Annotated in this window: 47 protein-coding genes, 1 tRNA gene, 1 pseudogene and 1 riboswitch (2 of these 50 only partly in view); of the genes and pseudogenes, 21 read left to right on the forward strand and 28 right to left on the reverse strand. The window is 71.0% G+C overall.

The features are described 5' to 3' along the window. Window positions 1-984 carry the 3' portion of an ABC transporter permease gene (locus tag DI272_RS19310; protein WP_109496571.1) on the forward strand. It extends 1545 nt beyond the left edge of the window, so 984 of the gene's 2529 nt are visible here — the last part of the coding sequence; its start codon lies off the left edge, out of view; it ends in the stop codon at window positions 982-984. 53 nt (window positions 985-1037) lie between these two features. Here the strand turns inward: DI272_RS19310 and DI272_RS19315 are convergent, their stop codons facing one another. The 10 genes and pseudogenes from DI272_RS19315 to DI272_RS45400 form a co-directional block, all read right to left on the reverse strand. Beyond that, window positions 1038-2330, reverse strand: a complete 1293-nt coding sequence (locus DI272_RS19315; protein ID WP_109500920.1) for a cyclopropane-fatty-acyl-phospholipid synthase family protein — start codon at window positions 2328-2330, stop codon at window positions 1038-1040. Between the two features lie 261 nt (window positions 2331-2591). Next, on the reverse strand, window positions 2592-3983 hold the full coding sequence (locus tag DI272_RS19320; RefSeq protein ID WP_109496572.1) for an NAD(P)/FAD-dependent oxidoreductase: 1392 nt from the start codon (window positions 3981-3983) through the stop codon (window positions 2592-2594). Window positions 3984-4438: 455 nt separating this feature from the next. Continuing rightward, window positions 4439-5380 carry a Ppx/GppA phosphatase family protein gene (locus tag DI272_RS19325; RefSeq protein ID WP_109496573.1) on the reverse strand — a complete coding sequence of 314 codons (942 nt, stop codon included), beginning with the start codon at window positions 5378-5380 and terminating at the stop codon, window positions 4439-4441. A 100-nt stretch (window positions 5381-5480) separates the two neighbouring features. After that, window positions 5481-6005, reverse strand: coding sequence for a DUF501 domain-containing protein (locus DI272_RS19330; RefSeq protein WP_109496574.1), 525 nt, complete (start codon window positions 6003-6005; stop codon window positions 5481-5483). A 23-nt stretch (window positions 6006-6028) separates the two neighbouring features. Beyond that, the gene (locus tag DI272_RS19335) at window positions 6029-6505 is read right to left on the reverse strand and encodes a septum formation initiator family protein (RefSeq protein ID WP_109496575.1); all 477 of its coding nucleotides are present in this window, start codon (window positions 6503-6505) and stop codon (window positions 6029-6031) included. A gap of 93 nt (window positions 6506-6598) precedes the next feature. Further along, window positions 6599-7885 (reverse strand): phosphopyruvate hydratase, encoded by a 1287-nt coding sequence (gene eno, locus DI272_RS19340; protein WP_109496576.1) that lies wholly within the window; start codon window positions 7883-7885, stop codon window positions 6599-6601. 303 nt (window positions 7886-8188) lie between these two features. Next, window positions 8189-8875: a transglycosylase family protein gene (locus DI272_RS19345; RefSeq protein WP_109496577.1), complete on the reverse strand. Its 687-nt coding sequence runs from the start codon at window positions 8873-8875 to the stop codon at window positions 8189-8191. A gap of 4 nt (window positions 8876-8879) precedes the next feature. Beyond that, window positions 8880-9058, reverse strand: a riboswitch (cyclic di-AMP (ydaO/yuaA leader). Window positions 9059-9252: 194 nt separating this feature from the next. Then, window positions 9253-10221 carry a transglycosylase family protein gene (locus DI272_RS19350; protein ID WP_109496578.1) on the reverse strand — a complete coding sequence of 323 codons (969 nt, stop codon included), beginning with the start codon at window positions 10219-10221 and terminating at the stop codon, window positions 9253-9255. Window positions 10222-10347: 126 nt separating this feature from the next. Continuing rightward, a complete protein-coding gene (locus DI272_RS45395; protein ID WP_258314892.1) occupies window positions 10348-10821 on the reverse strand; it encodes a transposase in 474 nt (157 codons plus the stop codon). 354 nt (window positions 10822-11175) lie between these two features. Next, a pseudogene (locus DI272_RS45400) lies at window positions 11176-12222 on the reverse strand (recombinase family protein); the annotation flags it as partial. A gap of 227 nt (window positions 12223-12449) precedes the next feature. Here DI272_RS45400 and DI272_RS19365 point away from each other — a divergent pair. Beyond that, window positions 12450-13742 (forward strand): cytochrome P450, encoded by a 1293-nt coding sequence (locus tag DI272_RS19365; protein WP_375138048.1) that lies wholly within the window; start codon window positions 12450-12452, stop codon window positions 13740-13742. 7 nt (window positions 13743-13749) lie between these two features. Here the strand turns inward: DI272_RS19365 and DI272_RS19370 are convergent, their stop codons facing one another. From DI272_RS19370 to DI272_RS19390, 5 genes are all read right to left on the reverse strand, one after another. Next, entirely contained in the window at window positions 13750-14736 is a 987-nt protein-coding gene (locus DI272_RS19370; protein ID WP_109496582.1) for a nucleoside triphosphate pyrophosphohydrolase, read from the reverse strand. Window positions 14737-14890: 154 nt separating this feature from the next. After that, window positions 14891-15535 carry a SurA N-terminal domain-containing protein gene (locus DI272_RS19375; RefSeq protein WP_109496583.1) on the reverse strand — a complete coding sequence of 215 codons (645 nt, stop codon included), beginning with the start codon at window positions 15533-15535 and terminating at the stop codon, window positions 14891-14893. 243 nt (window positions 15536-15778) lie between these two features. After that, the gene (locus tag DI272_RS19380; protein WP_258314893.1) at window positions 15779-17272 is read right to left on the reverse strand and encodes a serine/threonine-protein kinase; all 1494 of its coding nucleotides are present in this window, start codon (window positions 17270-17272) and stop codon (window positions 15779-15781) included. Between the two features lie 38 nt (window positions 17273-17310). Then, window positions 17311-17988, reverse strand: a complete 678-nt coding sequence (locus DI272_RS19385) for a hypothetical protein (RefSeq protein WP_109496585.1) — start codon at window positions 17986-17988, stop codon at window positions 17311-17313. Between the two features lie 235 nt (window positions 17989-18223). Continuing rightward, window positions 18224-20536, reverse strand: a complete 2313-nt coding sequence (locus DI272_RS19390; protein WP_109496586.1) for an N-6 DNA methylase — start codon at window positions 20534-20536, stop codon at window positions 18224-18226. Between the two features lie 232 nt (window positions 20537-20768). Here DI272_RS19390 and DI272_RS19395 point away from each other — a divergent pair, with 232 nt between their 5' ends. Together DI272_RS19395 and DI272_RS19400 are read left to right on the forward strand one after the other, a co-directional pair. Further along, window positions 20769-21464 carry a hypothetical protein gene (locus DI272_RS19395; RefSeq protein WP_109496587.1) on the forward strand — a complete coding sequence of 232 codons (696 nt, stop codon included), beginning with the start codon at window positions 20769-20771 and terminating at the stop codon, window positions 21462-21464. Window positions 21465-21568: 104 nt separating this feature from the next. Next, entirely contained in the window at window positions 21569-22372 is an 804-nt protein-coding gene (locus DI272_RS19400; RefSeq protein WP_109496588.1) for a hypothetical protein, read from the forward strand. A gap of 12 nt (window positions 22373-22384) precedes the next feature. Here the strand turns inward: DI272_RS19400 and DI272_RS19405 are convergent, their stop codons facing one another. Together DI272_RS19405 and DI272_RS19410 are read right to left on the reverse strand one after the other, a co-directional pair. Continuing rightward, window positions 22385-23128 (reverse strand): GNAT family N-acetyltransferase, encoded by a 744-nt coding sequence (locus DI272_RS19405; RefSeq protein ID WP_109496589.1) that lies wholly within the window; start codon window positions 23126-23128, stop codon window positions 22385-22387. Window positions 23129-23267: 139 nt separating this feature from the next. Continuing rightward, window positions 23268-24038, reverse strand: a complete 771-nt coding sequence (locus DI272_RS19410; protein ID WP_375138049.1) for an HNH endonuclease family protein — start codon at window positions 24036-24038, stop codon at window positions 23268-23270. 164 nt (window positions 24039-24202) lie between these two features. On the opposite strand from DI272_RS19410, the gene DI272_RS19415 reads away from it, so the two are divergent. After that, window positions 24203-24388: an antitoxin gene (locus tag DI272_RS19415; protein WP_109496590.1), complete on the forward strand. Its 186-nt coding sequence runs from the start codon at window positions 24203-24205 to the stop codon at window positions 24386-24388. A 173-nt stretch (window positions 24389-24561) separates the two neighbouring features. Here the strand turns inward: DI272_RS19415 and DI272_RS19420 are convergent, their stop codons facing one another. The 4 genes from DI272_RS19420 to DI272_RS19435 all read right to left on the reverse strand — a co-directional run bounded on the left by DI272_RS19420 (window position 24562) and on the right by DI272_RS19435 (window position 34011). Continuing rightward, complete coding sequence (locus DI272_RS19420; RefSeq protein WP_181387250.1) at window positions 24562-26559, reverse strand: NACHT domain-containing NTPase; 1998 nt, start codon at window positions 26557-26559, stop codon at window positions 24562-24564. 76 nt (window positions 26560-26635) lie between these two features. Then, window positions 26636-30166 carry a transcription-repair coupling factor gene (mfd, locus tag DI272_RS19425; protein ID WP_109496592.1) on the reverse strand — a complete coding sequence of 1177 codons (3531 nt, stop codon included), beginning with the start codon at window positions 30164-30166 and terminating at the stop codon, window positions 26636-26638. Between the two features lie 495 nt (window positions 30167-30661). Beyond that, on the reverse strand, window positions 30662-33226 hold the full coding sequence (locus tag DI272_RS19430) for an ABC transporter permease (RefSeq protein ID WP_109496593.1): 2565 nt from the start codon (window positions 33224-33226) through the stop codon (window positions 30662-30664). Beyond that, window positions 33223-34011, reverse strand: a complete 789-nt coding sequence (locus DI272_RS19435; RefSeq protein ID WP_109496594.1) for an ABC transporter ATP-binding protein — start codon at window positions 34009-34011, stop codon at window positions 33223-33225. Before DI272_RS19435 ends, DI272_RS19430 begins: the two co-directional genes overlap by 4 nt. 410 nt (window positions 34012-34421) lie before the next feature. Here DI272_RS19435 and DI272_RS19440 point away from each other — a divergent pair, with 410 nt between their 5' ends. After that, a complete protein-coding gene (locus tag DI272_RS19440) occupies window positions 34422-35924 on the forward strand; it encodes an MFS transporter (RefSeq protein WP_375138050.1) in 1503 nt (500 codons plus the stop codon). 155 nt (window positions 35925-36079) lie between these two features. After that, entirely contained in the window at window positions 36080-36604 is a 525-nt protein-coding gene (locus tag DI272_RS19445; protein ID WP_109496595.1) for a GNAT family N-acetyltransferase, read from the forward strand. 224 nt (window positions 36605-36828) lie between these two features. Here DI272_RS19445 and DI272_RS19450 read toward each other — a convergent pair whose 3' ends face one another. Continuing rightward, on the reverse strand, window positions 36829-37527 hold the full coding sequence (locus DI272_RS19450) for an NAD(P)-dependent oxidoreductase (protein WP_109496596.1): 699 nt from the start codon (window positions 37525-37527) through the stop codon (window positions 36829-36831). Window positions 37528-37853: 326 nt separating this feature from the next. Between DI272_RS19450 and DI272_RS19455 the strand changes: the two genes are divergently transcribed. The 4 genes from DI272_RS19455 (at window position 37854) to DI272_RS19470 (ending at window position 41534) form a co-directional block, all read left to right on the forward strand. Continuing rightward, on the forward strand, window positions 37854-38285 hold the full coding sequence (locus tag DI272_RS19455; RefSeq protein WP_109496597.1) for a DUF485 domain-containing protein: 432 nt from the start codon (window positions 37854-37856) through the stop codon (window positions 38283-38285). Continuing rightward, entirely contained in the window at window positions 38282-39895 is a 1614-nt protein-coding gene (locus DI272_RS19460; protein ID WP_109496598.1) for a cation acetate symporter, read from the forward strand. Before DI272_RS19455 ends, DI272_RS19460 begins: the two co-directional genes overlap by 4 nt. A 239-nt stretch (window positions 39896-40134) precedes the next feature. Further along, the gene (locus DI272_RS19465) at window positions 40135-40518 is read left to right on the forward strand and encodes a DoxX family protein (RefSeq protein ID WP_109496599.1); all 384 of its coding nucleotides are present in this window, start codon (window positions 40135-40137) and stop codon (window positions 40516-40518) included. A gap of 65 nt (window positions 40519-40583) precedes the next feature. Continuing rightward, window positions 40584-41534, forward strand: a complete 951-nt coding sequence (locus DI272_RS19470; RefSeq protein WP_109496600.1) for an RNA polymerase sigma-70 factor — start codon at window positions 40584-40586, stop codon at window positions 41532-41534. 148 nt (window positions 41535-41682) lie between these two features. Here DI272_RS19470 and DI272_RS19475 read toward each other — a convergent pair whose 3' ends face one another. From DI272_RS19475 to DI272_RS19490, 4 genes are all read right to left on the reverse strand, one after another. Next, window positions 41683-42570, reverse strand: a complete 888-nt coding sequence (locus DI272_RS19475; RefSeq protein ID WP_109496601.1) for a cellulose-binding protein — start codon at window positions 42568-42570, stop codon at window positions 41683-41685. Window positions 42571-42729: 159 nt separating this feature from the next. Beyond that, the gene (locus tag DI272_RS19480) at window positions 42730-43191 is read right to left on the reverse strand and encodes a carboxymuconolactone decarboxylase family protein (RefSeq protein ID WP_109496602.1); all 462 of its coding nucleotides are present in this window, start codon (window positions 43189-43191) and stop codon (window positions 42730-42732) included. A 203-nt stretch (window positions 43192-43394) separates the two neighbouring features. Then, a complete protein-coding gene (locus DI272_RS19485) occupies window positions 43395-46586 on the reverse strand; it encodes an SUKH-4 family immunity protein (RefSeq protein ID WP_109496603.1) in 3192 nt (1063 codons plus the stop codon). 8 nt (window positions 46587-46594) lie between these two features. Beyond that, complete coding sequence (locus tag DI272_RS19490) at window positions 46595-47614, reverse strand: SMI1/KNR4 family protein (RefSeq protein WP_109500923.1); 1020 nt, start codon at window positions 47612-47614, stop codon at window positions 46595-46597. 322 nt (window positions 47615-47936) lie between these two features. Here DI272_RS19490 and DI272_RS19495 point away from each other — a divergent pair, with 322 nt between their 5' ends. Next, window positions 47937-48491, forward strand: coding sequence for a YwqJ-related putative deaminase (locus tag DI272_RS19495; protein WP_109496604.1), 555 nt, complete (start codon window positions 47937-47939; stop codon window positions 48489-48491). A gap of 53 nt (window positions 48492-48544) precedes the next feature. After that, window positions 48545-49039, forward strand: coding sequence for an SUKH-3 domain-containing protein (locus DI272_RS19500; RefSeq protein WP_109500924.1), 495 nt, complete (start codon window positions 48545-48547; stop codon window positions 49037-49039). Window positions 49040-49064: 25 nt separating this feature from the next. Here DI272_RS19500 and DI272_RS19505 read toward each other — a convergent pair whose 3' ends face one another. Next, complete coding sequence (locus tag DI272_RS19505) at window positions 49065-50372, reverse strand: sensor histidine kinase (protein WP_109496605.1); 1308 nt, start codon at window positions 50370-50372, stop codon at window positions 49065-49067. 166 nt (window positions 50373-50538) lie between these two features. Here DI272_RS19505 and DI272_RS19510 point away from each other — a divergent pair, with 166 nt between their 5' ends. The 8 genes from DI272_RS19510 (at window position 50539) to DI272_RS19545 (ending at window position 57009) form a co-directional block, all read left to right on the forward strand. Next, window positions 50539-51411 (forward strand): hypothetical protein, encoded by an 873-nt coding sequence (locus tag DI272_RS19510; RefSeq protein ID WP_109496606.1) that lies wholly within the window; start codon window positions 50539-50541, stop codon window positions 51409-51411. Between the two features lie 6 nt (window positions 51412-51417). Next, window positions 51418-51488: transfer RNA gene (locus DI272_RS19515), tRNA-Gln, on the forward strand. 115 nt (window positions 51489-51603) lie between these two features. After that, window positions 51604-53052 (forward strand): bifunctional UDP-N-acetylglucosamine diphosphorylase/glucosamine-1-phosphate N-acetyltransferase GlmU, encoded by a 1449-nt coding sequence (gene glmU / locus DI272_RS19520; RefSeq protein WP_109496607.1) that lies wholly within the window; start codon window positions 51604-51606, stop codon window positions 53050-53052. A gap of 134 nt (window positions 53053-53186) precedes the next feature. After that, window positions 53187-54167 (forward strand): ribose-phosphate diphosphokinase, encoded by a 981-nt coding sequence (locus DI272_RS19525; RefSeq protein ID WP_109496608.1) that lies wholly within the window; start codon window positions 53187-53189, stop codon window positions 54165-54167. 202 nt (window positions 54168-54369) lie between these two features. Beyond that, window positions 54370-54963, forward strand: a complete 594-nt coding sequence (locus DI272_RS19530) for a 50S ribosomal protein L25/general stress protein Ctc (RefSeq protein WP_109496609.1) — start codon at window positions 54370-54372, stop codon at window positions 54961-54963. 73 nt (window positions 54964-55036) lie between these two features. Further along, on the forward strand, window positions 55037-55639 hold the full coding sequence (pth, locus tag DI272_RS19535; protein ID WP_109496610.1) for an aminoacyl-tRNA hydrolase: 603 nt from the start codon (window positions 55037-55039) through the stop codon (window positions 55637-55639). Between the two features lie 42 nt (window positions 55640-55681). Beyond that, window positions 55682-56191: a hypothetical protein gene (locus tag DI272_RS19540; RefSeq protein WP_109496611.1), complete on the forward strand. Its 510-nt coding sequence runs from the start codon at window positions 55682-55684 to the stop codon at window positions 56189-56191. A gap of 134 nt (window positions 56192-56325) precedes the next feature. Beyond that, window positions 56326-57009 carry an LPXTG cell wall anchor domain-containing protein gene (locus DI272_RS19545; RefSeq protein ID WP_109496612.1) on the forward strand — a complete coding sequence of 228 codons (684 nt, stop codon included), beginning with the start codon at window positions 56326-56328 and terminating at the stop codon, window positions 57007-57009. A gap of 64 nt (window positions 57010-57073) precedes the next feature. On the opposite strand, the gene ppc is transcribed toward DI272_RS19545, so the two are convergent. Further along, window positions 57074-57671, reverse strand: partial view of a phosphoenolpyruvate carboxylase gene (gene ppc / locus DI272_RS19550; RefSeq protein WP_109496613.1) — the end only. The gene runs 2138 nt beyond the window's last position; 598 of the gene's 2736 nt are visible here — the last part of the coding sequence; its start codon lies off the right edge, out of view; it ends in the stop codon at window positions 57074-57076.

The following is a 57671-nucleotide window of genomic DNA, read 5'->3' on the forward strand; positions in this document are numbered from 1 at the left end:
AAGTCCATCGACAAGATGGCCACGGCGGCCGTCAAGGCGGACTACGTCGTCTCCATGGCGAACGGCAACGAGCTGTCCCCGGACGTGGAGCAGCGGCTGAAGCGGGTCGGCGACGTCACCGCCACCACCCCGCTGCGCAACGCGGCCTCCCGCATCGACGGCGAGACCGAGTACCTGACCGGCGTCAACGGCTCCGCCATCGGCAAGCTCACCGACCTCGAGGTCGACAACGGCACCTTCAAGGTGGGCGGCACCGAGGTGGTCGTCGACGCGGACACCGCCGAGCACTACGGCTGGAGGGCGGGGTCGGACTTCACCGTCCACTACGAGGACGGCAAGGCGCAGCGGTTGACCGTCGCCGGGGTCTACGAGGGCAACGAGCTGATCCGCGGCATCCTGCTCGACACCGCGGCTCTCGCCCCGCACCAGAGCGACCCGGCCGACATGAAGGTCATGGTCAAGACGTCCGACGGCGCCTCGGCCGCGACCAAGGACAGGCTGGCGAAGGCACTCGGCACCAATCCGGCCATCAAGATCCAGAGCAAGCAGGACGTGTCCGACGACATCGCGCAGATGTTCACGCTGATCCTCAACATGGTCTACGGCCTGCTCGCCATGGCGGTCCTGGTCGCGGTCCTCGGGGTCATCAACACGCTGGCCATGTCGGTCTTCGAACGCTCGCAGGAGATCGGCATGCTCCGCGCGATCGGCCTGGACCGCAAGGGCGTCAAGCGGATGGTCCGCCTGGAGTCCCTGGTGATCTCCCTGTTCGGCGGGGTGCTCGGGATCGGCCTGGGCGTGTTCTTCGGCTGGGCGGCCGGTGAGCTGCTGGGCACCAAGATGGCGACGTACGAACTCGTCCTGCCCTGGGGGCGGATGGCCCTGTTCCTTCTCGGCGCGGCATTCGTCGGCGTCCTCGCGGCCCTGTGGCCGGCCCGGCGCGCGGCGAGGCTGAACATGCTGTCGGCCATCAAGGCCGAGTAGCCGTACGGCAGTCGGGGCCCGCCACTGGCAAGTGGCGGGCCCCTTGCGTCTGTTCAGTTCCAGGTGCGGGCCCGCAGCGGCATCCCGGAGTCCCCGGAGCCGGGGGTGCGGACGGCGAGGACCTGGTTGACGCCGATGCTGTTGCGTTCGAAGGCGAGGGCGCTGGCGGCCATGTAGAGCCGCCAGACCCGGGCCCGGCCCGGTCCGGCGAGCCGGACGGCGCGGTCCCAGTCGGCCTCCAGCCGGGTCACCCAGCGGCGCAGGGTGAGGCCGTAGTGCTCGCGGATCGCCTCGACGTCGCGCACCTCGAACCCGGCGCCTTCCAGCTGGGTGACGGTGGTGCCGAGGGGGGCGAGTTCGCCGTCGGGGAAGACGTAGGCGTCGATGAACTCGTCCACGTGGTACGTCGATTCGTCGCGCTGGGGGCGGCGGGCGATCTGGTGGTTGAGGAGCCGTCCGCCGGGCTTGAGCAGGGCGTACAGGTTCTCGGCGTACTCCAGGTAGCGTTCCGCGCCGACGTGTTCGGCCATGCCGATGGAGGAGATCGCGTCGTAGGGCCCGTCGGTGACGTCCCGGTAGTCCTGGACGCGGATCTCGATCCGGTCGGTCAGGCCCTCGTCGGCGACGCGCTTGCGGGCGTAGGCGGCCTGCTCCTGGGAGAGGGTGATGCCGACGACGCTCACGCCGTGCTCGCGGGCGGCGTGGATCGCCATCGAGCCCCAGCCGCATCCGACGTCCAGGAGTCGCTGACCGGGCGTCAGGGCGAGCTTGCGGCAGACCAGTTCGAGCTTGTCGCGCTGGGCGTCCTCCAGGGTGCCGTCCGGCGTCTCCCAGTAGGCGCACGAGTAGACCATCGACGGGCCGAGGACGATCTCGTAGAAGTCGTTGCCGACGTCGTAGTGGTGGCTGACGGCACGTCTGTCGGTGTGCCGGGTGTGGAGGTGGCCGCGGCGCCGGCGGACCTCCTCGGGCGGCGGGGCCGGCGGCAGCGGCAGCCCGGAGAGCCGGACGAGCCCGCGCAGGGCGGCGCGCACCTCGGGGTCGCGCAGCAGCGCGGTACGGCTCCGGGTGTCCTCGCCGCGCTCCCAGACGAGGCCGGCGATCAGGTCGAGGGCGGTGTAGAGGTCGCCGTCGATGTCGAGGTCGCCCGCGACCCAGGCCCGGGCCAGGCCCAGTTCGCCGGGTTTGAACAGCAGCCGGCGCACGGCGCGGCGGTTGCGCAGGACGAGCGCGGGGGCGCCCGGCGGTCCCGCCTGCGAGCCGTCCCACGCCCGCACGCGGACCGGGAGCGGGGCTCCCAGCAGGAGTTCGAAGAGGTTCTTCAGCCGCAGCGCGGCGTCAGCCATGGCGCCCACCTCCGTGACGAGGATCCCGGAATTGTCCACCTACGTAAACACCGGAAGCCTCCGGGCACAGTCCCGCCACGGCGTCACGACCAGGCAAAATAACTGCATGGACCACGTACCTGGCGCGGCGAGGAGGATTCCGCCGGTGCGCCGGGGAGGGACCCGGCGGCACGCCGAGGGGGATGCCGCCGGGTACGCCGAAGGGCCTCCCGCACCACGGATGGCGGGAGGCCCTTCGGTTCGTTCAGCGACCGGAGCCGGTCAGGAGGCCTTGGCCTTCTCCTGGGTCTTCTCCGGCTGCGCCGCGGCGGGCGCCGGCGCGGGCTTCGCCGCCTCGTAGAACTCCTCGCGCGGAGTCTCCAGGGCGCCGAGGGCGACGACCTCGCGCTTGAGGAACATCGCGAGCGTCCAGTCGGCGAAGACGCGGATCTTGCGGTTCCACGTCGGCATCGCCAGACCGTGGTAGCCACGGTGCATGTACCAGGCGAGACGGCCCTTGAGCTTGATCTTCATCTTGCCCATGACGATCATCGCGACGCCCTTGTGGAGGCCGAGGCCCGCCACCGCACCCTTGTTGGAGTGCGCGTACTCCTTCTGCGGGAAGCCCCGCATACCGGAGATCACGTTGTCGCCGAGGACCTTGGCCTGACGCAGCGCGTGCTGGGCGTTCGGCGGGCACCAGGCGTTCTCGACGCCGGCCTTGCGGGCGGCGACGTCCGGGACCTGGGCGTTGTCGCCGGCGGCCCAGATGTAGTCGGTGCCCTGGACCTGGAGGGTCGGGGCGGTGTCCACGTGGCCGCGCGGGCCGAGCGGGAGGCCGTAGCGGGACAGGACCGGGTTGGGCTTGACGCCGGCGGTCCAGACGATCGTGTTGGAGTCGACCTCGAGTCCGTTCTTCAGCACGACGTGGCCGTCGACGCAGGAGTCCATCGAGGTGGAGAGGTAGATCTCCACGCCGCGGCTCTCCAGGTGCTCCTTGCCGTAGGTGCCCAGCTTCGGGCCGACCTCGGGAAGGATCTTGTCGGCGGCGTCGACGAGGATGAACCGCATGTCCTCGCGGGAGACCGTCTTGTAGTACTTGGCCGCGTCGCGGGCCATGTCCTCGACCTCACCGATGGTCTCCGCGCCGGCGAAGCCGCCGCCGACGAAGACGAAGGTGAGCGCCTTGCGGCGGATCTCCTCGTCGGTGGTGGAGTCGGCCTTGTCCAGCTGCTCCAGGACGTGGTTGCGCAGGCCGATGGCCTCCTCGACGCCCTTCATACCGATGCCCTGCTCGGCGAGGCCGGGGATCGGGAAGGTGCGGGAGACCGCGCCGAGCGCGATCACCAGGTAGTCGAAGGGCAGCTCGTACGCCTCGCCGACCAGCGGGGCGATCGTGGCGACCTTGCGGTCCTGGTCGATGGTGGTGACCCGGCCGGTGAGGACCTCCGCCTTGGGCAGCACGCGTCGCAGCGGGACGACGACGTGGCGCGGGGAGATGCTGCCGGCGGCGGTTTCGGGGAGGAAGGGCTGGTAGGTCATGTACGACCGGGGGTCGACGACCGTGACGGTCGCCTCGCCGTAGCGCATCTTCTTGAGGATGCGCCGAGCTGCGTACAGGCCTACGTACCCACCGCCTACTACGAGGATCCTGGGACGCTCCGTGGTGCTCATGCCATCGAGTATCCACCCGCCCCAGGGGGGTCGCTCGTGCGCCCCTTCACAAGCTCTGACAGGGGGTGTGTTATCCTCCGCGACCCGCGTGATCCAGATCATGGTGCAGACCTGGAACCAGGAGGGGCCGCGACCCGTTGTCAATGCCGCGTGAGCTGCCTCTCTTGGCCTTCGCGGCACCTGTGAGCGGTCCGCAACAACCCCCCGCGAGACCCTCGCGAACCCTCCGCGCCGACCCCTCGCACCGCCCTTCTGAACACGTTCAATGGCCAGTTGAGCCCCCGGAAGGGTCAGTCGGCCTCTTTTCCTGGTTCCACAGGGCGGAATTCCTTGTGAAGAACTTCACGAACTTTCTCGGAGGCGCACCCCGAAGGGCCGTTTCCGGGCCCCCCGGAAGCGCTCATACGTTATCCGACCTGCTCAGCAGAAGGCTACCGATCGGTAACAAAGGAGAGCTACGCCACCGACCACGCGATGCCGTCGAGGATGTCGTGCTCGCTCACGACGACCTCCTCGGCCCCGATCCGCTCCATGATCGACAGCAGTACGAGAGCACCCGCGGCGATGACGTCCACGCGCCCCGGGTGCATCGCGGGAACGGCCGCGCGCTCGGCGTGCGTGGAGCGCAGCAGCCACTCGGTGATCTCGCGGACCCGGTCGTGGGAGACCCGCGAGTGGTGGATCCGGGCCGGGTCGTACTCGGACAGCTCCTGCGCGATCGCGGAGACGGTGGTGACCGACCCCGCGAGCCCCACCAGCGTGCGCGCCTCGCGCAGCGGCACGGTCTCCTCGGCCAGGTCCAGGGCGGCCTCGATGTCCGCCCGCATGGCGGCGATCCGCTCCTCGGACGGCGGGTCGCTGACCACCCCGTCCCGGACGAGATGGCGCTCGGTCATCCGCACACAGCCGACGTCGACGGAACGGGCGGCACGCACATGCTCGTCCCCGACCACGAACTCGGTCGACCCGCCGCCGATGTCCACGACCAGGTAGGGCCGCTCCAGATCCTCGCGGCCCTTGAGCTCCCCCGTGGCCCCGGTGAAGGAGAACTCCGCCTCCTGGTCCCCGGTGATGACCTCCGGCTCGACACCGAGGATCTCCAGCACCCCGCGCACGAAGTCGTCCCGGTTCTCCGCGTCCCGCGAGGCGGACGTGGCCACGAACCGCAGCCGCTCCGCGCCGAGCTCCTTGATGACCGCCGCGTACTCCCGGCAGGCCGCGAACGTCCGCTCCAGCGCCTCGGGAGCCAGCCGCCCGGTCCGGTCGACGCCCTGCCCGAGCCGCACGATCGTCATACGGCGGTCCAGGTCGACGAGTTCACCGGTGGCGGGGTCGCAGTCGGCGACGAGGAGACGGATGGAGTTGGTACCGCAGTCGATGGCGGCGACGCGGGTCATGGGGGTCCTCACTTCTTCACTGGCCGAGACGGGTGATGGGTGGGCGAAGGCCCGGGGGGCCAGGGGGCGGAGCCCCCTGGTACGGCGACCGGACGGACGGTCACTGATCGGCGGGCGGCACGACGCACGCCCCACGGCTCCACCACTCCGGCAGCATCGCAAGAGCCTCGTCACCGAGCGGGTTCACTCCGGGGCCCGCGGCCAGGGAGTGCGCCACCAGTACGTGCAGGCACTTCACCCGGTCCGGCATGCCGCCCGCGCTCGGGAAACCCTTGAGCTCCTCGATCTCGTCACGCCGCCGGACATAGTCCTCGTGCGCGGCACGGTACGCCGCGGCGAGCTCCGGGTCGGTTGCCAGCCGCTCCGTCATCTCCTTCATCACGCCGTTCGCCTCCAGCGTCCCGATCGCGGAGTTCGCCTTCGGGCACGTCAGGTAGTACAGCGTCGGGAAGGGCGTGCCGTCGGGAAGGCGGGGGGCCGTCTCCACCACGTCCGGCTGCCCGCAGGGGCACCGGTGCGCGATGGCGCGCAGCCCGCGCGGCGGACGCCCGAGCTGCTGCTTGAAGGCCTCGACGTCGGCGTCGGTCGGCTCGGTGCGCGGGGTGGTGGGCGGGGGCGTTTCCATGCCTGTCTTTCTCTAGGTCAGCTTCACTGGTCGGAGGCGTCGGACTTGTCGACCCCGTCCCAGACGTTCGAGTACCAGGGACGGTCCGCCGCCCCCAGGTCGGCGCGCGACTGCTGGGCCGCACCCGGGTCGACGACGATGAACCCCGTCTCCCCCGGCATCACATAGTGCAGCCGCTGCCGGATCTGCTGCTCGGCGTACGCGTCGTCCTGCCACCGCGCCTTGAGGTCGCGCAGCTGCTCGACCCGCTGCCGCGCCTGCTCCTGCTCCCGTTGCAGATCGGCGATCTCCGCGCGCTGGGAGACGTACTGCCTTATCGGATAGGCGAGCGCGACGATCAGCGAGCAGAGCACCAGCGCGAGCAGCGCCGCGCGGCCGGTGAGCCGGGATCGGCGCGCCTGCCGTTTGGTCTGGGAGCGGTAGACCCGGGCCGCGGTCTGCTCGCCGAGCAGTCGGATCCGGGTCGCGGTGGAGAAACGGTCCCGGTCCTTGACGGCCATCTCTCACTCCCGTTCACACGCGCGTACGTCCCCGCACACGGTACGGGACCGAGTACGGGGACGTACGTACGACGCCTCTTGTGGCGCTGCGGCTCAGCCCTTGAAGCGGGGGAAGGCCGAGCGGCCGGCGTACACCGCGGCGTCGTCGAGGATCTCCTCGATGCGCAGCAGCTGATTGTACTTGGCGACGCGCTCGGAGCGGGCCGGGGCGCCGGTCTTGATCTGGCCGCAGTTGGTGGCGACGGCCAGGTCGGCGATGGTGACGTCCTCGGTCTCGCCGGAGCGGTGGGACATCATGCACTTGAAGCCGTTGCGCTGGGCGAGCTCGACGGCGTCCAGGGTCTCGGTGAGCGAGCCGATCTGGTTCACCTTCACGAGCAGGGCGTTGGCGGAGCCCTCCTCGATGCCGCGGGCGAGGCGCTCGGGGTTGGTGACGAACAGGTCGTCGCCGACGAGCTGGACCTTGTCGCCGAGCTTGTCGGTGATGACCTTCCAGCCGGCCCAGTCGTCCTCGAACAGCGGGTCCTCGATGGAGACGAGCGGGTAGGCCGCGACGAGCTCCTCGTAGTACTCCGTCATCTCGGCGGCGGAGCGCTCCTTGCCCTCGAAGAGGTACTTGCCGTCCTTGTAGAACTCGGAGGCGGCGACGTCGAGCGCGAGGGCGACCTGCTCACCGGGGACGTACCCGGCCTGCTTGATCGCTTCGAGGATGAGGTCCAGGGCGTCACGGTTGGAGCCCAGGTTCGGGGCGAAGCCGCCCTCGTCGCCCAGGCCGGTGGACAGGCCCTTGCTCTTCAGGACGGCCTTGAGGGTGTGGTAGACCTCGGTGCCCCAGCGCAGCGCCTCGGAGAAGGACTCCGCGCCGATCGGGGCGATCATGAACTCCTGGATGTCCACGTTGGAGTCGGCGTGCGAGCCGCCGTTCAGGATGTTCATCATCGGCACCGGCAGCAGGTGCGCGTTCGGGCCGCCCAGGTAGCGGAAGAGCGGGAGGTCGCTGGCCTCGGAGGCGGCGTGGGCGACGGCGAGCGAGACGCCGAGGATGGCGTTGGCGCCGAGGGAGCCCTTGTTGTCGGTGGCGTCCAGGTCGAACATGGCCTGGTCGATCAGGCGCTGCTCGGTGGCGTCGTAGCCGACCAGCTCCGGGCCGATCTGCTCGATGACGGCGAGAACGGCCTTCTCGACGCCCTTGCCCTGGTAGCGGTTCGGGTCGCCGTCGCGGAGCTCGATGGCCTCGAAGGCGCCCGTGGAGGCGCCGGACGGGACGGCGGCACGACCCGTGCTGCCGTCGTCGAGGCCGACCTCGACCTCGACCGTGGGGTTGCCTCGGGAGTCCAGGATTTCCCGGGCTACGACGACGTCGATGGACGGCACGAGCATCTCCTTCTTGGGATGTGACACGGTCCGCCGGGACCGCGGTGTGTTCTGCGAGACGAGCCTAACCGGCTCCGGGCGATCGGCCACCGTGCAGACCGCCCCGTGGACAGAACCGAAAGTAAATTGTTTCCGAACGGAACAAAGAAACGCGGGTGCCCGGGCATGAAAAACCCCGCTCCGGTGCGTACGGGGGAACACGCACCGGAGCGGGGAGCCCGCGGGGACGGGGGGACCCTCACGGGGCCTCCATGATGAGGACCACGGATGTGAGGGCGCTGTGGTTCGGCTGGGCCTTGCCCGTGCCTCTTACTTGAGGTGCAGCTGCTGGCCCGGGTAGATGAAGTCGGCGTCGTCGATGATGTCCTTGTTCAGCTTGAACAGCTTCTGCCAGCCGCCCTTGACATCGTGCTTCTCGGCGATCGAGCTGAGGGTGTCACCCTTGACGACCTTGTACTCGCCGTCACCCTTCTTGACCTTCTTGCCGGTCGGGGTGGTGACGGTCTTCTTGGCGGTCGTGCGCTCCGAGGAACGGGAGGTCGACTGCTCGGAGGAACGGGTGCTGGTGCTGCTGCCGCTCGACGAACCGGAGCCGGAGGACGAGCTGCCGCCGCCGGTGTAGGCGGCACCGGACAGGCCCACGCCACAGGTCGGCCAGGCGCCCTTGCCCTGGGAGGCGAGGACCTTCTCGGCGATCTGGATCTGCTGCGACTTGGAAGCCTGGTCGGCGGTGGAGGCGTACGCCGTGCCGCCGTACGCGGCCCAGGTGGACGCGGAGAACTGAAGGCCGCCGTAGTAGCCGTTGCCGGTGTTGATGGACCAGTTGCCACCCGACTCGCACTGGGCGACGGCGTCCCACTCGGAGGCGGTGGCGGCGGAGGCGTTGCCGGCCGCCATCAGCGGGGCGGCGATGGCGACACCGGTGACGCCGGCGAGCGCGGCGGCGCGGGTGGCCTTGGACGGACGACGGTGCTTGCCCTTGCCGGAAAACAGCATGGATCGATCCCCTCACCGACGCCTGCGAGGTGAGCTGTCGGGTTCGGGCCGGTTGAGTTGCCCGGCCGCGCATCCCGGCCTTGCGGCCTGCTGCGCGGCTTCACCCCAAGCCGGTCCAGCGTGAACTGCTGGGCCCGGCACTTACCTTGGGTCCCCCGCTCCTGCCTACGGCGCTTGACGCGACGACTGTTCCCGTACGGCCGCTGGCAGGATTCGGCGTTGCGGCAGCCGGGGCTCGTGGTGACGAGCGGTGTTGACCGTAGACACGGAATCCGGGGAATTTCAAAGACGATCAGGGCTTCTGAGACTCATCCCACACTTTCGCCAAACCGGACATTCGGCGCGAAGCATGACGCGAACTCCCGCCGGTTTTCGCCCTATTCGGACCCGACTACGAGGGTCTGACCGGGCATGATGGCGCTCGGGTCGGAGCCGATGACCTTCTTGTTCACGGCGTAGAGGTGGCGCCACCCGCCGTCGAGACCAAGGGAGTCGGCGATGGAGGCGAGGGTGTCGCCCTCGCGGACGGTGTACGCCTTCTCGTCGGCGCTCGCGCCACGGTGCCGGCCGGTACCCGCGGAGGTGTCGGCCCCGCCCTCGGCGTCGGCGACGAGCGCACCGATGTCGACGAGGCTCGAAGAGCCGCCTTCCTGCCAGGAGTTGTCCGATTCGACCTCATTGGCCGGAACTGTGGGCGAGCTGTCGGGCGACTGCGCGGCACCCTGGCCGGAGTCGGACCTGTCCGACTTGGCGGAGTTGTCCGCATCGGTGGAGGCGGAGGGCGAGGGCGAGGGCGAGGAATCGTCGGAGGCGCCGTCGGAGGCGTCACTCGAGGCGTCGCCCGACGAGCCGGACTCCGCGGAATTGGGCAAGCCGGACGATTCCGACCCCGATCCGGACGCATCGGACTCCGCCCCGGACGCCGAGGCGGAACCGCTCCCGACCCCGGTGTCGACATCGGCCGAGCCCGAGTCCTGACTGAGCCCGTTGAGCAGCCCGCAGGCACCCCAGACGCCGACACCCTGGTCCGCGAGGACCTTCTCGGCGACGGCTATCTGCTGGTTGCGGCTGGCCAGGTCGGCACTCGGCGCGTAGTCGAGGCCGCCGAACTTCTCCCAGTTCTCCTGGGAGAGGTTGAGCCCGCCGTAGGAACCGTCACCGTTGTTCTGGCTCCAGGAACCGTCGGTCTCGCACTTGGCGACCTTGTCCCAGGTGCCGCCGTCGGCCGCGCTCGCGCCGGTGGCGGCGAGGAGCGGGATCGCGATGGCGGAGCCGGTCACTCCGGCCGCGACAAGAAGCGCCGGAGCCTGGCGGGGGCGACGGTGACGACCGTTCCCGGTGAGCATGCGGGGAACCTTTCGCGAGACAGCGGTGACCGGCGTGACGGGTGGTGCTGGTCGCCACGCTGGTTGGTGAACGTATCGGCAGACGATCACTTGTCACAAGTTCATGCCGCGCAGATCACGTGAAGATCACAGACTTGAACGCCTGTCATGTTTAGCCGGTTCCAAGGCACCCAGGGTGATGCGAAGGGGAGGGACGAGTGCTTCACGTCGAACTGGCGCCCCCTCACCCCGGAAGTTGAGGTGGTGCACGAGGACAGGCCAAAAGCCCTTCTCGAACCAGGTGTTCTGCCGGTCCTTGGCTAGCGCCCAGGGCCCGTAACGCGCAGGCAGCTCATCCCAGAGACAACCGGACCGCAGCCGGTGAAGGATCCCGTCCAGCTGGGTCCGCACATCCACCGCACCGCGCGCGAACTGGCGCCGCTGGAAGTAGGTCGCCATCAACTCCTCGACCGCGCTCCAGGCCCGCTCCGGAACCTCGGCGGGAACCAGCGTCCCGGTTCGCTCATGCCATTCCGTCACCTTGCACTTGACCCCGGATCGTTTGCGCGCTTGTCCGAGCGGCCGCACCGTGACATCCAGAAAGTCGATCACCTCTGCCATCTCGCAAAGGTTCAAATCCCCTGTCTTCCCACCGGCGATCAGCCTGGCGCCGAGTTCCGCTCGCTCCTGCTCCGCCAGCACTGCTTCGGCCTGGGCGAGCAGAAGACTGATGTTCCTCACTTCTTCCGCGAGTTGGCGCACGGCCGCGTCCCGCACCACCGGGTCAAGACCAGGCACACGGGCGAGTTCGGTCCGCGCATGTGCCGCGGCCTGCCGCTTCTCATCGAGCGACTTCTCCAAACGAGCCACGCGCTCACGCTGCTTCCCGGCGTTCCCCGGAGCGGCCTTGCGGCCGCGTGGGCTCCATCCGGTGCGCCTCTCCGGATCCTCCAGGAACGTCAGAACCTTGCTCCACACGGCTGCTTCGACCTCGGCGCCGATCAGGTGCGGATCGGAACAGTTCGTCGACCGCCCCTTGCCGTTGTTGCCGCCACCGCGCCGGTAGTACCGCGTGTCGTTGGTCTTGCGGTAGCTGCCGACATAGCGGTGTCCACACGCGCCGACGATCCGGCCCGTCAGCGGATGGTTGCCTGCGGTCGACCGGGTCGGCCGACCTCTCCGCCGCAGGGCCGTGACGAGGGCCTCGACCTGTTCCGCGGAGAGGATGCGGGGAATGTGGATGACCACGCTGTCCCCGTGTAACGGAACGCCATTTTGATCCAGTTTCGTACCGTTCTTTCTGTTGCCGGCGGGGTTACGGAAGACGACCTCACCCTTGAGCAGAGCGGGGTTCCGGAGGCGTCGATGGAGATCGGAGGCGGTCCAGGGGCGACCGCTCCGCGTGAGTTTCCCCAGCGCGTTCAGCTCCTGGGCCGTCTCGGAGATGCTCTTCCCCTCTTCCACGATCAGGGTCACCGCCGCGCGGACGACATCCGCCTCGGTCTCACTGACGACCAGCCTGGACCCACGCCTTCCGGTCTGCTCGATGGCGTAACCCCACGGCGGTGGACCGCCGACCCAACCACCGTCGAGGGCCCTGCGCTGACGACCACCCTGAGTGCGCTCGCGAATGAGATTCCATTCGGCCTCAGCCATCAACGCATGGAAGTGCAACTGTCGCCGACCGAACTCCGTGGTGGTGTCGACGTCCTGCGTGACCGATGCGAAGTGGACACCAAGGTCTTCGATCGCTCAGATCCACGTCCAGAACGCCCGGCCGGTACGGCCGATACGGTCGAACTCGTGGACCACGATCACATCGATCAGGCCGCGCCGAGCAGCCTGTTCCAGCCGCAGCATGCCGGGCCGGTCGACCAAGGCTCCCGACACCCCTTCATCCCTGAACACCATTTCGGGATCGAGAATCCACCCCGGCCTGCTTTCGACGTGCGCGCGACCCGCCCTCTCCTGGACAGCGAGCCCGTATCCCTGCGCCTGCTCTTGTGCCGAGACCCGCAGCATCAGTGCGGCTCGCACCGCGCGCACCGGCTCGGCGCGACGATTTACCGCGGACGCGGGTGCAGCTACAGCGTTGAACACGTCAGCCCCTTCACGGCTGGCAAGGCCCCGGAGCTCTGACCAGCTTCGGGGCCCCTGCGTTTACCGGATCTAACGCTTGTCATGACGCAGCACCGGCAAACGCATAAAAGGCCAGCTAATCGCTTATTTGGGCATAGCGGTGCTATGCCATGCTTTCGCGGTCAGCCACATCGTCGTCGCCCGGCTCCCGATACGGTCATCATGTGAACGTCCCGAACACCGCCCCCGAACTCTTCACCTGGGAGTTCGCCAGCGATCCGTACCCGGCGTACGCCTGGCTGCGTGAACACTCCCCCGTCCACTGGACCACCCTGCCCAGTGGAGTCGAGGCGTGGCTGGTAACCCGATATGCCGACGCACGCCAGGCGCTCGCGGACGGGCGCCTTTCGAAGAACCCCGCCCATCACGCCGAGGACGCTCAAGGCAAGAGCCGGACCGGTATTCCGGGTGAGCGCAGCGCCAACCTCATGACGCATCTGCTCAACATCGATCCTCCGGACCACACACGACTGCGCCGCCTGGTGTCCAAAGCGTTCACCCCGCGCCGCGTAGCGGAGTTCGAACCCCGGGTACAGGAGCTGACGGACGGCCTCATCGACCGGTTCGCGCCCCGGGGCGAAGCCGATCTCATCCACGAGTTCGCCTTCCCCCTCCCCATCTACGCGATCTGCGACCTGCTCGGTGTGCCACGCGAGGATCAGGACGACTTCCGTGACTGGGCAGGCATGATGATCCGGCACGGCGGCGGCCCCCGCGGCGGCGTCGCACGCTCTGTCAAGAAGATCCGTGGCTACCTCGCCGACCTCATCCACCGCAAGCGCAACGACCTCGGCGACGACCTGATCTCAGGCCTCATCCGCGCCTCGGATCACGGTGAGCACCTCACCGAGAACGAAGCCGCCGCCATGTGTTTCGTGCTCTTGTTCGCCGGTTTCGAGACCACCATCAACCTCATCGGCAACGGCGCCTACGCCCTCCTGCGCAACCCCGACCAGCGGGCCCGGTTGCAGGAGTCGATAGAGCGGGGCGAGACCGGCCTGCTGGACACCGGTATCGAGGAACTGCTCCGTTACGACGGCCCCGTGGAACTGGCCACCTGGCGGTACGCCACCGAGCCCCTCAGCATCGGCGGACAGTCCATCGCCACCGGCGACCCGGTGCTGGTCGTACTTGCCGCCGCCGACCGTGATCCGACACGGTTCGAAGAACCGGACACGCTTGATCTGTCCCGCCGCGACAACCAACACCTCGGATACGGCCACGGCATTCACTACTGCCTCGGTGCCCCCCTGGCGCGCCTGGAAGGCCGCGCTGCGCTCGAAACCCTGCTGCGCCGCCTGCCCGATCTACAACTTGCCGCTGATCCTGTGGACCTGCGATGGCGGGGTGGACTGATCATGCGAGGACTTCGGGATCTACCCGTGCGGTTCACCCCGGCCTGACGGTTTGTCAGCCCTCCGTCGCCCTGATCGCGTCCCGGTACGCTCGCCCGGCCGCCCGCAACGCCGCCTCGGGGTCGACGCCGTCGGTCTCGGCGCGGGCCGCCAGTGCCAGCAGTTCGTATCCGATCCCCTCCCCCGTCGGCAGCGGCACCTCCAGGCCCGCCGTGCGGACGCGGGAGGCCAGCTTGGCCGCGAGGGCCAGGCCGGGCTGGCCGAGGGGGATGCCGTCCGTCACCGACTTCCGCTGCTTCTCCGTCGCCTTGGTCCGCAGCCAGTGGGCCTTGACCTCCTCGGGGGTGGTGGCGGTCTCGTCGCCGAAGACATGGGGGTGGCGGTGGATGAGCTTGGTGACGATGCCGCCCGCGACGTCGTCGATGGAGAAGGGGGCGTCGGGGTCCTCCTCGGCGATGCGGGCGTGGAAGACGACCTGGAGGAGGACGTCGCCCAGTTCCTCGCGGAGTTCGTCGCGGTCGCCGTCCTCGATGGCCTCGACGAGTTCGTACGCCTCCTCGATGCCGTACTTGGCCAGGCCCTTGTGGGTCTGCTGGGAGGACCAGGGGCATTCGGCGCGGATGCGGTCCATGACCTGGACGAGGTCGAGGAGGCGGGCGCCCGGGAGGTCGTAGGAGGCGGGGAGGAGCTCCAGCTCGGGCATGGACACGCGGCCCGAGCCGGCGAGGCGGGCCAGGCCGTCGGTGAGGGCGGGCTCGCCCTCACCGGTCGCCACGACGACCACGGTGTGGCCGCCCGCGCAGGCGGCGACCAGTTCCTCCGCCGTCGGCGACGCCTCGTCCACCCGTATCCCGGCCTCGCGCAGATACGGCAGCTGCGGGTGGGCGCCGTCGGCGCACAGCACGCGGTCGGCGGCGTGCAGTGCCTGCCAGGCGGGCCAGGACAGCAGGCCGGGGGCGACGCGGTGGCTGGTGGTCAGCAGGACGATGCGGCCGGGGGCGGCGGCGGTCTCCGGCGTGGCGGCGGGGCTGGTGGTGTTCACGGTTCGAAGCTAACCCACGGCACCGACAGCACCGCGAGTTATCCACAGGGTGATCGTCGTCGGGGCCGTGGGGTGCGGTGGGGTGGGGTGCCGTGGGGTGGGGTGCCGTGGGGTGGGGGTGGCGTACCGTTCCGTCGCCGGGGCGGCTGGCGTGTCAGGCCGTCTGCTGCGTGCCCGATGCGGTGACCTCGCGGACCCACGGCGTCTTGGCGTCGACGCGGCTGCTCTTCTCGACGTCCCAGCTGCCGTAGCGGGGGTTGAGGTCCACGTCCAGTTCCTTGGAGGCCTTGGACAGGGCTTCCCAGAACGCGGGCTGGCTGGTCTCGGTACCGAGGGCCGCGGCGAGTTTCTGGGCCTCCAGCTGGAGGCGGAGGTTGTCGTCGAGGCGCTCGGGGGCGACGCCGTACTGCTGGAGCCAGGCCGTCTCCAGTCCCTTGGAGCCGCCCGCCTGCTGCTCCAGACCGGCTCGCATGGTCTGGATCTCCTTGCGGGTGACGGTGACGCCCGCGTCCTCGGCGGCCCGGTGCAGGACGCGGTCGAGGACCATGCCGTGCAGGGTGTCGCGGGTGAGGGTGCCGGTCTTGGTGATGGCCTGCGCGTACTGGGCGTCGTCCGCGACGGCGGCGCGCTGGGCATCACGCACCTCGTTCACCCTGGTCTCCAGTTGCGCGACGGTGATCCGCTGCCCGCCGACGACGGCGGCGGCGCCGGGATGCGCGTCGCTGCCGCAGGCGGTGAGAAGGGGCGCTGCGACGATCGCGGCGGAGAGGAGGAGCGCGGTGCGACGACGGCGGTGCAAGGAAGCCTCCCGAGGAGATTGTGCGACGGTGCACAAAGTCTTGCGGTGATCGATGGTAGGCAGTGGGCAAGCTCTGGCCAACCCATTCGACCAACGATTCACCAGGACTTGGGGCACCGGCGCGCCTCGAGTGCCGGGTGGGCTGTGTCCTCGGGTGCCGGGTGGGCTGTGTCCTCGGGTGCCGGGTGGGCCGTGTCCTCGGGTGCCGGGTGGGCCGTGTCCTCGGGTGCCGGGTGGGCTGTCTCAGCCGCGTACCTGTCCCAGCCACTCCAGTGTCCGGCGTACCTCCGTCGCGAGCGGATGGCCGGGGCCGTGGAGGTGTTCCACGTCGTGGACGAGGCGGGCCAGGGTGTCGTGGGCGGCGGGGCGGTCGCCGAGGGCGAGGAGGAGGTGGCCGATGCGGCGACGGATGTCGTGGGCCATGTCCGGGTCGCCGGCCACGTACTGGTTCTCGTAGAAGGGGAGCAGGGCCCGGTACTCGGCCAGCGCCGCCGCCGGTTCGCCGAGCTGTTCCAGGCACTGGGCGGCGTCGTGCCGGAAGCGGAGGGACTGGGGGTCGGCCTGGCCGGCCTCGGCGGCGCGTTCGTCGGCCAGGCGGCGCAGTTCGGGGAGCGCGCGCCGGTACTGGCCGTCGTCCATGAGCGTGGCGGCGTACTGCTTGCGCAGGGTGCGGACCACCGGGGAGTGCTCGCCGTGCTGTTCGGCCGCGGCGGGCAGGATCGCGCCGAGGATGTCGACGGCCTGGGTGATGCGGCCCTCGCCGAGGAGGCGCTTGACCTCGTCGACGGCGCGCGCGACGTCGGGTTTCTCCGCGGGGGGCGTGAGCGGCATGGCGGGCGCCGGCTGGGGCGCGGGGGTGCGGGCGCGGTCCGGCCAGGGGGCGTGCGGGCGCAGGAAGGGGCGCGTGGGGTCGAGGGGCGCCCCTGTGGGCATCCCGCGCGCGGGCAGGAGTACCGCCAGGTGCTCGTAGACCTCCTGCGCGCTGGCGGGGCGATGCTGCGGGTCCTTGGCGAGCAGGCGCAGGACGAGCGTTTCGAGCGCCTCCGGCACCTCGGGGCGCAGGCGGCGCACGGGGAGCGGGGGCTCGTAGAGGTGCCGGTGCAGGACGCCGAGCGCCGTGGAGCCGGAGAACGGGACGTCGCCGCTGAGGAGTTCGTGGAGCAGTACGCCGAGTGCGTACAGGTCGGTGTACGGGCCGACGGCGCCGCCCATGGCCTGTTCGGGCGCCATGTAGGCGGGTGATCCGATGGGGGTGCCGGTGTGGGTGAGGCGGGTGGTGTCGGCGTCCATGACGGAGGCGACGCCGAGGTCGAGGACGGTGACGGTGCCGTCCTGCTTCACCATCACGTTGCGCGGCTTGAGGTCGCGGTGGACGATCGGCACGGCGTGCACGGCGCTCAGCACGGCGCAGAGTTGCGCGGCGACCGCGACGGCCCACTGCCAGGGGTACGGGTCGTGCTCGGCGAGGTGGTCGGAGAGGTCCGCGCCGTCGACGTACTGCATGACGAGGAACAGTTCCTCGCCCTCGCTGCCCGCGTCGTGCACGGTGACGAGCCCGGGGTGGTCGACCTGCGCGGTGACCCGGCACTCGCGTACGAACCGGCGGCGCAGTTCGTCCGCCTCCTGTCCGGCGACCTTGTCGGGGCGCAGCAGCTTCACGGCCACGCGCCGGTCGAGCCGTTGGTCGTACGCCGTCCAGACCTGGCCCATGCCGCCCTGTCCGATGAGCGTGGACAGTTCGTAGCGGCCCGCGACGACACGTCCTGTCGCCACGGTCACCTGCCGCCCTCGTGGTTGCCGCCCGGGTGGCCCTCCTGCCGGCGCAGGTAGTCACTCAGCTCGTCGAGCTCGGCACGGACCTGGTCGATGCGGGCGGGCGCGGGGCGCTGGGGCGTGGGAGGGGGCGTGTGGGGCGTGGGCGTGGGGGGCGGGGGCGGCTGCGGCATGGGGGTCTGCGGGTGCGAGTGCGGCTGCGGGAGCGGGGACGGTGCCTGGGGCACCGTCGTGGAGGTGTACGGCGACTGCGGGTGGGGCGGCTGGGGGTGCGGCTGCGGATAGCCGTACGCCGGTGCGGGCGCCGGGGCGGGCTGCGGGGCGTACGCGCCGTAGCGGAGCTGGTGGAAGTGGCGTACGTCCGCGGAGAGGTAGTACGCGATGGCCGCCACCAGCGTGCCGAACAGAAGCGCCATGCCGGTCCAGCCGCCGGCGGTGTGGATCTCGTCGCCCGGCTCGATGCCGACCAGCACGAGCCCGAGGCTCAGCGTGAGGAGCGAGGCGACGAACAGGCCCCAGTCGAGCGCCCTGCGTGTCACGAGCGCCAGGCGCAGCAGCATCGCCCAGGACAGCAGGCCGATGGTGAAGATCCCGAGCACCACGAACAGCACGCGCAGGAAGACCAGCCATGCCGGGTGCGGCGGCTGCTTCACCGGCTGCGTGTAGCCGTGGCCATGCATGACAGCTCCTGGTGCCTGAGGTGGGCGTACGAGGGCGGCCGACGCCCGGCAACCCCGTTCCTGCGATTGTCGCTTCGCGCGTACAGGCGAGCGTATAGGCCGACACGGACAAGCGGTCCCGGGTTGTACCGAACCGTTGTCGCACTGATCACTTCTCCCGCCCGCGCAGGTCGGCGAAGTGTCGGCGGAGCGACGGCGGAGCGACGGCTTCCGCGCGGGCGTGCGCCGTGGGGTGTCAGTCGGGGGCGACCGTCCCGTCCGTGAGCCCGTCGTACATCCCGCGCACGAGCTGCTCCCCGAGCCGGCCCGCGCGCCGAAGCGCCCGCTCGAACTCGTCGAGTGCGCGGAAACGCGCGCCGTAGCGCCGTTGTTCGTCGAGCGGGAGCCGGGGCAGTTGGAGGCGGCGCACGTCCAGACGGGTCGCGGTGGAGGCGTAGCTGCTGGCCTGGCGGTTGTTGGCGGTGCCGCGCAGGAAGCCGGCGAGGAACCAGGGGTCGAGCGCCGTGCGCTCGGGGCGCAGGAGTACGAGGTTGCGCCCCAGGGCGGCGCCCCCCGTCGCGTCGTCGATCACGCGCGCCACCGACCCGCCGCCGAGCACCGGCACGACCACGTCGCCCGGCTCGACCAGCACGGCCTCCTCGTCGCTCTCCGGAAGCGTGCCGGAGGGCGCCGTTCCGGCGAGGACGTCGTGGTCGGTGAGGACGGGCACGCGCGCGTGGCCGCCGTTTCCACCGGTGCGCATCACCAGGGCGCCCCCGCGCGCGAGTTCGCCGATGGTGGTGAGCGGCCAGCGGGCGGGGTGCGCGGCGTCGGCGGGTGCCGGGGTGAGGTCGGCGGTCAGGCGCAGGGTCTCACCGAGGCGCTCGCGCACGGCCGTGAGCTGCTCGGCGCCGTCGGCCGCCGTCGGGGGCGGGAGGTGGCGGGCCGGGGCGAGGTCCACGTCGTCGTCGAGGAGGTCGATGACGGGCAGCGAGCGCGCGAGGCCGGGCCGCTCCTCCAAGGTGCCCGCGCGGTCGAAGGCGTGCCAGGCGTCGAGCACGGCCTCCCGCACGTCCCGCCAGTCCGGGCCGCCGCGCCCGTCGGCGGCGAACTGCCCGGTGTCGGCGAGCAGCACCTCGGGCTGCGCGGGCGCTTTCTCGGGCCGGCGCAGCACCCACAGGTGGAGCGGGATGTTGTACGGCGGTGCCGCGCCGACCGGCAGGGCGACGACGGCCCGCAGCGCGCCGCGGCGCAGCAGGTCGGCGCGGATACGGCGGCCGGAGCGGCGGGAGGCGGCGGCCGGCGGCATGAGGAGGACGGCCGTGCCGCCGTCCCTGAGGCGGGCGAGCGCGTGCTGGACCCAGGCCAGCTCGGACTCGGTGCGGGCCGGGAAGCCGTACTCCCAGCGGGGGTCGTAGGCGAGTTCGTCGTGGCCCCAGTTGCGCTCGTTGAACGGCGGGTGGCACAGGACGGCGTCGGCGTGCAGCTGGGGGTGGGCGTCGGCGCGCAGGGTGTCGCCGGTGGCGCCGTGGACGACGGCCCGGGTGTGCAGGGCGAGGCGGAGCGCGGTGAGGGCGGCGAGCTCGGGGGCGCTGTCCTGGGCGTAGAGCTCCTGGTCGGGGCGGGTGGTGACGGCGCGCAGCAGGGCGCCGGTGCCGCAGGCCGGGTCCAGGACGGTGCGGGCGGGACCGGCCAGGTCGGCCATGAGACCGGCGAGGTCGGCGGGGGTGAGCGTGTACTGGCGCGGGTTGGCGTCGAGGTGCCGGCCGAGCAGGAACTCGAAGGTCTGCCGGGCGCCCAGCTCGGCGGCCAGTTCGGCGGTGCTGCGCAGGAGGGGGGCGGAGGGGAGGAGTTCGGGGCCGGTGGGGAGATGGACGGCGGGGCGGGTGCCGGTGTTCACAGGGGCGTCGGTGGCGGAGGTGTTCACACGGTCGGTGTGAGCGGTCGCCGGGGTGTTCACACGGTCGGTGTGAGCGGTCGCCGGGGTGTTCACACGCTCGGCGCTGAGGGCCGCCGGAGTGTTCACACGGTCGTGACCGCTGTCAGCGGCGTGAGGGGCGTGAGCGGCGTTCACAGGGCGCCCGGACGTCACAGGGCGCCCGGAGTTCACAGCGAGCCCCCCGTTCACAACGCGCCCCGAGTTCACAGCGCGTCGGGAGTTCACAGGCACCACCGGCCCGAAGCGCGGTGTCAGCACCTCCTCCAGCGCGCCCGGCAGCATCGCCGCGAGCCGTTCGTCCGAACCGGCGCTCACGTCCAGCCAGACGGTGGGCCGGTCATGGATGAGCAGCAGCACGCACCCGGCGTGGGTGAGCGCGGCCACCGGCCCCTCGGGGTGGCCGACGAGCTGCTGCCAGACGCGTTCGCGCAGCGGGACCTCGGCGAGTTTCCCCTGCTTGCGCAGCCACGCCTCGACCTCGGCGAGGGCGAAGGAGGGGCTGGTCTCGGTGCCGCCGACCGGCTTGGGGAAGTCGGCGTGACGGCGGCGCCAGTTGCTGACGGCGGCGCGGCCGACCCCGGCGAGCCGGGCGATCCCGGCGGCGGTCACCTCTGTGGCGTTGTCCTGCACCGGCCCGCTCCCTCGTCGTCCCCGCGCGCAGGTCCCTGTGCGCGTACCGCTCCGTGCTCCGCGTGTGTGACGCCGAGCATAGCGGCGTACGCAAGATCTATGCATTCACGCCCGTGTACACGAGACATTCCGTGAACCGTGTTGACTCGGTTCACAGGCTCTGGTCTTATTGACCCAGCGAACGAGCGACAGCCGAACAGCGGCTGTCACCGTGTCGGGAGGGGACACAGTCATGGGCATGAAGGGCAAGATCGCGCTGGGGGCCGTCGTGGGGATCGTCGTCATCGGCGCCGTGTCGGCGAACTCGGGTGACGACTCCACCGGCGGCTCCGAGAGCAGCGGCAAGGGCTCTTCGTCGTCCGCTCAGGCGAAGCCCGGGGGCGGGAAGGACTCGGCGAAGGCCACCGAGGAGAAGAAGGCGGCGTTCGACGGGGACGGCCAGTTCCAGGTCGGCTCGGACATCAAGCCCGGCACCTACCGCAGCACCGGCAACGAAGACGGCATGTGCTACTGGGAGCGCGCCAAGGACGCCTCCGGCGAGATGGACTCCCTCCTCGCCAACGACAATGTCACCGGCACGAGCTACGTCACCGTCAAGGCCACCGACAAGATCTTCAAGTCGAGCGACTGCAACGACTGGGAGGCCGTCGACACCAAGGCGGACGCCGCCGCGAAGGGTTCGCCCGCTTCCAAGATGGCCGGTGACGGTGGCATGTTCAGAGTCGGCGCCGACATAGCCCCCGGCACCTACAAGTCCACCGGAAACGAGGACGACATGTGCTACTGGGAGCGCGCCAAGGACGCCGAGCACGGCCTCGACTCGATCATCGCGAACGACAACGTCTCCGGCAGCGCCGTCGTCACCATCAGCGCCAAGGACACCTACTTCAAGACGTCCGGCTGCACGGACTGGAAGAAGACCGGCTGACACCGGTCCCCGTGCGGCGAGACCCCGCCACGCCGGTGGCGCCGTACCCGCGGCAGGTCTCGCCGTACCCGCTCATCACACCGCCTCACCATCCGGGAATTGCCATGCGTCACACCGCACTCGCCACCCTCTGCCTCGCCGCCGCGGCCACGATCGGCCTCACCGGCTGCCAGTCCGGGCAGGACAAGGCCGACAGTCAGCCGGACAAGGCCGGCTCCAGTGCGTCGAGTTCGTCCTCGCCGAGCAAGAGCGAGGCGCAGGAACCCTTCGCCGGGCTCACCGGCTCCGAGATCGCCGACAAGGCCGTGGAAGCCACGACCGGGGCGTCGTCGCTGCGGATGAAGGGGGACGTCCCCGACGACGAGTCGGGGAGCACCATCACCATCGACATGGCCCTGAACAAGAAGGGCGAGTGCGCCGGCACGATGAGCATGGGCGGGCAGGGCAAGGCTGATCTGATCAAGGTCGGCGACACCGTCTACATGAAGTACGACGAGGAGTTCCTGCGCGCGCAGAGCAAGGGCGAGAAGAAGTCGGACGTGGACGCGGCCGTGGCGCTGCTGGCAGGGAAGTGGACCAAGATGTCCGCGAAGGGCGAGGACGCCAAGGACATCGCGAGCTTCTGCGACCTCGACACGGTGCTCGGCGACGCCGACGACGCCGACACGAACGCGACCCGCGGCAAGACGACCACCGTCGACGGCACGCCCGCGATCGTGCTGAACGAGCGGGACGGCAAGGAGCGTTACACGCTGTACGTGGCCACCGAGGGCAAGCCGTACCTGCTGCGGGTGGACAGCGTCTCCGCGAAGGACCCGGGCACGCTCACCTTCAGCGACTACGACAAGAAGGTCCCGGCGCAGAAGCCCAGCGGCGAGATCCTGGACCTGGACGCGCTGGGCGGCTGAACCGCCGTACGGCTACAGCGGGTGCCGCATCCACACATTGGGCTCGACGTACACCGCGTACCCCTGCTCCGGCTCGCAGCGCACCGGCACCAGCGCCCCGGGCACCTCGATGTCGCCCGGGGTGTCGAAGGGCAGCCCGGTCCAGCGGCGCCACTGCTCCAGTGAGCCGACCACCGTCATGGACGCCGGCGCCACCGCCTCGATGGTGGCGCCGGCTCTGGCGTGCACGCGCAGCCACGGGTCGTGCGGGAGGCCGTCGGGGCGTACGCGGTGGGCGTACTCCTCGATGGGGGTGCGCGGTTCGAGGTGCTTGGCGCTGGGGCGGACCGGGGCGACGACCTCGCCGAAGCCGTGCGCGCGGGCGTTGTCCCGCATCGCCGAGAGCATGCGGGACGACAGGCCCTTGCCCTGGAGATCGGGTCGTACGTTGATGGCGACGGCGCTGACCGTGTCGGGCCGCCGCCCGCGGCGCAGGTCGGCGAAGGCCCACAGGAGCACCTCGTCCCAGCCCCGGGCGGGAAGGTGGCCGCGGCCCTCGGCGCCGAGGGCGAAGGGCACGCTGAACCCCGTGGCGACGACCTCGCCGCGCTCGTCCTCGGCGAAGAGCACGAACGCCGGGAACTCCTTGGCGATGCGACCGTAGTGGTAGTCGCCCACCAGGTCCCGGGTGACGAACTCCGGCCAGCTGTCGGCCATTGCGACCGCTCGCTCGTGGTCGTCGGGGCGCTCGGCGAGACTCGAGACCTTCAGCTCCATGCGGCCACCGTAGGCGGGCGGCGGCGGGGGCGGGAACTTGTTTTCAGACCCTGCCATGGCCCCTGCTGCGGCCGCCGCATCAGCCCCCCGCCGTTTCGGTCCCCGTTCGGGACGCCCGCGCCGTCGCCGGATCGGGTCGTCAGGCGCCGCACTGGGTGAGCATCATCTCCTTGTCCGCCTCCGTCACGGGCAACTCGTACTTCAGGGACACCTGCGCGAAGCGCACCGCGTAGGAGCAGCGGATCCGCTTGTTCGGGGGCAGCCAGGAGGCGGGGCCGGAGTCGCCCTTGGAGCCGTTGGTGGGGCCGTCGACGGGGATCAGGTTGAGCGGGTCGTTGGCGATGTCCTCGCGTTTGCCCTTGGACCAGCGCGCGGCGCCCATCTGCCAGTCGTACGACAGCGGCATGACGTGGTCGATCTGCACCGTCGTGGCACGGGACTTGGCCCAGTCGATCTCCTTGCCGGTGTAGGGGTCGGCCAGGGTCATGGAGGTGACGACGCAGTCCGAGCCGGAGCGGAGACGGACGTCGTCGCCGTCGCGCTTGAGCAAGTCGTTGCGGGTGTCACAGCCGTTGTGGGAGAAGGGGACGCCGCCGGGGGCGGAGTCCATCCAGGCGTAGCCGAACTCGTCGCGGTCGTATCCCGTCTTGGGGCCGCGGCCCTTGGTCGCCACCTTCGCGATGAGCTCCCTGGCCTTCGTCCGGTCGGCGTCGGAGGTGATGGCCGCGAGGCCCGGTTTCGTGCCGTCGGGGTTGTCCAGTGGGCTCACGGCACGGCCGGAGCCGACGGCCGGTGCGGAGCCGGAGGGCTCGCTGTCCGAGGGCAGGTCGACGCCCTCGCATCCGGTGAGCAGTACGACCATGCCGAGCACCGCGGCGGCTCCCGCCGCCCCACCCCTCAGACGCGTCACGGTGCGTCCCTCCCCTTGTTCTGTTCGTCTCCGCCCCGCGCAGGCGTTGTGCTGCCTGGTCTCACCGTAGCGGGCAAGAGGTCCAGACCATATGGGGCCTCAAGCGGCATACCTCGCATATCGGGCGTATCGTCGAATCGAGTCACCTCCGGAAGGAGCTCTGGATGGGCATCTTCGACAGGTTCAAGAGCAACCGCCAGATGCAGGACAAGGCCAAGGACATGTCCGACATGGCGGAGAGAAAGGTCAACGAGAAGACGGGCAACAAGTACGAGAGCCAGGTCGACGACGCGCAGCAGAAGATCGAAGGCGCGATGGGCATGGACCGAGACAGGCCCGAGCAGCCGTAAGGCCGGAGAACCACGGAGGAACACGCGCCCGTGGAAGCCGCCCGCGGAGACGCCTCCCGCGGGCGGCCCGCGTGTCACTCGGGGTCGCCCCGTGACACGCGGACGCCCCTCACAGCGCCCCTCGCAGCCCGCCGCAGAGACTCAGGGGAGCGGCCGTGGGCGGGGCGTGGGGATCAAGTGACCGGTCGGGGGTGGCGTACCAGCCACTCCTGGAACTCGCGGTGGCGGAACTGGTAGGCGATGCCGGAGGTCCGGAGCAGGCCGGCGGTGACGCACCAGTCGAGGAACGCGGGAAGGCGTGGGCCGAGGCGGGGGTTGGCGAGGCGGTAGGTCAGATAGCCGACCCAGGCCCTCAGGTTCACCAAGGCGAACGCGGGCATGAGCGCGATGCTCAGCCAGGTGTCGGAGCCCGAGCCCCGGGACGCGAGCAGCGAACCCAGCACAGCCGTACCGAGTACGCACCACAACCAGCCGGCCCGAACCGGCCCGACCGGCCCCACCGCCGTGCTGTCGAGCATGCTGACGCCGCCCAGGACCCAGCCGGCGACAGCGGCCGCGACGGCCGGGACCAGCGGCGTGAACCCCCCGCCGCCGCCCGTCACCGCGAGCAGGGCCTGCCAGATGCCGTACAGCAGCAGGTACAGGATGGCGTAGGTCGGGAACCTTCTCAGGAAGGTGTGCGCCAGTCTGCGGAAACCCAACCGCCACAGCGGGCTGCCCAGCGGCGGCGCCGAGTAGCCGGTCACCAGCGCAAGCCCGATGTCGTCGCTCCAGTGCCACGCCACCAGGTTGCAGGCGCAGCCCAGCCCCAGGTCGATCCAGGCGACGGAATCAGCCGGCTCCCGCACCAGGAACAGCACGGGCAGCACGACGCCGGGCAGGGCCCCGATCCGCACCACCGCACGCCACGTCCCCGCCACCCGCTCCCCCAGCCGGTGCAGCACCAGGTCGGTCTCCGCCGTGTTCCCCGCCCCCAGCCCCACCGCGAGCAGGTGCAGCCGGGCGTGGATCACCCCTTCCGCATAACGCCCCGCCTCTTTGGGTGTGTTGCGGGCGACGGCCCCGACGAACCGGCTCAGCAGCAGCTCCGCCACCTGGTCGGCCGAGCCGGAGGCCGCCTTGGCCGACAACTCCCCGGGGTCGCCCTGCCGTTCGTAGACCGTGGCCGCCAGGGTCAGCCGCCAGGGCGTGGACAGGGCCGCGGCCAGGACGCCGTCGGGTGACGTGCGGAGCTCGTCGAGCACCGGCCGCCACAGCGCGGGGCGGCGTGCCGCGCCGCGGCGTTCGAGGAACGCCACGGCCCGGGCGGGGTCCACCGGGTGGATCTCGATGCGGGCCGCGTCGAGGATGTGGCTGCCCTCGGCCTCCAGATCGTCGTACGTCCGGGTACGGCAGGTCAGCACCAGCGGTGCCGGATCGGCGCCGTCCTGGTGGAGTGCCAGCGCCTCCAGGGCATGTCTGGCCCGCGCGTCGGCGACGGCGACGTCCGCCGCGTCCATCTCGTCCAGGCCGTCCAGCACGGGCAGGACCATGCGCGCGTCCATGACCTTGCGGGCGGACCGCCTCGGCATGCCGAAGTCCCGTTCCAGATGCCGTACGACCCAGTCCGCCAGCGCCTCACGGGTGTCCCAGTCGGCGAGCGCCATCAGCACGGCGACCTGCTCACCGGCCTGCCGTGCCTTGTTGAGCTCCATCACGAGCTTCCGCGCGAGCACGGTCTTGCCCGCCCCGGGCTCCCCCGTGATCACCAGCCGCCGAGGCCGTACTGCCCGGTAGTCCTCAACCACCCGCTCCAACTGCCCGGCGGGCGTGGGCGGCAGCTCGGCGGCACGCGCGTGGGCGTAGGGACGGAAGGCGAACGTCACGTCGATGGGGGTCAGTTCGCCCCCGAGGCTGTGCATCCACTGGGGTTCGCCGACCGACCGCACCTCCCGTACCAGCCTGGCGACGGCCGCCGTCTCGTCCTCGTGTGCGCCGGAGCGGGCCCACAGCAGCCCGACGACGGACGCGACCAGGGCCGGCAGCGCCACGACCATGGACACCAGGCCGCTGCGGTCGGACACCCCGAGCGGACCGTGCGCACCCCGCAGTGCGTACACCAGCGCCCCACCGACCAGGACGCAGGTCGCCCCCACCCAGGCGACCCTGCTCCCGCTCCCCCCGACAGCCATGCTCGACATGGTGCCGCACCCCGTCGGGCCGCGACCCCGGAATCACAGCACCCGCGCACCTCGCCGCCCGGGCGCGCTACGACCCCATGATCGACGCCAGGAACTCCCCGACCCATCCGAGCAACTCCCGGCCGACCAGCGGCTTCCCGCCCACCTTCGCCGTCTTCGGACGCGGTACGAGGACCTGGTGGGCGGCCGGTTTGACGACCGACCCCGGGTACAGCCGCTTGAGGCGCAGCTCCTGCGACTCACGCAGTTCCACGGGCGCGAACCGGATGTTGTTGCCCTGCAGAACGATCTCGCCGACGCCGCACGCGCGTGCCAGCATCCGGAGTCCCGCCACCAGCAGGAGGTTCTCCACCGGTTCCGGCAACTTGCCGTAGCGGTCGACGAGTTCCTCGCGTACGGCCTTGATGTCCTCCTCGGTGTTCGCCGAGGCGATGGAGCGGTAGGCCTGGAGGCGCAGGCGCTCACCGGGCGCGTAGTCGTGCGGGACGTGGGCGTCGACCGGGAGCTCGATCTTGACCTCCAGCGGCGGCTCCTCCTCGACCCCGCCCTCCAGGGAGGCCCGGTAGTCCGCGACCGCCTCGCCGACCATGCGGACGTACAGGTCGAAGCCGACGCCCGCGATGTGGCCGGACTGCTCGCCGCCGAGCAGGTTGCCCGCGCCTCGGATCTCCAGGTCCTTCATGGCCACGTACATGCCGGCGCCCATCTCGGTGTGCTGGGCGATGGTCGCCAGGCGCTCGTGGGCCGTTTCCGTCAGCGGCTTCTCCGGCGGGTACAGGAAGTACGCGTAGCCCCGCTCCCGGCCGCGGCCGACCCGTCCGCGCAGCTGGTGCAGCTGCGACAGACCGAAGTTGTCGCCGCGCTCCACGATCAGGGTGTTGGCGTTGGAGATGTCGATGCCGGACTCGACGATCGTCGTGGACACCAGCACGTCGAACTTCTTCTCCCAGAAGTCGACGACGACCTGCTCCAGCGCCGACTCCGACATCTGGCCGTGGGCGGTCGCGATCCGCGCCTCGGGAACGATCTCGCGCAGGCGGGCGGCCGCGCGGTCGATCGACTCGACCCGGTTGTGGATGTAGAAGACCTGGCCCTCGCGCAGGAGTTCACGGCGGACGGCCGCGCCGATCTGCTTCTCCTCGTAGGGGCCGACGAAGGTGAGCACCGGGTGGCGCTCCTCCGGCGGGGTGGTGATCGTGGACATCTCGCGGATGCCCGTGACGGCCATCTCCAGGGTCCTGGGGATCGGGGTCGCGGACATCGTCAGGACGTCGACATTGGCGCGCAGCTTCTTCAGCTGTTCCTTGTGCTCGACGCCGAAACGCTGTTCCTCGTCGACGATGACCAGGCCGAGGTCCTTGAACTTGGTCTCGGAGGAGAACAGGCGGTGGGTGCCGATGACGACGTCGACCGAGCCGTCCTTCAGGCCCTCCAGGACGGCCTTCGCCTCGGTGTCCGTCTGGAAACGGCTCAACGCGCGGACGTTCACCGGGAACTGCGAGTAGCGCTCGCTGAAGGTGCCGAAGTGCTGCTGCACCAGCAGCGTGGTCGGTACGAGGACGGCGACCTGCTTGCCGTCCTGCACCGCCTTGAACGCGGCCCGCACCGCGATCTCCGTCTTGCCGTAGCCGACGTCGCCGCAGATCAGGCGGTCCATCGGGACCGACTTCTCCATGTCCTCCTTGACCTCGGCGATGGTGGTCAGCTGGTCGGGGGTCTCCGCGTACGGGAAGGCGTCCTCCAGCTCGCGCTGCCAGGGGGTGTCCGGGCCGAAGGTGTGGCCGGGGGCCGCCATGCGCGCGCTGTAGAGCTTGATCAGGTCGGCGGCGATCTCCTTGACGGCCTTTTTCGCGCGTGCCTTGGTCTTCGTCCAGTCGGCGCCGCCCAGGCGGTGCAGGGTGGGAGCCTCGCCGCCGACGTACTTGGTGATCTGCTCCAGCTGGTCGGTGGGGATGTAGAGGCGGTCGCCGGGCTGGCCGCGCTTGGCGGGGGCGTACTCGACGACGAGGTACTCGCGCGTGGCGCCCTGCACGGTCCGCTGGACCATCTCGATGTAGCGGCCCACGCCGTGCTGCTCGTGGACGATGTAGTCGCCCGCCTCCAGGGTGAGCGGGTCGATCGTCTTGCGGCGCCGGGCGGGCATCCTCGCGCCGTCCTTGCCGGCCGCCTTCTGGCCGGTCAGGTCGGTCTCGGTGAGGACGGCGAGCCTGAGCTCCGGGTCGACGAAGCCGTAGTCGATCGAGCCGCACGCCACGTGCACGACGGACGGGGCGATCGCGCCCAGTTCGGCGTCCAGCCGGGCCGCGATGCCCTCGCCGCCGAGCACCTCGACCGTGCGGGCCGCGGGGCCGTGGGCCTCGGTGACGAAGACCGTGCGCCAGCCGTCGGCGAGCCAGCCCTTGGTGTCGGCGAGCGCCTTGGCGGTGTCACCGCGGTAGGTCTCGGGCGCGTGCATGCCGAGCTTGAGGGTGTCCGCCTCCAGCTCCAGGTCGGCGGCGAACGGCGACACCGACCACCACATCATGTCCAGCTCGCGCGCCCGGTCCCGGACGTCCGCGATGGACCACAGGGAGGCCGCGCCGACGTCGATCGGCGCCTCGCCGCCACCGGCGGTGGCCGCCCAGGAGGCCTGGAGGAACTCCTGGCTCGTGGCGACGAGGTCGGCGGCACGCGTGCGGACCCGCTCCGGGTCGCACACGACGGCCATGGCGCCCTTCGGCAGCACGTCGAGCAGCAGCTCCATGTCGTCGACGAGGACTGGCGCGAGGGACTCCATGCCCTCCACCGCGATGCCCTCGGCGATCTTGCCGAGCAGCTCGCCCAGTTCCGGGTGCTCCTCGGCGAGGGCGGCGGCACGCGCGCGTACCTCGTCGGTGAGGAGCAGTTCGCGGCAGGGCGGGGCCCACAGGCCGTGCTCGGCGATCTCCAGGGAGCGCTGGTCGGCGACCTTGAAGTAGCGGATCTCCTCGACGTCGTCGCCCCAGAACTCGATGCGGAGGGGGTGCTCCTCGGTGGGCGGGAAGACGTCCAGGATGCCGCCGCGCACGGCGAACTCGCCGCGCTTCTCGACGAGCTCCACGCGCGCGTACGCGGCGGCGGCGAGGGCTTCGACGATCGTGTTGAGGTCGGCGTTCTGGCCGGTGCGCAGCGCCACGGGCTCCAGGTCGCCGAGGCCCTTGACCTGCGGTTGCAGCACCGACCGCACGGGCGCCACGACCACCGACACCGGGCCGGTCTCGGGGTCGTCGGGGCGCGGGTGGGCCAGGCGGCGCAGGACGGCCAGGCGGCGGCCGACGGTGTCGCTGCGCGGGCTGAGGCGCTCGTGCGGGAGGGTCTCCCAGGAGGGGTACTCCACGACGCCCTCCGAGGGCAGCAGCGAGCGCAGGGCCGCCGCGAGGTCCTCCGCCTCCCGGCCCGTCGCCGTCACCGCGAGCACCGGGCGGCCGGCCTCGCGGGCGAGCGCGGCGATCGCGAAGGGGCGGGCCGCCGGGGGGCCGACCAGGTCGACATGCATGCGGTTGCCGTCTGCGGCCGCGGTGATCGCTTCCGCGAGGGCGGTGTCCTTGACTACGGCGTCGAGCAGACCGTGCAGGCTCATTCGGGGCGGCTTTCGTCCGGGGGTGGGCAACGCGAAGGGCCCGACGCGGTGACCGGCCGGGGGGTGGTTCCAGCGTACGTCGCGGTGAGCGGCGGCGCGGGGGCTGTGGACAACCACCGCCACGCACCGGCGACACCTGTGGACAACCTCGCAGCCGACGCGCCCGGCACCGGGCCACACCCGCGGGCAACCTGACAGCCGGGGCCAGGCAGCGGCCATACCCGTGGACAACCCGACAGCCGACGCCCGACAGCGGCCGTACCCACGGACAACCTCGCAGCAACGCCTCCCACCGGCCGCGCAGGCGGGCAACCTCACAGCCGGCGCCCCGCACCGGCCACCCCGCGGGCAACCCCGCGCCCCGCGCCCCGCGCCCCACCGCACCCCGCAATCCGCACCGACGCCGCCGATCCCCCGTAGACGCCGGCGGGCCCGGTGGCGAGAAGTCCTCCGTGGCTTCTCGACGCCGGGCCCTTGCTCCCCCGTCGGCTGTGGCTACTCCGTGGCGATCGCGTTCAGGACGTTCATCCGTCCCGCCCGGAAGGCCGGGACCAGCGCCGCGAACAGGCCCACGAAGGCCGACCCGACGAACACCCCGGTGATAGTCGGCCAGGGGATGTCGAGGACGTCGAGGCCCTCCAGGGCGAGCAGCTTCTGGGCGGTGGCGCCCCAGCCCATGCCCAGCCCCAGGCCCAGCAGCGCGCCGAAGAGGGCGATGACCACCGACTCCATGCGGATCATCCGGCGCAGCTGCCGCCGCGAGAGGCCGATGGCCCGCATGAGACCGATCTCCCGGGTCCGCTCGACCACCGACAGCGCCAAGGTGTTCACGACACCGAGCACCGCCACGATGATCGCCAGTGCCAGCAGGCCGTAGACCATGTTGAGGAGCTGACCGATCTGGTCCTTCAGCTCTTCCTTGTAGTCGGTCTGGTCGCGGACCTGGTACTGCGGGTAGTTGTCCAGCGACTTCTTCAGGGCGGCGTACGCCTGCTCCTCCTGGCCGTCCTTGGCCTTGGCGAACATGATCGTGTTCGGCGGGATCTGGTCGGCGGGCACATACTTCTTCATCGTCTCGATGGAGAGGTAGCGCGCCCCCTGGTCCAGCGCACTGCTGTCGTCGGTGATGGCCGCGACCTTGAGCTTCGCCGTCTCGCCGCCCTTGAAGGCGACGGCGATGGTGTCGCCGACGTGGACGCCGTGGTCCTTGGCGTAGTCGGAGCCGACGGACATGGAGTCCTTGCCGTAGGCGGCGGACAGGGTGCCCTCCGTCGTGGCGCGGCGCAGGTCCTGGGCGTACGACGGGTCGGCCGCCGTCACCTGGGAGTCGTCCTTCTTGCCGTCGGGCGTGGTCAGGACCGCCTCGACCTCCTTGTACGAGGTCACGTGGGCCAGCCCCGGGGTCTGCTCCATGGCCTTCTGGGCCTGCGGGACGATCCGCTGGTTGCCCTCGACGATGAAGTCCGCGCCGACCGACTTGTCGAGCTCGGACGTGGCCGAGGCGACCATGGAGGAGCCGACCACCGACAGGCAGGCGACCAGGGCGAGGCCGATCATCAGGGCCGCGCCCGTGGCACCGGTACGACGGGGGTTGCGCAGGGCGTTGCGCTCGGCCATGCGGCCGACCGGGCCGAAGCCCCGCAGGATCAGCGCGCTGATGACCCGGACGACCCCGCCCGCCAGCAGCGGGCCGATGACGACGAAGCCGATCAGGGACAGGACGACGCCCCCGGCCAGCAGCAGCGAGCCGTCCTTGGCCGTGTCGGCGGTGGCGGCGGCGTAGAGGGCGTAGCCGCCCGCGCCCGTCAGGACCAGGCCGATCAGGGCGCGCACCCAGCCGGCCTTGCCGTCGGCCGGGGTGCCGGCGTCGCGCAGGGCGGCCATCGGGGAGACCTTGCCGGCCCGGCGGGCGGGCAGGTAGGCGGCGAGGACGGTGACGACGACGCCGAGGACCAGGCCGGCCACCGGGGTGGAGACCTTGATGGTGAGGTCGTCGGTGGAGAGGTTCATGCCGGCCATGGACATGAGCTTCATCAGGCCGATGGCGATGCCGACGCCCGCGCCGACGCCGAGGACCGAGCCGACGAAGCCGAGCAGCAGCGCCTCGACCAGCACGGAGCGGTTGACCTGCTTGCGGGAGGAGCCGATGGCCCGCATGAGGCCGATCTCGCGGGTGCGCTGGGCGACCAGCATGGAGAAGGTGTTGATGATCAGGAAGATGCCGACCAGGAACGCGATCCCGGCGAAGCCGAGCATGGCGTACTTGATGACGTTCATGAACTCGCCGACGTCCTCACGGTTCTCGTCGGCGTTCTCCTTGGCCGTCTGGATCTTGTACGAGCCGTCCAGGGCCTTGGTGACGTTCTGCTTGAGCTGGGTGTCGCTGACGCCGGACGCGGCGGTGGCGAACACCTGGGTGAAGCGGCCCTCGGCGCCGAGGAGTTCACGCTGGGCGGTGGCGGTGTCGAAGTAGACGATCGCCGCACCGGGGTTGGTGACCTTGAAGGTGGCGATGCCGACGATCTTCGCCTTGAAGTCACCGACGACGGAGATGGTGCGCAGTTCGTCGCCGATCTTCAGGTGGTGCTTGTCGGCGGTGTCGGCGTCGACCATCGTCTCGGTCGGCCCGCGCGGGGCGTGTCCGGAGGTGATCTCCATGGAACGCAGGTCGCTCTTGGTCCAGTTGCCCGCGATGGTGGGCGCGCCGTTGGACGAGCCCATGTTCTTGTTCTCGTCGTTGACGACGGTCACGTTCATCGAACTGACCCCGCCCTCGACGGACTGCACACCGTCGGCCGTCGCGACCTGCTGGACCGTCGAGGCCGGCAGGGAGGCGGGCTTGCCGTTCTGCGGGGTGTCGTCGCTCTTGGCCTCCTTGGGGGAGACCGTGACGTCGGAGGCGGTGGTGGCGAAGAGCTTGTCGAACGTCGTGTTCATGGTGTCGGTGAACACGAGCGTGCCGCACACGAACGCCACCGACAGCAGGACCGCCACGGCGGAGAGGGCCATGCGTCCCTTGTGCGCGAAGAAGTTGCGCATCGAGGTCTTCATGACGGTCATGACGTGCGCCCCCGGGCGTCGAAGTCCTTCATGCGGTCCAGGACGGCGTCGGCGGTCGGCTTGTACATCTCGTCGACGATCCGGCCGTCGGCGAGGTACAGGACGCGGTCGGCGTAGGAGGCGGCGACCGGGTCGTGCGTGACCATGACGATGGTCTGGCCGAGCTCGTCCACGGAGCGCCGCAGGAAGCCCAGTACCTCGGCGCCCGCGCGCGAGTCGAGGTTTCCGGTCGGCTCGTCACCGAAGATGATCTCGGGCCGGGCGGCCAGCGCCCGGGCCACCGCGACGCGCTGCTGCTGGCCGCCGGAGAGCTGGGTGGGCCGGTGCTTGAGCCGCGAGGACAGTCCTACGGTCTCCACGACCCGCGCCAGCCACTGCTTGTCCGGCTTGCGGCCGGCGATGTCCATGGGGAGCGTGATGTTCTCCAGGGCGTTGAGCGTCGGCAGCAGGTTGAACGCCTGGAAGATGAACCCGATCCGGTCCCGGCGCAGCTGCGTGAGCTTCTTGTCCTTCAGCCCGGTGATCTCGGTGTCGTCCAGGTAGATCTGGCCGCTGCTGACGGTGTCGAGCCCGGCGAGGCAGTGCATGAGCGTGGACTTGCCGGACCCCGAGGGGCCCATGATCGCGGTGAACTGGCCGCGTGCGATGTCCACGTCCACGTGGTCGAGGGCGACGACACGGGTCTCGCCGGACCCGTACGCCTTCACGACCTGCCGCGCCCGCGCGGCAACGGCCGTAGTCCCTCCAGTGCCCCCGTGCCTGGTGATGGTCACAGCCGATGTCACGGTATGTCTCCTATGTCGGTCAGCGGGTGAAGCGCGTGTACTGCTGAGTCGGTGCGTGGTGGTTACGTCGTTGAGTCTGCTGCTCGCGGGGGGTCCGGCGCGCTGGTGCCCAGCGCAGTCTTTTGCTGGGGAAAACCCCACCCCCGGACCTGCGGTCCGCCGCCCCGAACCCCTCCCGAGCGGCGTAAAGCCAGGTTAAGGACGGGCCATGGCCCGTCTCGTCCTCCAGCGGGACGAACCCTCCCCGAGCCGTAGTACGGAGGGACCCCTAGGGGCAGTCCACCCCCGGGTGGAGCCGATCTCGGGGTCCGCTCCACCCTTCAGCGGGTTCAGCCTGCACCCTGCCGCGACGTGAGGGTCAAGTGAGAGGGTGTTCCGCGGCAGATAGATGCAAGGGGAAAGGATCTCTGGTGGACCAGGGGGACACGGACATACAGCCCGCCGCGACGGACGCGCACCCACGCGGCTCGCACCGCCGCGGCGCCGTCGTGGCCGCGCTGATGCTCGCGATGGCACTGGCCGCGCTCGACGCCACGATCGTCTCCACGGCCGTCCCGCAGATCGTCGGCGACCTGGGCGGCTTCTCCGTCTTCTCGTGGCTGTTCTCGGGCTATCTGCTGGCCGTGACGGTGACGCTCCCCGTCTACGGCAAGCTCTCCGACACCTTCGGCCGCAAGCCGGTCCTGGTCGCGGGCGCCGCGCTGTTCCTCCTCGGCTCCCTGCTCTGCGCGCTCGCCTGGAACATGGGCGCGCTCATCGCCTTCCGCGTGGTGCAGGGCCTGGGCGGCGGCGCCCTCCAGGGCACCGTGCAGACCCTGGCCGCCGACCTCTACCCCCTCAAGGAGCGCCCGAAGATCCAGTCGAAGCTGTCCACGGTGTGGGCGGTCTCGGCGGTGGCCGGGCCGGGCGTGGGCGGGGTGCTGGCGGCGTACGCGGACTGGCGCTGGATCTTCCTGGTGAACCTGCCGATCGGCGCCGTCGCCCTCTGGCTGATCGTCCGTCACCTGCACGAACCGGAACGGACCCCGGCCGTGCGCCCGCGCATCGACTGGGCGGGCGCGCTGGCGGTGTTCGCGTGCGGGGGCGTGCTGCTGACGGCGCTCGTGCAGGGCGGAGTGGCCTGGCCGTGGCTGTCGGCGCCGTCAATGGCGCTGTTCGGTACGGGACTTGGGCTGGTGGCGGTCGTGGTGGCCGTGGAACGCCGGGCGGCCGAGCCGATCATCCCGGGCTGGGTGTGGCGGCGGCGCACGATCGCCGCGGTGAACCTCGCACTGGGCGCGCTGGGGCTGCTGATGGTGGCGCCGACGGTGTTCCTGCCCACGTACGCCCAGTCGGTGCTGGGCCTGGGGCCGGTGGCCGCCGGATTCGTGCTGTCCGTATGGACGTTGAGCTGGCCGGTGTCGGCCGCGCTGAGCCAGCACGTGTACCGGCGCATCGGGTTCCGCAACACCGCGATGCTGGGGATCGGGGCGGCTGCACTGCTGCTGTTCGCGTTCCCCCTCCTGCCGTATCCGGGCCGGGCCTGGCAGCCGACGCTGCTGATGCTGGTCCTCGGCGCGGCCCTGGGTCTGTTCCAACTCCCGCTGATCGTGGGGGTGCAGTCGACGGTGGGCTGGTCGGAGCGCGGTACGACGACGGCCTCGGTCCTCTTCTGCCGGCAGACCGGACAGACGGTGGGCGCCGCGCTCTTCGGGGCGGTGGCCAACGGGGTGCTGGCCGCCCGGCTCGGCGGCGCGAGCGACCTCGACTCCGTCACGCGCGCGTTGGACGCCGGTACCGCCCCCGAGACGACCCGACGGGCCATCGCGGACGCCGTCCACGCCGTGTACCTGGGGGCGTCGTGCGCTGCGGCGCTGGCGTTCCTGGTGCTGCTGTTCCTGGCACCGCGGAAATTCCCGGTGCTCGGCGACTGAGCCCTGCCGACCGCCGGACACGGCCGAGGCCCGGGGCGGCCAGGGGCGGCTGGGGGCAGCCGGGGGCGGCCGGGGGCGGCCGGGGGGCTGCCGGTTCTGACGCCGCCGCGGAATTCACGGTGCTCGGGGACCGTGCTGTGCGTAGGCTGCCCGGCATGGTGGAGCAGGGGCTGGGGCCGAGGCCGGAGCTGGGATTGCGGCTGGAGCGGCTGCGGGCGGATCACGTCGGCGCGCTGCTGGCGTTCGAGCTGGAGAACCGGGAGTACTTCACGCGGTCGATCTCGGACCGCGGGGACGCCTACTTCGCCGACTTCGCCGAAGTGCACCGCGCGCGGCTGGCCGAACAGGACGCCGGGATCTGTCACTTCCATGTGGTGCTGGACCCGTCCGGGGAGATCGTGGGACGGGTGAACCTCATCGACGTCGAGAACGGCTGCGCCGAACTGGGCTACCGCGTGGGCGAGCGGGCGGCGGGCCGCGGGGTGGCGACGCAGGCGGTGGCGCAGCTGTGCCGGACGGCTGGGACCTCGTACGGCCTGACCTCCTTGGTCGCGGTCACCACCCTCGACAACCTGGCCTCCCGCACGGTCCTCGCACGCAACGCCTTCACTCCCGTAGGGGAGTGCGTCATCGGCACCCGCCCCGGCGTGCGCTACCAGCGCGCGCTCCTCACCACCTGAACCACCTCACAACCCCGAGCGCCTTCACGCCCCCTCCGGCCTCCCGCGCCCCTTCACGCACCCTTCCCGCCCCCGCCTCCAGTCGCGCGCCCTTTTCCGCCCCCCTCCCACCCCTCGCTCCTGCCCCCGCCCCCGCCCCCAGTCGCGCGACCTTCCGTCCCACCCCTCGCTCTCACTCCCGCTCTCGCTCCCAGTCGCGCGCCCCTGCGCCCCGCTCTCCCTCCTCACGCCGCCTTGCCGCCGACCGCCTCCTTCCTCATCAGGTCGAGGAGGCTCGGGGTGCCCACGGTGGTCCGTACGTCCACGAACTCCCCCACCTGCCCCCGCTCCCCCGCGGCCTGCCGCACCAGTTCGCAGGCGAGGTCGACGCGCGCGGTGTACCGCCCCGCGAGCCGCGAGGTACCGGTCAGGTAGTCGCTCACCCGCTCCGCGTCGAAGAGCCCGCCCGGCCGCAGGACGGTCCAGTCCAGGCCGCTCCGGCGCACGATCTCCTCCATGCGCCGCATGTCCTCGTACACCGTGCGCCCCATGAATCGCATGATCGACGGCTCCAGCACCCTGCGGAAGAGGAAGTTCTCCCCGGGCGCGGGCGTGCCGAAGAGCACCGTGGAGGTGACGGCGACGAGCCGTCGTACGCCGTGCTCGGCCATGGCCCCGGTGATGTGCGTGAGGCCGCCGGAGTAGACGGTGACCTGTTCGCGGGTGTACGGCACGCCGAGCGCCGAGATCACCGCGTGCTGCCCGGCGACGGCGGCACCGACCGCGGCCGCGTCGTGGACGTCCGCCCCCACCACCCGCGCGCCCCCCACCGGGAAGGCGTCGGGGCGGCGGGTGACGGCGGTGACGGTGTGCCCGGCCGCGGCGGCCCGGGCCACGGCGAGGCGCCCGGTCGGACCGTTGGCGCCGAAGACGACGATGTTCACGGGTGTCCCCTCTCGTTCGCGGAGCCCTGGGGCACGGGCATGCCCCTCAAGGCGTGTGCCGACAAGAGAGCGGCGCGATGGGCGATGTGACGCCGCACGGCCTCGATGAGACATGGGTGACACTTTCCGCCCGGACGTCACGTTCAAAAATCTGAGTTAATCCGGGTAACACCCGAGGTCAGCGAAGTAAGCGCATACCGACCAATCAGTTTGGTGAAAAGCTCGCAACCGTTGGCTACCTACGAGTAGCGTGCGTGGCTCCGCTCGCCCACCCCCCAACTCCCTGCGGTCCGCACCGGACCCGAGCCGCGCAAGGAGCCACCGGGATGTCATACGACCCGTACTCGTCCCCACCCCCGACCCCGTCCCACCCCACGTATCCCACGTACCCCTGGCAGCCGCCCGCCGGAGCCGCACCGGAGCCGGCCCGCCGCCGCCCGCGCCGCCCCGCCCTCGGACACCACAGCGACCTGCGCGTCCTGCGCGGCGCGTACCGCCGGCAGCGACGGGTCGCGACCCTGACCGCGCTCGGCTACTTCACCCTCTTCCTGATCCTGTCCGCCGTCGCGCCCTCCCTCATGACGAGCACGGTCACCGACGGACTCCCCACCGGCCTGCTGCTCGCCCTGCTCCAACTCCCCGTCACCTGGCTGGCGATCGCGCTGTACGAACACACCGCGCGCGTGCACGTCGACCCGGTCGCGGACCGCATCCGCCGCCAGGCCGAGGTGGACGCCAAGCGGGAGGCGACACGATGACCGGATTCAGCGACTCCGCGCAGGCGATGTCCTTGGTGGCGTTCTCCGCGGTGGCCACGATCACCCTGCTGCTGTGCGTGATGACCGGCCCCGACCGCGACGACCTCGACGAGTTCTACACCGGCTACGGCTCCCTCTCCCCCATGCGCAACGGCCTCGCCATCGCCGGCGACTACATCTCCGCCGCGACCGTCCTCGGCACCGGCGGAGTGATCGCGCTGTGCGGCTACGACGGCGTCGTCCTCGCCCTCAGCACCGCCCTGTCGCTGATGCTGCTGATGTTCCTGCTGGCCGAACCCCTGCGCAACGCGGGCCGGTTCACCATGGGCGACGCCCTGGCCCGCCGGATGCCGGGACGTGCGGTACGCATCGCGGCGAGCGCGGTGACCCTCGCCGCCCTGCTGCCGCTGATGCTGGTCCAACTCGCGGGCACGGGACAGCTCCTGGCATTCATCCTCGGCTTCTCCGGCGACTCCCTCCAGACGGGCTGCATCCTCGGACTGGGCGTACTGATGATCAGTTACGCGGCGATCGGCGGCATGAAGGGCACCGCCCTCATCCAGATGCTGAAGATGGTGATGCTGCTGGGTTCCGGCGCCGTGATCGCCGTACTGATCCTCCAGCGCTACGACTGGGACCCCGGCGCGCTCTTCGACGCGGCCGCCGCGCAGAGCGGCGTCGGACCGGCGTTCCTGCACTCGGGACTCCAGTTCGCGGGCGGCCCCGCCCCTCGCCTCGACATGATCGTCTCGCAGCTGACCGTGGTCGTCGGCGGCGCCTGCCTCCCCCACGTCACCATGCGCATGTACACCGCCGACAGCGCCCGCCAGGTGCGCCGTTCGATGTCCTGGGCGGTGTCGTCGGTGGTGCTGTTCGTGCTCGTCATCACGGTCGTCGGATTCGGCGCCACCGCGCTGATCGGGCGCGCGGTCATCGCGGAGGCGGACCCGCAGGGCAACACGGCCTATCTGCTGGCCTCACGGGCGGCCTTCGGCGCGGAGGTCTCCACGGCCGAGACGCTGCTCTTCACGACGGTCACCACCGCCATCTTCCTCACCCTGCTGGCATCGGTCGCCGGCATGATCCTCGCCTGCGCCAACTCCCTCGCCCACGACGTCTTCGCGGCCCGCGCGCGGGAGACGACGTCGGCACGCCGCGAGATGACCCTGGCGCGCGTCTCGGCGCTGGCCGTGGGCATCCCGGCCATCCTGCTGGCCACCCTCGTCCAGCACCGCAGCCTCCAGCCCCTGGTGACGCTGTCGTTCTGCCTGGGCGCCTCCGCGATCGCCCCGGCCCTCGTCTACGGGCTCTTCTGGCGCCGCTACACCCGGACAGGGCTGCTGTGCACCCTCATCGGCGGCAGCCTGGTCGTCCTGCTGCTGATGCCGGGCACGAACCTCGTCTCGGGCTCGCCCGTGTCGGCGTTCCCGGAACACGACTTCAACTGGTTCCCGTTCACCACGACCGGCCTCGTCTCCATCCCGGCCGGCTTCGCCCTCGGCTGGCTGGGCACGGTGATCTCCGGACCCCGCCGGTCGGAGGAGCAACGACGGCAGTACGAGGCCGTGGAAGGGTGGATTCTGGCGGGGGCGGTGCGGAGGGGGGAGTAGAAGGGGCTGCCAAAGGGCCGGCGCGGCGCCAGGTGACGCAGGGCCGGTCGCGGAGATGTCACAGGGCCGGTCGCGGAGATGCCAGAGGGCCGGGTCCCGGACGTGTCACAGGGCCGGTCGCGGAGATGCCAGAGGGCCGGGTCCCGGACGTGTCACAGGGCCGGGTCCCGGAGATGTCACAGGGTCGGTCGCTGTCTCGTCCCAGGGGATGCAGAGCATCTTCGATCTGGGAGTGGATGATGAACCTCACGCTGTGGATCGCCGCCGGACTACTCGCCGCGGTGGCGCTGACCGGGGGTATCGCCAAGACCTTCGTCCCGAAGGACACCCTGGCCGCGCACAGCGGCGGTGGCTGGACCGCCGACCGGAGCGTCGGCTTCGTCAAGACGCTCGGCGTCGTCGAACTCCTCGCCGCGGTCGGTCTGATCCTGCCCGCGGTCGTCGGCGTCGCCCCGGTGCTGGTGCCGGTGACCGCCGTTTGCTGGACCCTGCTGATGATCGGCGCGATGATCACTCACGGTCGGCGCGGCGAGACCGGCTTCGTACCGCTGAACCTGGTCTACCTCCTGCTGGCCGTGGTCGTCGCGTGGGGCCGCTTCGGTCCCGGGGCCTTCACAGGCTGACCGGCGACGCCAGACGGGCCCCGGCCGACGGGGCCCGCGCCGGATGCGAAGGGGGAAGCCGACGGATGGGCAGGACCGAGGAGTTCGAGGAGCTGCGGCCCCTGCTGTTCTCCCTCGCCTACCGCCTGCTGGGCAGCGTGGGCGAGGCCGAGGACGCGGTCCAGGAGACCTGGCTGCGTTACGCGGCCTCCCCGACCGAGCCACGGTCGGTCAAAGCCTTCCTCTCCACCACGGTGACCCGCATCGCGATCGACGTCCTGCGCTCGGCCCGCGTACGGCGGGAGGCGTACATCGGTCCGTGGTTCCCGGAGCCGCTGCTCGACGACCCCTACCAGGACCCGGAACGGTCGGCGGAACTGGCCGACTCGGTGTCGATGGCGGCCCTGTTGCTCCTCGAACGCCTCTCGCCGCTGGAACGCGCCGTCTTCGTGCTGCGCGAGGTCTTCGACTTCGGCTTCCCCGAGGTCGCCTCGGCCGTGGGCCGCTCGGAGTCGGCGTGCCGTCAGCTCGCGGTACGGGCGCGACGTCACATGGCCGAGGGCCGGCCCCGCTTCTCCCCCGACCGCGAGGAGCGTGCGCAACTCGCCTCACGCTTCTTCGACGCCTTCCGGGAAGGCGATGTCACCGCCCTGCGGGACCTGCTCGCCACCGACGTGGCGGTGGTCGGCGACGGCGGCGGCAAGGCGCCGCAGCTGGCCAACGCCGTCGTCGGCACCGACCACGTCACCCGGATGCTCACCTCGCTCCTCGCCCTGCACGCGCGCGTGGACGTGACGATGGAACCCCGGGAGCTGAACGGCCAGCCCGGCGCCCTCTTCCGTGACCGGGACGGCAAGGTGCTCCACACCTGGACGCTGGACGTCCTCGACGGCCGCATCCAGACGATCCGCAGCGTCATCAACCCCGACAAGCTCACCCACCTGGGCCCGGTGGCGGACGCCTGGGCCATCGCCCGCGAGGTGCAGCAGGGGCGGGGGCGCGGGCTGGGGCGCGGGCTGGGGCCAGTGGGTGACTGAGAGCGGGGCAGCCGCGGGTGCCAGGGGCCGACAACGCGACGGGGCGACGGCGTTACGGGGTGACGGCGTTACGGGGTGACGGCGTTACGGGGTGACGGCATGACGGGGTGACGGCATGACGGGGTGACGGGGTGACGGCATGACACGGCTACTCCGCCGGCGCTCGTCCCGTCAGCGTCGTCAGGCTGTTGCGTACGAGGTCCATGTGGGCGCGTACGTCGTCCCAGCGCTCCCCGTGCTCGCGCAGCACCCGCTCCGTCTCGCGCGCGATGCGGTCCTCCCGCAGCCGCGCCTCGGCGAGGATCTCGGCGGCCCGCGCCCTGGCCTCCTCCTGGCGGCGGCGCGCGGACGCCTCCGCGTCGGCGAACGCCTGCTTCGCCTCGGACAGCGCCGCCTCCGCGCGGGCGACCTGCTCGGCGTGCAGGGCGTCCAGGGCCGAGGCGCGCTCCCTCTCCGCGCGTTCGGCCTCGGCCCAGCGCTCGGCGTGTTCCCTGGCCTGCTCGGCGAGCATGCCCGTGGTGCGCTGCCGTACATCGCGCAACGCCGCGAGCGCCTCCGCGCGCCCCTCTTTCACTTCGCGCCGGGCAGCGATGCGGATCTCGTCGGCTTCGGCGCGCGCCGCGAGGAGGCGCTGGCGGGCGCGTTCGTCCGCCTCAGCGCGCACGGCGTCGGCGTGCGCCTGTGCCGCGTCGTGCACGCTGTTCGCGCGCTCCTGCGCCGCCTTCGCAAGGCGCTGCGCCTCCTGCTGCGCGCCGTCGCGCACGGCCGCCGCCTCCTCCCGGCCGAGCTGGAAGATCAGGCGCGCACGCTCCCCGAGCGTCTCGTACGACTGCGGCGCGAGCCGCGCGACCGTCTCGCGCAGCGCCTCCAGCTCCGCCTCCATCTCCTTGGCGAGCACGGTGAGACGGGCGGCACGCTCCCAGGAGGCGTCGCGGTCCTGCGAGAGCGCGGAGGCGTACGCGTCGACCTGTTCGGGACGGTAGCCGCGCCCCCGTACGACCACGAAGCCGTGGGACGAGACAGGTGTGCCGCTCATCCTGGAACCCCTCTCCATCAAAAGGACGCAAAATGATGATTTCGCGCACATCTTGATGTATCAGGCAGAACAGTGCATAACGCGACACTCCGCACAGAGGTCACGGCCGTCCCCCGGTAGGCGGGGGTACGGCCGTGTCCCGTACCGGTGACCGCGGGCTCAGCCCCAAGTGGTGCCGGCTGGCTCCTTGATGGTGGTGTTGATGCGGTTGAACAGGTTCGTCAGCGAGATGACGAGGATCAGCCCGGACAGCTCCTTCTCGTCGAAGTGGTCGGCCACCTCGTCCCACAGCTCGTCCGGAACCGACTCGTGCGAACGGTCCGCGAGCCGCGTCATCACCTCGGTCAGCTGCAGCGCGGCCCGCTCGGCGTCGCTGTAGCAGGGCGCCTCACGCCACGCGACGACGCTCGCGATCCGCTCCTCGCTCGCCCCCGCCTTCCGCATGTTGTGCACGTGCCCGTGCACACACGCCCCGCACCCGTTGATCTGACTCGCCCTCAACCCCACGATCTCCGCCAGCTCCTGCGGCAGCCCGCTCTCATTGACCGCCTGGAAGATCGTGCCGATGCCCTTCAGCGCGCCGGGGAGCACGTACGCGGGGTTCGTCATCCGAGCCTTCATGGTCCTGCCTCCTGAAACACGTGGTGAATGGCTCCGAGTCGCTGTGAGCCGCTTTCACTGCACTGACGGAGCGCGGAGGGAGGGTGTGACAGGCCCGCGGAAGTTTTTTCGGCACAGCATCGGGACGGCGTTCGAGACGGCATCCGGGACGACAGAAGGCGGGCTCGATCACCATGACCGGACCCGCCTCCTGCGACCGACTCCTACAGCAGCCCGTCCCACATCTGCTCGAGCAGCACCGACCACCAGCTCTCCGGCGAACCCAGCGCCGCCGGGTCCAGCGAGGCCAGCTGCGCCTGGAAGTCGACGGTCCAGCGGCCCGCCTGCTCCTGGTTCAGCCCGAACCTGAGCCGCCACATCCGGCCCAGCAGCGCCAGACACCGCTGGAACTCGGGCAGCCCCGTGTTCACGAACTGCGGCGGCACCGGCGCCCCACCGGGCCCCGCCTCCACCGGCACGGCCACGATGTTCGCCGTCCCGTACTGCACACAGATCGCCCGGCCGAAGTCACTGCCCATCACCAGGTACGACCCCGCGTCCGCGGCCGGCTGCACCCCGCGCTCCTGCGCCAGCTCCGCCAGCGTCGGCACCGGCCGCCCCGGCTGGGCCTGCGCCCAGAAGAACGGGCCCATGTCCATCGGCAGCCCCGCCGCGACCAGGGAGTGCGCCACCACCGGCGGCACCCCCTGCCGGGACACCGCGGCCTGCTCGAACCGGAAGACCCCCGGCCCGAACGCGCCCGCCAGCTCCTGCGCCACACCCTCCGGCGGAAGCGGCGGCGCCGCCTGCACCGGCGGAAGCGGGGCGCGCACCGGTCCCGGCCGCGCCGGCCCGTCCGCCACCTGGTGCAACTCGCCCTGGTGCGCCAGCAACTGCTGCATCCCCTGCTGCCGGCTCGCGTGATCCGTGCCGTACGGCGCGATGCTCGCGAGCCGCGCCTGCGGCCACTGCTCCCGGATCATCCGCGCACAGTACGCGCCCGGCAGCTCACACGACTCCAACTCCGTGTGCAGCTCCAGCACCTGGTCCGGCGGGATGTTCATCGCCCGCAGCTCGTGGAAGATCTGCCACTCCGGGTGCGGCGTGCCCGGCGCCGAACGCCGGATCAGCTGCTGCTCCGACCCGTCCTGCGCGCGATAGCGCAGCACGGCCTGGTAGCCCGGGCCGACAGTCGGCTGCCCCTGCTGCGGGTATCCGTACGCCGGAGCCTGACCGGGACCGGGCTGCCCCGGGGGCGGTACGGCGCCGGGCGGCATCGGCTGCGGGGCGCCCGGCGCCATGCCAGGTGCGCCGGGCATGCCGGGTGCGCCGGGCATGGCGGGTGCGCCCGGGGCGGGCGGCGGCGGAGGCGCGCCGGGGCCGCCCACCGGAGGCGCGGCCAGCATGGTCTCGGCGTGGTGAACAGCACCACGCGCGCCCCCGGCAGAGCCCTGCGCGCCGGGCGCGCCAGGCACACCCGGGGCGCCCGGGGGCTGGGGTGCGCCAGGAGCGCCCGGGACGCCAGGGGGGTGCGGGACTCCGGGGCCGCCAGGCGCACCAGGGGCTCCGGGTGCGCCAGGAACTCCCGGAGCGCCCGGCGCGTGAGGTGCACCCGGGGCGCTCGGGGGAGTCTGCGCGCCAGGCACACCGGGCACGCCAGGGGCGCCCGGCGGCTGCGGCGCGCCCCCACCCGGGCCCATACGCCCCGGGTCGGCCAGCATCGTGGCGGCATGGTGCATGCCGCCGGGCGGCGTACCGCCGGGCGGGTTCGGCGCACCGGGCGGCTGGGGGGCGCCCGGCGGAGTCGGTGCGCCGGGCGCCGCAGGCGCACCCTCAGGCCCCTCGGGCCCGAGCGCGGACACGAGCTGCGTCGGCACATACCCACCGGCCGGCCCACCCGGCCCACCCGGCGTACCAGGCGCACCCGGCGCGGGCGGAGGAGTACCGCCCGGCTGCGCACCCGGCACCCCCGGGACACCCGGAGGAGGCGGCGGCGTCGCACCCCCACGCGCACGGCGCGGCGGAGGCGCAGCCTTGCTGGTCGCGGCGTCGGCGATGTCCCCGGCGTTCGGCGCGAGAGGCCGCTCGGGCGCCCCCGGACCACCAGGCCCGCCGGCGCCCACGGGAGGCTGAGGCGCCCCGGGCGCACCCCCCGGCCCCTGCGGATAGCCATAAGAAGGAGCACCCGGAACAGGCGGCGGCGTACTGCCCTGCGGCGCACCCGGCACGGGCCCCGGCGCAGTCGCAGGCGCGGGCGGAGCGCCCGGAGGGGGAGTACCCGGCACTCCCGCACCACCCGCACCCCCGGCATCCTGCGGATACCCGTAAGCGGACCCACCCGGCACACCCGGCGCACCCGGCACACCCGGAGCGGGCGGAGGAGTACTACCCGGCTGCGCACCCGGCGCACCTGGCGCACCTGGCGCACCTGGCGCACCCGGAACCCCAGACACCGGCGCACCCGCAGACACACCCCGCGCATTCGGATCGTCGAGCGCCGGTGCGACAGCCGTCCGCGGAAGCTGGCTGCCACCCGACATGAGCGCGGTCTTGGCGTCCGGCGGGATCGCAGGCGGCGGAGTGTCGTCGTCGGTCCCGCTCAGCGGCGGCGCGAACACCGTCGCGGGCAACGGCACCGAACGGTCGTCGCCCGCATCGGCGTTGGTGTCGGTCCCGGCCCACGGAGTCGCCCCGGCAGGCACCCCAGGCACACTCGACGCACCCGGCGCACTCGACACAGCGGGCGCCCCCGGCGCACTCCCCGCCGAAGCCACGCCCGGCACCCCCGGCGCACTCCCCGCCGAAGCCACGCCCGGCACCCCCGCCCCGTTCCCCGACCCGACCGGTACCCCGGCCTGCGTCTCAGGCAACGCCGCGGAACCAGAACCAAAGCCGACCCCCGGCCCGGAACCCGCCCCAGACCCAGAACCCGCCCCGCTACCGACCCCGACACCAGCACCGGCACCAGCACCAGCACCAGCACCAGCACCAGCACCAGCCGCCCCACCCCCGGTCCCAGCCCCCCGCCGGTCCGGAATCCCCAACTGATCCGCCGCCTCCTGCAACCACTCCGGCGGCGTCAAAAGGAACGACGTCTGGTTGAGATCCACCCGAGCCGCAGGCGCCGACGCCGCAGCGGCAGCCGCGTCGTCCGCAGCCCGCCCGTACTCCTCCTCGTACCGGCGAATCACCTCACCCACCGGCAGCGCGGGCCACAACGTGGCCTCCCCGCTGTCCCGGGCCAGCACCAGCCGCTGGGAGCCGCCGTCCGAACGCGGCCCGTCCGCACGGTCCTCCGCCCACACCACGAACCCGAGCTCGAACTCCCGCACCCGCACCTCACGGTGCTGGTACGCGGGAACGTCCCCGTTGATCCACTCTTCCGCGCGCTCCTGCGCCTGCGCGAACGTCACCATCGGTCAGCTCACTCCCCAGCCCCGGCAACAGCCCCAGCACCGGCCCCGGCTCCAGCCACCGGCACGGACCGTGCGAAACCGCCGTCCACCATCAGGTTCGCCACCGTCTCCAACTCCGGCGGAGAACCCGCCAGCCGGGACAGGAACACATCGAAGTCATCGCCGCACGGCAGCAACAGCCGCTCCACCCGCTCCGCGGGCGCCAGCGAAGGATCGACGTCACGCGCGTCGTCGTACGCGCAGAACCAGACCGAACCGATCCCCGCGCCCTTCACCTTCACGGCCAGCAACCCGCCCTGCACGAACCCGACACCCAGGTAGTCCTTGGTCAGATGGTCGCGCAGGCACTTGTTCACGTACACGAGATCATTGACGGCCGCCTCGTCCCGCACCGTGAAGAACGGCTGGTCCACCAGCAGCCCCAGCTCCGGGTCCAGAGCCGTCCCCACCGGCGCACAGCCACCCGCCGCCTTCAAGAAGGAGCGATACGCGCCCGGCAGCCGGTACCCGAGGTCCTCCTCGACCCCCAGCACCTGCGACTCCGACACCGCCACACCCGACTTCGGCAACCCGAAGTGCGCCGGCCGCGTCTCCTGCAACGGCCGCGTCCCCCGCTTCCCGTGGTCCACCACCGCCGTCGCGATCCCGCCGTGATGCCGCAGCAACGCCTTCACCTCGACCGGCACCAGCTCGAGCCGCCGCGCATTCGCCACGTGATGCCACGTCCAGCCGTGCGGCGTCGCCACCGCGGGAATCGTGTCCCACAGCTCATGGCCCGTCGCCGCCAACGCCGCGTTCGCCGACACGTAGTCCGTCAGCCGCAGCTCGTCGACACCGAAACCTTCCGGCGGATCGGCGATCTCCGCAGCCGCACGCGCATACGCCGAGAAGTCCGGGTAGCCGTGCTCGTCCACCCGCACCCCCCTCGGGTGACGGGCAGCCCGGACCGGATCCGGGAAATGCACGACCTGCCCGGCATAGGCCGCGTTCGGCGGCGCGGCTTGCTGCCCGAGCCGACCTGTCGTCATGGCGGTTGCCCCCTGCGGCACTCTGTACGGCCCGCGGCGACCGGCCCCGGTCCGGTCCACCCGGCCCCGACCCGCCACCCCAGCCCGTATTCGACTTCTCCGACGTTCTCCAGCGCGTTGACCGCATACATGCGGGTGCCGACAGCCTATGCGGTACGACGACACCGGTCACCGGGCACCGGTCACCACCCCTCCGCTTCCGTGACCAGCCGTCACCCCGCCGTGACAGCCCGCCCAAACCCGGGCGTGTCGCACCGCCCCAGCTTCCGCACCAGCCACGGCATTTGGCAGTCTGTGTGATCCGGGGGGATGCTCGGAGGGGATGATGATCATGAATACGGCGCAGACGGGACCTCACCCAGGACCGCGACCAGCCACGACCGGCGACCCGCGGACCGGCCTGTCCGGCGACCCACGCATCAGCTGGAGCGCCGAAGCCGGCCACGCCCCCACCCTGCGCCACCGCCGCGACGGCATACTCCCCACCGTCGCCGCCGCCCTCTCCGTCCGCGGCGCCACCCTCACCGGCACCGCCGCCCGCGGCGACCAGGTCCCACCCCTGCACCCACTCGTCCAGGACTTCCTCGACACCCTCACATCCAGCCAGCGCGACCGCTTCACCGGCCGCTGCGCCGAGACGATCCTCATCTCCCGCCACCTCGCCGCCGCCGACGCCGCCCGCACCAAACGCGCCGCCCGCAAACCCATGACCAACGGCGAGGCCCGCAAAGCCCTCAAGCAGGCCAAACTCACCGCCCGCCGCATCCGCGAGGACGGCGACCCCCTCCACGGCAGCTTCGCCGCCCCCTGCCGCGCCTGCACCGCCCTCAGCGCCCACTTCGGCGTACGCATCGTCGACCCGACGGCGGACCACTGACCCCCACCCGGCACCACAGCACGACCACCATGACCTCGACGATCGAAGGGCAGATGCACCCCGACCGCACCAACACCACGCGCTTCCCCGTACCCGTCGACGCCGCCCTGCGCGCCGCCGGCTGGCAACCCGGACGCTGGGACATCAAACAGGCCGAGATATGGGCCGACGCCCTGCGCGACCACACCTCACCCGCAGGCCACCGCCACACCGTCTTCCCCGCCGCGGTCGAAGCCTGGGCCGAATTCGGCGGCCTCCACATCACCCCCACCGGCCCCGGTCGCCAGGTCGCCCCCGCCCACCTCCACCTCGACCCCCTGCACGGCCTCCACATGGCCCGCACCCTCGCCGACCTCGGCCGCGCCCTCGACACCGACGTCTGCCCCCTCGGCACCGAGACCGAGACCGCCGCCCTCCTCGCCATCGACAGCGAAGGCCGCGTCTACGCCCTCGACCACACCGGCGACTGGTACCTCGGCCCCGACATCGACCACGCCCTCGCCGCCCTGGTCGCAGGCATAGAACCGGTACGCCTCACGGCAGGCTGAACCACCCCGGGCAAGCACCGCGCCGCTACGACGCCGGAATCACCGCCGACACCCGGAAACCCCCCGCGTCCGTCGGCCCGGACACGAACACCCCGCCCAGCGCGGCGACCCGCTCCTTCATCCCCACCAGCCCGTTCCCCCCGGACGGCAACCGCGCCGACGACGCCACCGACACCTCCGGCGGCGGCTCGTTCTCCACCTGCATCGCGATCTCCGACCCCCGATGCGCGAGCCGTACGTGCGTCTTCGCCCCCGCCGCATGCTTGTGGACGTTGGTCAACGCCTCCTGCACCACCCGGTACGCGGTCTGCTCGATCTCCCCCGCATACGACCGCACGTCCCCCTCCACGGACAGGTCCACGACCATGCCCGCAGCCGCCGACTGCCCGATCAGCTCCTCCAACTCCGACAGACAAGGCCCGTCGGACTCCTCCACGGCCCGCGAAGCGGCAGCGGCAGCGGCGACCCCCACCGCGGCCAACGGCACGCCGGCCTGCCGCACCCCGCTGCCGCCGTCCCCACTCCGCAGCACCCCGAGCATCTCCCGCAACTCGGTCAGCGCCTGCCGCCCCATGTCCCCCACGAGCGCGGCGTTCTTCACGGCCTTCTCAGGGTCCTTCCGCGCAACCGCCTGCAACGCGGCGGCATGCACGACCATCAGACTCACCCGATGCGCGACGACGTCATGCATCTCCCGGGCGATCCGCGTCCGCTCCTCATTGCGCGCCCACTCGGCCCGCTCCTCCGCCCGCTCGGCGAGCAGCTGAAGCTCCCGCTCCAGGCTGTCGGCCCGCTCCCGCAAGCTCTCCATGAGCCGTCGCCGGGCCCCGACGTACAACCCGAGCAGCAGGGGCGGCGCGGTCAGTCCGATGGAAATCGCGATCGCCGCGAACGGAACGGACCAGCTCCCGAGATCGCTCTCCCCCGTCTCCATGCTCTGCCGCACCCGCACGAACATCACGATCAGCATGCCGACGAACGACATCCCGGCGAGCGACCCGATGATCCGCCGGGGCAGCTCGGAGGCGGCGAGGGTGTACAGCCCGACGATGCCCATGAGGTAGCCCATCTGGGCAGGCGTGATGGCGATCGACACCAGCACCACGGCGATGGGCCACTTCCGCCGCACGAGCAGCGCGGCTCCGGCGAGCACCCCGAAGACGACCCCCGCCGCCACCGGGATCCCGGCGTCCCCGGCGAAGTCGACGCCCTCGACCGCGCACTCCAGCACGGAGCCGAACGCGAGGCCGATGTCCAGCAGTGCGGTACGCCACCTGGCCCACCACCACGGCCCCGTCCGGGCCGCGGCGTGGTCTTCCCCCGTCGTGGTCATGCCTCCAGCCTACGGGCGGTCGGCGCGGCTTTTCCGGTGAGTTTCCGGTACTGGCCTACACCACAGGCCGTGACCGGCCAGAAGCGAAACCGCCCGTTTTCCCTCGAACTGCTGAACCAGCCCCTGTTCGACCCCGGAAGCGGAGATTCCGCCTGACGGTATGCCTATGGCAAGTTCACATGGCAAATACGCCGACTTCGAGGGGCTGCGGGGGCGGGCGGTGGCGTTACGGAGGCGGGGCTACAGCCTTCGGCAGATCCGCGACGAGCTTCAGGTCCACAACAAGGAGACCCTCCAACGCCTCGTAGAGGGCGAGCCGCCTCCGGAGTGGACGAAGCGACCGCGAGCGAGGGACGACCTCCGCGAGAGGGCGCGGGAGCTACGCAGCCAGGGGTGGACGTACAACCAGATCCAGGCCGAGCTGGGCTGCTCGAAGAGCTCGGTGTCGCTGTGGGTACGAGACCTGCCGACTCCAGAGCCCAAGTGCACGCCGGAGGAGCAGCGGGCGCGCATGAATGCGGGGCTTGCGCGACTGCGAGCCGCTCGGGACGAGGAACGGCAGGCAACCAAGGCGGCGGCAGCGGAAGCCGTGGGCGAGCTGTCAGACCGCGACCTGTTCATCATCGGCGTGGCCTTGTACTGGGCCGAGGGGACCAAGGACAAGCCTCACGCGCGCCGGGAGACGGTGGAGTTCGTCAACAGCGACCCCGGCATGATCGCCGTCTTCCTGGCCTGGCTCGACCTGCTCGAAGTGGGGCGAGAACGACTGAACTGCCGCGTGATGATCCACGAATCCGCAGATGTCGAAGTCGCCGAGCATTACTGGGCCGACATCGTTGGCATCGACGCGACAGCGTTCGGCAAGACAATCCGCAAGAAGCACAACCCAACGACCGTACGCAAGAACACAGGAGACGCGTACCGAGGCTGCCTCGGGATCAAAGTGCGACAGGGAGCCGATCTGTACCGTCGCATCGAGGGCGCCTGGTACGGCATAGTAGGAGCTGTCCGTCCGGACGATCTATCGAACCGGACATAAGGGCGATCCCGGGTCGTCTAAGGGCAGGACAGCGTCTTTTGGTGTCGCTTATGGGGGTTCGAGTCCTCCCCCGGGAGCCCAACCCGATGTGGGCCCTGACAGCACAGTCAGGGCCCACACTCATGTCCCCCAAGAAACGCCCCGGTATCCTGCGGATGTCACCCCACCCTCTCCACAGCCGAAGGGCATCCCGTGAGCGCCAACCGCCCGGCAGCCGTCGTCGTTCTCGCAGCGGGTGAGGGCACCCGTATGAAGTCGGCCACACCCAAGGTTCTCCATGAACTCTGCGGCCGCAGCCTCGTCGGCCATGTGCTGGCCGCAGCCCGTGAGTTGGACCCCGAGAATCTGGTCGTCGTCGTCGGGCACGCGCGCGAGAAGGTCGCCGCGCATCTCAACGACATCGACCCCGACGTACGGACCGCCGTGCAGGCGGAGCAGAACGGCACCGGGCACGCCGTACGGATGGCGCTCGAAGAGCTGGGCGGGGTCGTCGACGGGACTGTTGTCGTCGTCTGCGGGGACACCCCCCTCCTCACCGGGGAGACGCTCCTCGCGCTCGCGCACACGCACTCCGCCGACGGCAACGCCGTCACCGTTCTCACCGCCGAGGTCCCGGACGCCACCGGGTACGGGCGGATCGTGCGCGACGGTGCCTCGGGTGCCGTGACCGCGATCGTGGAGCACAAGGACGCCTCCGACTCCCAGCGGGCGATCCGTGAGATCAACTCCGGAGTCTTCGCCTTCGACGGGCAGTTGCTCGCGGACGCCCTCGGCAAGGTCCGCACCGACAACAGCCAGGGCGAGGAGTACCTCACCGACGTGCTCGGGATTCTGCGCGAGGCCGGTCACCGCGTGGGGGCCTCCGTCGCCGCCGACCACCGTGAGATCGCCGGCATCAACAACCGCGTCCAGCTCAGCGAGGCGCGCCGGATTCTCAACGACCGGCTGCTCACCGGGGCCATGCTCTCCGGGGTCACCGTCATCGACCCGGCGACGACCTGGGTCGACGTCACCGTCACCTTCGGTCAGGACGCGGTCGTCCACCCGAACACGCTGCTGCACGGCACCACCCACGTCGGCGGCAACGCCGAGGTCGGTCCCAACAGCCGGCTGAAGGACACCCACGTCGGTGCGGGCGCCCGCGTCGACAACACCGTCTCCGACGGTGCGCACATCGGTCCGGACGCGACCGTGGGGCCGTACGCCTATCTGCGGCCCGGTACCCGGCTCGGGGCGAAGGGCAAGATCGGTACGTACGTGGAGACCAAGAACGCTTCCATCGGCGAAGGCACCAAGGTGCCGCATCTGTCCTACGTCGGTGACGCGACGATCGGTGAGTACACCAACATCGGTGCCGCGAGCGTGTTCGTGAACTACGACGGGCAGGACAAGCATCACACCACCGTCGGGTCGCACTGCCGGACGGGTTCGGACAACATGTTTGTGGCGCCTGTCACGGTCGGGGACGGCGCGTACACCGCCGCAGGGTCGGTGATCACGAAGGATGTGCCGCCCGGCTCGCTGGCCGTGGCCCGTGGCCAGCAGCGGAATATCGAGGGTTGGGTGGCTCGTAAGCGTCCGGGAAGCGCGGCGGCGAAGGCGGCCGAGGCGGCGTCCCGGGAGCCGGGTAGCGACGGCTGACCGGAAACAGGTGCGTCAAACACGGCGTACCGTGATAAGTGCACACCCGCACCCCACCAGCTGAGACGGCCCCGTCGCGCCCAGCGGCGAGGTCTCTCGACACCCAGCTGAGACACCTCTGAGGAGACAGTGCTGTGACCGGGATCAAGACGACCGGCGAGAAGAAGATGATGTTCTTCTCCGGCCGCGCCCACCCCGAGCTTGCCGAGGAGGTCGCCCAGCAGCTGGGTGTCGGGGTCGTCCCGACGAAGGCCTTCGACTTCGCCAATGGCGAGATCTACGTTCGTTACCAGGAGTCGGCGCGTGGTGCGGACTGCTTCCTGATCCAGAGCCACACGGCTCCGATCAACAAGTGGATCATGGAGCAGCTGATCATGATCGATGCCCTGAAGAGGGCTTCGGCGCGCTCCATCACCGTGATCGTGCCGTTCTACGGTTATGCGCGTCAGGACAAGAAGCACCGCGGGCGTGAGCCGATCTCGGCTCGTCTGATCGCGGATCTGATGAAGACCGCGGGTGCGGACCGCATCCTCACCGTTGATCTGCACACGGACCAGATCCAGGGTTTCTTCGACGGCCCGGTCGACCACCTCTTCGCGCTGCCGCTTCTCGCGGATTACGTGGGGGCGAAGGTCGACAAGGACAAGCTGACGGTCGTCTCTCCTGACGCCGGGCGCGTCCGCGTGGCCGACCGCTGGTGCGACCGTCTCGGTGCTCCGCTGGCGATCGTGCACAAGCGGCGTGACAAGGACGTGGCGAACCAGGTGACGGTTCACGAGGTCGTGGGTGAGGTCAAGGGCCGGGTCTGTGTCCTGGTCGACGACATGATCGACACCGGTGGCACCATCTGCGCCGCGGCCGACGCGCTGTTCGCGCACGGTGCCGAGGACGTCATCGTCACGGCCACGCACGGTGTGCTGTCGGGTCCGGCCGCTGACCGGCTGAAGAACTCCCGGGTGAGCGAGTTCGTGTTCACGAACACGCTGCCGACGCCGGGTGAGCTGGGTCGGGACCTGGACAAGCTGACGGTGCTGTCGATCGCGCCGACGATCGCGAGTGCGGTGCGTGAGGTGTTCGAGGACGGGTCGGTGACCAGTCTCTTCGACGAGCAGTAGGCGTCCCCGGAGCGGGGCAAACGCTTCTGCATGATCGATTTTTCTGCGGCCTCCCGCGCCGAGTAGACTGCTCCAGTTGCTCGGCGAGGGAGGCCGTCCCCATTGCGGGAATCGGCGCTCCGTTATCGACGCGCTCTTCGTAGCAGGCCGTTCGTGGCCGGGTGACCTTGTCCGTTTCTCACCCGTACGAGGAGTGATCCGCATGTCCGAGGTAAAGATCTCCGCCGAGACCCGCAGCGAGTTCGGCAAGGGTGCCGCCCGTCGCATCCGTCGTGACAACAAGGTTCCCGGTGTGCTGTACGGCCACGGTTCCGACCCGCTGCACCTGACGCTGCCGGGCCACGACCTGCTGCTGGCGCTGCGTACGCCGAACGTCCTGATCGCCCTGGACATCGACGGCAAGACCAACGAGCTGGCGATCCCGAAGGCCGTCCAGCGTGACGCGATCAAGGGCTTCCTTGAGCACGTCGACCTGCTGCTGGTCAAGCGTGGCGAGAAGGTCACGGTCGAGATCCCGGTCCACGCCGAGGGCGAGCTGGCCGCCGGTGGCAACCTGCTGGAGCACGTCCTGAACGCGCTGCCGGTCGAGGCCGAGGCCACCCACATCCCCGAGTCCGTCACGGTCTCCGTCGAGGGCCTGGAGGCCGGTGCCTCCGTCCTCGCCAAGGACATCAAGCTGCCGGCCGGCACCACGCTGGCCGTCGAGGAGGACGCCGTCGTTCTCCAGGTCCTGGCCGCGCAGGCCGAGGAGGCCGCCGAGGGCGAGGCCGAGGGCGACGAGGCCACCGAGGCCTGAGCCTGAAGCTCTGCAAGAATTTGCCGGCCGCTGCTTCCGTACGGGAGCGGCGGCCGGCGCATATCGAGGAGACATGGACGTGACGACCCCCGCCAACGCCCCTTGGCTGATCGTGGGCCTCGGCAATCCCGGGCCGGAGTACGCGGCCAACCGGCACAACGTCGGTTTCATGGTGGCCGATCTGCTGGCCGAGCGGATCGGGGGGAGGTTCAAGCGGGCCGGGAAGGCGCAGGCGCAGGTCGTGGAGGGGCGGATCGGGCCGCCGGGGCCGTTGAACCGGCGGGTGATCCTGGCCAAGCCGATGTCGTACATGAATCTGTCGGGCGGGCCGGTGAACGCGCTCAAGGACTTCTACAAGGTGCCGGTCGCGAACATCGTGGCGGTCCATGACGAGCTGGACATCGACTACGGCGTCCTGCGCCTGAAGCTGGGCGGCGGGGACAACGGGCACAACGGGCTGAAGTCGATGACGAAGGCGTTCGGTGCGGAGTACCACCGGGTGCGGTTCGGGATCGGGCGGCCTCCTGGCCGGATGCAGGTCGCGGACTTCGTGCTGAAGGATTTCTCCTCGGCCGAGCGCAAGGAGCTCGACTACTTCGTGGACCGGGCGGCGGACGCGGTGGAGTGTCTTGTCGTCGAGGGGCTGGAGCGGGCGCAAAGCACGTACAACTCCTGACTTGTCCCCCAGGCGAGTTGACGGGCTGTTCAGGCATGGCCAATGATCCCGGCCATGCCCGCCACAGCCGCCGTCACCTCCGCCCGCCAGGCCTCGGTCGCCGCCCTCCGGTTCGGCCGGCTGGCGGCGATGGGGACGGTGGCGGCGCTGATCCTGATCGCCGGGGTGTGGGCGTCGTGGGGCACCGCGCAGCATGTGATGCTGACGAAGGGCCGGGAGCGCGGCACGATCGAGGTGACGCGGTGCGGGGACGACACGTGCACCGGGCCGTACACGCCGATCTCCGAGGGGTCCAAGGCGCGCGCGGAGGTCGTCATCGAGAAGACCGTGGCGGTGCGCAGGGGGGAGACGTACACGGTCGTCGTGAAGCCCAGCAGTGACGATGTCGTACGGTCCGGGCCGGCGGGCGTCCTCTACGCCTGGGTTCCGCTCGGCGGTGCGCTGTTGCTGGCGTCGGTCGTGGTGGCGGGCGGGCTGGGGCGTACGCGGGGCGCGTGGGTGATGGCGGGGGCGGGCGTCGCGCTGCTCACTGCGGCTTTCGTGACGGTCTGACAGCTTTCGCGGCTCTCTCTTTCTGTGGCGCGTGTGAGTGTTGTCTGTTCGTGATTGACCTGAGGTCAGTCGAGGCTGGATGCTGAGCCGCCCCCTCCACATCTTCCCTGTCACATCTCGAAGATGGATGCCCCATGCGTACCCTCACCCGCGCCGGCGCCCTGTCCGCCGTCGCCGTGGCCGCCCTGTTCGCGGCCCCTTCCGCCCACGCCACCGCTCCGGGCGACAACGGCACCGTGAAGATCCATGACGCCACCACCGGCGAGGAGCTGCGGCGCAACGAACCGCACGTCTGCACGTTCTATCTGGACGCGTTCGGTTTCGACGGTGTCCAGGAGGTGGACTGGCACATCGAGGCGTGGGCCCCGACGGCCGACGTCAAGGGCGAGACGGTGAAGTCCGGCGAGATCACCCTCGATGCCGAGGGTCACGGCCGTACGGATGACCTGTCGCTGCCCGACGGGCACTACAAGCTGTTCTGGAACTTCGAGGGCGAGAAGGGGGCCGCCAAGCACAAGGTCTTCTGGACCGACTGCGAGGGCTCCGACGACGGCAAGCCCAGTGAGACGCCGTCCGCGTCCGCGTCGCCCTCGGCCTCTCCGTCCGCTTCGCCGTCCGAGTCGGCGCCCGCCGGTAGCGGGTCCGGGGAGCCGTCGGCGTCCTCATCGCCGTCCGCTCAGGGCGGCGGCAGCGGCGGCAGCGAGGGCGGTGACCTCGCCGAGACCGGCAACGGCGCCCCGGTGGGCCTGCTGAGCGCCGCGGCCGCCGCCCTGGTGGCCGCGGGTGGCTACCTGGTGTTCCGTCGCCGCAAGGCATAAGGACCGGATACGACGGTGCCCCCGAGGTTCGTCCTCGGGGGCACCGTCGTATGCGCAGGAACCGTCAGCCGGTGTTGCGCAGGCCGGCCGCCACGCCGTTGACGGTGAGGAGCAGGGCGCGGGCCAGGGTCGGGTCGGGTTCCGCGCCTGCCGCGGCAGCGTCGCGCTGGCGCTTGAGGAGGGCGACCTGGAGGTAGGAGATCGGGTCGAGGTAGGCGTCGCGGATGGCGAACGTCTGCTTCAGGACGGGCTGGGCGTCGAGGAGTTCGGCCTCGCCGGTGATCTTCAGGACCTCGGCGACGGTGAGGGCGTGCTCGGCCTCGATGTCGGCGAAGACGTGCCGCAGCTCGGTGGGGACGAGGGTGTCGACGTAGTGGCGGGCGATGCGCAGGTCGGTCTTCGCGAGGGTCATCTCGACGTTGGAGATGAAGTTGCGGAAGAAGTGCCACTGCTCGTGCATCTCGTCGAGGACGGTGTCCAGGCCCGCCTCGCGCAGTGCCTTCAGGCCGGAGCCGACGCCGAACCAGCCGGGCACGATCTGCCGGGACTGGGTCCAGCCGAACACCCACGGAATGGCCCGCAGGCCGTCCAGGGAGACGCCCGATCCGGGGCGGCGGGAGGGCCGGGAGCCGAGGTGCAGGTCGGCGAGCTGGTCCACGGGG

The organism is Streptomyces sp. Act143 (assembly GCF_003143935.1).
In the GTDB taxonomy this organism is placed as follows: Bacteria; Actinomycetota; Actinomycetes; order Streptomycetales; family Streptomycetaceae; genus Streptomyces.

Excerpts from the sequence above, each read along its gene's own strand:
- DI272_RS19315 (WP_109500920.1), bottom strand. The coding sequence starts at position 2,330 with ATGGCTGACGCCGCGCTGCGGCTGAAGAACCTCTTCGAACTCCTGCTG.
- DI272_RS19365 (WP_375138048.1), top strand. The coding sequence starts at position 12,450 with ATGCTTTCGCGGTCAGCCACATCGTCGTCGCCCGGCTCCCGATACGGT.
- DI272_RS19510 (WP_109496606.1), top strand. The coding sequence starts at position 50,539 with ATGGCAAGTTCACATGGCAAATACGCCGACTTCGAGGGGCTGCGGGGG.
- DI272_RS19455 (WP_109496597.1), top strand. The coding sequence starts at position 37,854 with ATGTCATACGACCCGTACTCGTCCCCACCCCCGACCCCGTCCCACCCC.
- DI272_RS19540 (WP_109496611.1), top strand. The coding sequence starts at position 55,682 with ATGATCCCGGCCATGCCCGCCACAGCCGCCGTCACCTCCGCCCGCCAG.
- DI272_RS19530 (WP_109496609.1), top strand. The coding sequence starts at position 54,370 with ATGTCCGAGGTAAAGATCTCCGCCGAGACCCGCAGCGAGTTCGGCAAG.
- DI272_RS19320 (WP_109496572.1), bottom strand. The coding sequence starts at position 3,983 with ATGAGCACCACGGAGCGTCCCAGGATCCTCGTAGTAGGCGGTGGGTAC.
- DI272_RS19420 (WP_181387250.1), bottom strand. The coding sequence starts at position 26,559 with ATGGCTGTCGGGGGGAGCGGGAGCAGGGTCGCCTGGGTGGGGGCGACC.
- DI272_RS19500 (WP_109500924.1), top strand. The coding sequence starts at position 48,545 with ATGCACCCCGACCGCACCAACACCACGCGCTTCCCCGTACCCGTCGAC.
- DI272_RS19405 (WP_109496589.1), bottom strand. The coding sequence starts at position 23,128 with ATGGAGCTGAAGGTCTCGAGTCTCGCCGAGCGCCCCGACGACCACGAG.
- DI272_RS19465 (WP_109496599.1), top strand. The coding sequence starts at position 40,135 with ATGAACCTCACGCTGTGGATCGCCGCCGGACTACTCGCCGCGGTGGCG.
- DI272_RS19480 (WP_109496602.1), bottom strand. The coding sequence starts at position 43,191 with ATGAAGGCTCGGATGACGAACCCCGCGTACGTGCTCCCCGGCGCGCTG.
- DI272_RS19415 (WP_109496590.1), top strand. The coding sequence starts at position 24,203 with ATGGGCATCTTCGACAGGTTCAAGAGCAACCGCCAGATGCAGGACAAG.
- eno (WP_109496576.1), bottom strand. The coding sequence starts at position 7,885 with ATGCTCGTGCCGTCCATCGACGTCGTCGTAGCCCGGGAAATCCTGGAC.
- DI272_RS19400 (WP_109496588.1), top strand. The coding sequence starts at position 21,569 with ATGCGTCACACCGCACTCGCCACCCTCTGCCTCGCCGCCGCGGCCACG.
- DI272_RS19460 (WP_109496598.1), top strand. The coding sequence starts at position 38,282 with ATGACCGGATTCAGCGACTCCGCGCAGGCGATGTCCTTGGTGGCGTTC.
- DI272_RS19495 (WP_109496604.1), top strand. The coding sequence starts at position 47,937 with ATGATGATCATGAATACGGCGCAGACGGGACCTCACCCAGGACCGCGA.
- DI272_RS19505 (WP_109496605.1), bottom strand. The coding sequence starts at position 50,372 with ATGACCACGACGGGGGAAGACCACGCCGCGGCCCGGACGGGGCCGTGG.
- mfd (WP_109496592.1), bottom strand. The coding sequence starts at position 30,166 with ATGAGCCTGCACGGTCTGCTCGACGCCGTAGTCAAGGACACCGCCCTC.
- DI272_RS19490 (WP_109500923.1), bottom strand. The coding sequence starts at position 47,614 with ATGACGACAGGTCGGCTCGGGCAGCAAGCCGCGCCGCCGAACGCGGCC.
- pth (WP_109496610.1), top strand. The coding sequence starts at position 55,037 with ATGGACGTGACGACCCCCGCCAACGCCCCTTGGCTGATCGTGGGCCTC.
- DI272_RS19385 (WP_109496585.1), bottom strand. The coding sequence starts at position 17,988 with ATGCATGGCCACGGCTACACGCAGCCGGTGAAGCAGCCGCCGCACCCG.
- DI272_RS19545 (WP_109496612.1), top strand. The coding sequence starts at position 56,326 with ATGCGTACCCTCACCCGCGCCGGCGCCCTGTCCGCCGTCGCCGTGGCC.
- DI272_RS19345 (WP_109496577.1), bottom strand. The coding sequence starts at position 8,875 with ATGCTGTTTTCCGGCAAGGGCAAGCACCGTCGTCCGTCCAAGGCCACC.
- DI272_RS45395 (WP_258314892.1), bottom strand. The coding sequence starts at position 10,821 with ATGGCAGAGGTGATCGACTTTCTGGATGTCACGGTGCGGCCGCTCGGA.
- DI272_RS19330 (WP_109496574.1), bottom strand. The coding sequence starts at position 6,005 with ATGGAAACGCCCCCGCCCACCACCCCGCGCACCGAGCCGACCGACGCC.
- DI272_RS19475 (WP_109496601.1), bottom strand. The coding sequence starts at position 42,570 with ATGAGCGGCACACCTGTCTCGTCCCACGGCTTCGTGGTCGTACGGGGG.
- DI272_RS19445 (WP_109496595.1), top strand. The coding sequence starts at position 36,080 with ATGGTGGAGCAGGGGCTGGGGCCGAGGCCGGAGCTGGGATTGCGGCTG.
- DI272_RS19395 (WP_109496587.1), top strand. The coding sequence starts at position 20,769 with ATGGGCATGAAGGGCAAGATCGCGCTGGGGGCCGTCGTGGGGATCGTC.
- DI272_RS19335 (WP_109496575.1), bottom strand. The coding sequence starts at position 6,505 with ATGGCCGTCAAGGACCGGGACCGTTTCTCCACCGCGACCCGGATCCGA.
- DI272_RS19350 (WP_109496578.1), bottom strand. The coding sequence starts at position 10,221 with ATGCTCACCGGGAACGGTCGTCACCGTCGCCCCCGCCAGGCTCCGGCG.
- DI272_RS19430 (WP_109496593.1), bottom strand. The coding sequence starts at position 33,226 with ATGACCGTCATGAAGACCTCGATGCGCAACTTCTTCGCGCACAAGGGA.
- DI272_RS19470 (WP_109496600.1), top strand. The coding sequence starts at position 40,584 with ATGGGCAGGACCGAGGAGTTCGAGGAGCTGCGGCCCCTGCTGTTCTCC.
- DI272_RS19485 (WP_109496603.1), bottom strand. The coding sequence starts at position 46,586 with ATGGTGACGTTCGCGCAGGCGCAGGAGCGCGCGGAAGAGTGGATCAAC.
- DI272_RS19325 (WP_109496573.1), bottom strand. The coding sequence starts at position 5,380 with ATGACCCGCGTCGCCGCCATCGACTGCGGTACCAACTCCATCCGTCTC.